This is a genomic window from Streptomyces olivochromogenes (assembly GCF_021538895.1).
Classification (GTDB): domain Bacteria; phylum Actinomycetota; class Actinomycetes; order Streptomycetales; family Streptomycetaceae; genus Streptomyces; species Streptomyces olivochromogenes_A.
Map to the genome: position 1 here is coordinate 1 of NZ_JADDRL010000085.1, position 41,183 is coordinate 41,183.

General features: G+C 70.6%; 34 protein-coding genes and 1 pseudogene. 19 read left to right on the forward strand and 16 right to left on the reverse strand.

The genetic code is table 11. The annotated features are described in order from the left end of the window. Window positions 1-100: 100 nt before the first annotated feature. The 4 genes from IPZ69_RS33040 to IPZ69_RS33055 form a co-directional block, all read right to left on the reverse strand. Window positions 101-2,020: an AMP-dependent synthetase/ligase gene (locus IPZ69_RS33040; protein WP_235458350.1), complete on the reverse strand. Its 1,920-nt coding sequence runs from the start codon at window positions 2,018-2,020 to the stop codon at window positions 101-103. Window positions 2,021-2,134: 114 nt separating this feature from the next. Further along, complete coding sequence (locus tag IPZ69_RS33045) at window positions 2,135-3,673, reverse strand: vWA domain-containing protein (RefSeq protein WP_235458351.1); 1,539 nt, start codon at window positions 3,671-3,673, stop codon at window positions 2,135-2,137. A 307-nt stretch (window positions 3,674-3,980) separates the two neighbouring features. Further along, window positions 3,981-4,844 (reverse strand): ABC transporter permease, encoded by an 864-nt coding sequence (locus IPZ69_RS33050; RefSeq protein ID WP_235458352.1) that lies wholly within the window; start codon window positions 4,842-4,844, stop codon window positions 3,981-3,983. Next, complete coding sequence (locus IPZ69_RS33055; protein ID WP_235458353.1) at window positions 4,841-7,492, reverse strand: CocE/NonD family hydrolase; 2,652 nt, start codon at window positions 7,490-7,492, stop codon at window positions 4,841-4,843. Before IPZ69_RS33055 ends, IPZ69_RS33050 begins: the two co-directional genes overlap by 4 nt. Before the next feature lie 115 nt (window positions 7,493-7,607). On the opposite strand from IPZ69_RS33055, the gene IPZ69_RS33060 reads away from it, so the two are divergent. Beyond that, window positions 7,608-8,033 (forward strand): GNAT family N-acetyltransferase, encoded by a 426-nt coding sequence (locus IPZ69_RS33060; protein ID WP_235458354.1) that lies wholly within the window; start codon window positions 7,608-7,610, stop codon window positions 8,031-8,033. A gap of 7 nt (window positions 8,034-8,040) precedes the next feature. Here the strand turns inward: IPZ69_RS33060 and IPZ69_RS33065 are convergent, their stop codons facing one another. Beyond that, a complete protein-coding gene (locus tag IPZ69_RS33065; protein WP_235458355.1) occupies window positions 8,041-9,441 on the reverse strand; it encodes an APC family permease in 1,401 nt (466 codons plus the stop codon). Between the two features lie 361 nt (window positions 9,442-9,802). Between IPZ69_RS33065 and IPZ69_RS33070 the strand changes: the two genes are divergently transcribed. After that, a complete protein-coding gene (locus IPZ69_RS33070) occupies window positions 9,803-10,660 on the forward strand; it encodes a hypothetical protein (RefSeq protein WP_235458356.1) in 858 nt (285 codons plus the stop codon). Window positions 10,661-10,721: 61 nt separating this feature from the next. On the opposite strand, the gene mmsA is transcribed toward IPZ69_RS33070, so the two are convergent. The 5 genes from mmsA to iolC are packed head-to-tail and all read right to left on the reverse strand — an operon-like array spanning window position 10,722 to window position 16,845. Then, complete coding sequence (gene mmsA, locus IPZ69_RS33075) at window positions 10,722-12,224, reverse strand: CoA-acylating methylmalonate-semialdehyde dehydrogenase (RefSeq protein WP_235458357.1); 1,503 nt, start codon at window positions 12,222-12,224, stop codon at window positions 10,722-10,724. Window positions 12,225-12,238: 14 nt separating this feature from the next. Then, window positions 12,239-14,122, reverse strand: coding sequence for a 3D-(3,5/4)-trihydroxycyclohexane-1,2-dione acylhydrolase (decyclizing) (iolD, locus tag IPZ69_RS33080; protein WP_235458358.1), 1,884 nt, complete (start codon window positions 14,120-14,122; stop codon window positions 12,239-12,241). Beyond that, on the reverse strand, window positions 14,119-14,943 hold the full coding sequence (gene iolB, locus IPZ69_RS33085) for a 5-deoxy-glucuronate isomerase (RefSeq protein WP_235458359.1): 825 nt from the start codon (window positions 14,941-14,943) through the stop codon (window positions 14,119-14,121). Before iolB ends, iolD begins: the two co-directional genes overlap by 4 nt. Before the next feature lie 7 nt (window positions 14,944-14,950). Further along, entirely contained in the window at window positions 14,951-15,835 is an 885-nt protein-coding gene (locus IPZ69_RS33090) for a Cgl0159 family (beta/alpha)8-fold protein (protein ID WP_445330182.1), read from the reverse strand. Window positions 15,836-15,894: 59 nt separating this feature from the next. Next, entirely contained in the window at window positions 15,895-16,845 is a 951-nt protein-coding gene (gene iolC, locus IPZ69_RS33095; RefSeq protein ID WP_235458361.1) for a 5-dehydro-2-deoxygluconokinase, read from the reverse strand. A 127-nt stretch (window positions 16,846-16,972) separates the two neighbouring features. On the opposite strand from iolC, the gene IPZ69_RS33100 reads away from it, so the two are divergent. From IPZ69_RS33100 to IPZ69_RS33110, 3 genes are all read left to right on the forward strand, one after another. Then, window positions 16,973-17,890, forward strand: a complete 918-nt coding sequence (locus IPZ69_RS33100; RefSeq protein WP_235458362.1) for a sugar phosphate isomerase/epimerase family protein — start codon at window positions 16,973-16,975, stop codon at window positions 17,888-17,890. A 378-nt stretch (window positions 17,891-18,268) separates the two neighbouring features. Further along, on the forward strand, window positions 18,269-18,685 hold the full coding sequence (locus IPZ69_RS33105; RefSeq protein ID WP_235458363.1) for a hypothetical protein: 417 nt from the start codon (window positions 18,269-18,271) through the stop codon (window positions 18,683-18,685). A 498-nt stretch (window positions 18,686-19,183) separates the two neighbouring features. Continuing rightward, window positions 19,184-19,384: a helix-turn-helix transcriptional regulator gene (locus IPZ69_RS33110; protein ID WP_125192618.1), complete on the forward strand. Its 201-nt coding sequence runs from the start codon at window positions 19,184-19,186 to the stop codon at window positions 19,382-19,384. 73 nt (window positions 19,385-19,457) lie between these two features. Here IPZ69_RS33110 and IPZ69_RS33115 read toward each other — a convergent pair whose 3' ends face one another. Both IPZ69_RS33115 and IPZ69_RS33120 read right to left on the reverse strand, forming a co-directional pair. After that, window positions 19,458-20,501: a zinc-dependent alcohol dehydrogenase family protein gene (locus IPZ69_RS33115; protein ID WP_235458364.1), complete on the reverse strand. Its 1,044-nt coding sequence runs from the start codon at window positions 20,499-20,501 to the stop codon at window positions 19,458-19,460. A 36-nt stretch (window positions 20,502-20,537) separates the two neighbouring features. Next, window positions 20,538-22,844 (reverse strand): MMPL family transporter, encoded by a 2,307-nt coding sequence (locus IPZ69_RS33120; RefSeq protein WP_235458365.1) that lies wholly within the window; start codon window positions 22,842-22,844, stop codon window positions 20,538-20,540. Between the two features lie 164 nt (window positions 22,845-23,008). Between IPZ69_RS33120 and IPZ69_RS33125 the strand changes: the two genes are divergently transcribed. The 3 genes from IPZ69_RS33125 to IPZ69_RS33135 all read left to right on the forward strand — a co-directional run bounded on the left by IPZ69_RS33125 (window position 23,009) and on the right by IPZ69_RS33135 (window position 26,490). After that, window positions 23,009-23,662 carry a TetR family transcriptional regulator gene (locus IPZ69_RS33125; protein ID WP_235458366.1) on the forward strand — a complete coding sequence of 218 codons (654 nt, stop codon included), beginning with the start codon at window positions 23,009-23,011 and terminating at the stop codon, window positions 23,660-23,662. A 135-nt stretch (window positions 23,663-23,797) separates the two neighbouring features. After that, complete coding sequence (locus tag IPZ69_RS33130) at window positions 23,798-24,037, forward strand: heavy-metal-associated domain-containing protein (RefSeq protein WP_235458367.1); 240 nt, start codon at window positions 23,798-23,800, stop codon at window positions 24,035-24,037. 143 nt (window positions 24,038-24,180) lie between these two features. After that, window positions 24,181-26,490 carry a heavy metal translocating P-type ATPase gene (locus IPZ69_RS33135; protein ID WP_235458368.1) on the forward strand — a complete coding sequence of 770 codons (2,310 nt, stop codon included), beginning with the start codon at window positions 24,181-24,183 and terminating at the stop codon, window positions 26,488-26,490. A 712-nt stretch (window positions 26,491-27,202) separates the two neighbouring features. On the opposite strand, the gene IPZ69_RS33140 is transcribed toward IPZ69_RS33135, so the two are convergent. Then, on the reverse strand, window positions 27,203-28,492 hold the full coding sequence (locus tag IPZ69_RS33140) for a citrate synthase (protein ID WP_235458369.1): 1,290 nt from the start codon (window positions 28,490-28,492) through the stop codon (window positions 27,203-27,205). 230 nt (window positions 28,493-28,722) lie between these two features. Then, window positions 28,723-30,969 carry an SF1B family DNA helicase RecD2 gene (gene recD2, locus IPZ69_RS33145; RefSeq protein WP_235458370.1) on the reverse strand — a complete coding sequence of 749 codons (2,247 nt, stop codon included), beginning with the start codon at window positions 30,967-30,969 and terminating at the stop codon, window positions 28,723-28,725. A gap of 154 nt (window positions 30,970-31,123) precedes the next feature. On the opposite strand from recD2, the gene IPZ69_RS33150 reads away from it, so the two are divergent. Next, window positions 31,124-32,026 (forward strand): ribokinase, encoded by a 903-nt coding sequence (locus IPZ69_RS33150; RefSeq protein ID WP_235458371.1) that lies wholly within the window; start codon window positions 31,124-31,126, stop codon window positions 32,024-32,026. A gap of 179 nt (window positions 32,027-32,205) precedes the next feature. On the opposite strand, the gene IPZ69_RS33155 is transcribed toward IPZ69_RS33150, so the two are convergent. After that, window positions 32,206-32,535, reverse strand: a complete 330-nt coding sequence (locus IPZ69_RS33155) for a hypothetical protein (protein WP_235458372.1) — start codon at window positions 32,533-32,535, stop codon at window positions 32,206-32,208. A 265-nt stretch (window positions 32,536-32,800) separates the two neighbouring features. Between IPZ69_RS33155 and IPZ69_RS33160 the strand changes: the two genes are divergently transcribed. Both IPZ69_RS33160 and IPZ69_RS33165 read left to right on the forward strand, forming a co-directional pair. Further along, entirely contained in the window at window positions 32,801-33,625 is an 825-nt protein-coding gene (locus tag IPZ69_RS33160; protein ID WP_235458373.1) for a helix-turn-helix domain-containing protein, read from the forward strand. Next, the gene (locus IPZ69_RS33165) at window positions 33,612-33,839 is read left to right on the forward strand and encodes a DUF397 domain-containing protein (RefSeq protein WP_235458374.1); all 228 of its coding nucleotides are present in this window, start codon (window positions 33,612-33,614) and stop codon (window positions 33,837-33,839) included. The genes IPZ69_RS33160 and IPZ69_RS33165 overlap by 14 nt, the downstream gene beginning before the upstream one ends. An 18-nt stretch (window positions 33,840-33,857) precedes the next feature. Here IPZ69_RS33165 and IPZ69_RS33170 read toward each other — a convergent pair whose 3' ends face one another. Next, window positions 33,858-34,304 (reverse strand): hypothetical protein, encoded by a 447-nt coding sequence (locus IPZ69_RS33170; protein ID WP_235458375.1) that lies wholly within the window; start codon window positions 34,302-34,304, stop codon window positions 33,858-33,860. Window positions 34,305-34,693: 389 nt separating this feature from the next. On the opposite strand from IPZ69_RS33170, the gene IPZ69_RS33175 reads away from it, so the two are divergent. From IPZ69_RS33175 to IPZ69_RS33210, 8 genes and pseudogenes are all read left to right on the forward strand, one after another. Beyond that, window positions 34,694-35,026 (forward strand): hypothetical protein, encoded by a 333-nt coding sequence (locus IPZ69_RS33175; protein ID WP_235458376.1) that lies wholly within the window; start codon window positions 34,694-34,696, stop codon window positions 35,024-35,026. A gap of 34 nt (window positions 35,027-35,060) precedes the next feature. Then, window positions 35,061-35,372, forward strand: coding sequence for a pore-forming ESAT-6 family protein (locus IPZ69_RS33180; protein WP_235458377.1), 312 nt, complete (start codon window positions 35,061-35,063; stop codon window positions 35,370-35,372). 63 nt (window positions 35,373-35,435) lie between these two features. After that, the gene (locus tag IPZ69_RS33185; protein WP_235458378.1) at window positions 35,436-35,837 is read left to right on the forward strand and encodes a DUF6507 family protein; all 402 of its coding nucleotides are present in this window, start codon (window positions 35,436-35,438) and stop codon (window positions 35,835-35,837) included. Next, entirely contained in the window at window positions 35,834-38,413 is a 2,580-nt protein-coding gene (locus IPZ69_RS33190) for a hypothetical protein (protein ID WP_235458379.1), read from the forward strand. The genes IPZ69_RS33185 and IPZ69_RS33190 overlap by 4 nt, the downstream gene beginning before the upstream one ends. Before the next feature lie 11 nt (window positions 38,414-38,424). Further along, a complete protein-coding gene (locus IPZ69_RS33195; protein WP_235458380.1) occupies window positions 38,425-39,294 on the forward strand; it encodes an immunity 49 family protein in 870 nt (289 codons plus the stop codon). Further along, on the forward strand, window positions 39,291-39,572 hold the full coding sequence (locus tag IPZ69_RS33200) for a hypothetical protein (protein WP_235458381.1): 282 nt from the start codon (window positions 39,291-39,293) through the stop codon (window positions 39,570-39,572). Before IPZ69_RS33195 ends, IPZ69_RS33200 begins: the two co-directional genes overlap by 4 nt. 31 nt (window positions 39,573-39,603) lie before the next feature. Next, window positions 39,604-40,977, forward strand: coding sequence for a type VII secretion integral membrane protein EccD (gene eccD, locus IPZ69_RS33205; RefSeq protein ID WP_235458382.1), 1,374 nt, complete (start codon window positions 39,604-39,606; stop codon window positions 40,975-40,977). Window positions 40,978-40,990: 13 nt separating this feature from the next. Continuing rightward, window positions 40,991-41,183: pseudogene (locus tag IPZ69_RS33210) on the forward strand (hypothetical protein); the annotation flags it as partial.

Sequence of the window (41,183 nt, forward strand, 5' to 3'; positions counted from 1 at the left end):
ATCCTGGACGACATCTCGGCCCTCTCGGGCAACGGCGCCTGAGTCAGAGCCCACTCGCCACGGCGGGTCACCGGTCCTCCGGTGGCCCGCCGTTCGCGTGTCACTTGCGGTACAGCGCCTCGATCTCCCGCGCGTAGGCCGCGGTGACCGCGTGCCGCTTGACCTTCAGGGACGGCGTCAGCAGTCCGTTGTCCTCGGTGAACGCGCCCTCGACGAGGGTGAAGGCGCGGATCGACTCGGCGCGCGAGACGGCCTCGTTGGCGTAGTCGACGGCCTTTTGCACCTCGGCTCGCAGCCGCGGGTCCCCCACGAGTTCCGACAGCGGGGTGTCGGTGGGCAGCTTGCGCACCGACAGCCAGTGGGCGACCGCCTCGGGGTCGAGGGTGACGAGGGCGCCGATGAAGGGGCGGTTGTCGCCGACGACGACGCACTGGCCGACCGGCGGGCGGCTGCGCAGCCGGTCCTCCAGGACGGCCGGGGAGACGTTCTTGCCGCCGGTGGTGACGAGGATGTCCTTCTTGCGGCCGGTGATGGTCAGATAGCCGTCGTCGTCGAGGGAGCCGAGGTCGCCGGTGGCGAACCAGTCGTCCCTGAGGACCGCGTCCGTGGCCGCCGGGTTGTTCCAGTACGCGCCGAAGACCAGCCCGCCCTTGATCAGTACCTCGCCGTCGTCGGCGATGCGGACGGCCGCGCCGGGCACCGGCTGGCCGACCGTGCCGGGGCGGGGTTTCAGCGGGGGCACGATGGTGGCGGCGGCGGTGGTCTCGGTGAGGCCGTAGCCCTCGTAGACGATGATTCCGGCCGCGTAGAAGAACAGGTTGAGGTTGCGGTCGAGCGGGGAGCCGCCGCTGATGGCGTACCGCATGCGGCCGCCGAGTTCCGTGCGCACACGGCGGTAGACCAGCAGGTCGTACAGTGCCCAGGCGGCGTAGAGACCCGGCCCCGGGCCCTTGCCGGTGCCCAGGAACTTGTTCAGGTAAGCCTCGCCGAAGCGCACGGCGATCCGGTCGGCGCGGTCGAAGGAGGCGCCGCGGCCGATCTTCTCGGCGGTGGCGCGTCCGGTGTCGTGGATCCGCTCGAAGAGGTAGGGCACGCCGACCAGGAAGGTGGGCCGGAACTCCTTGAGCGCCGGGCGGAGTTCGTCGGGTTTGACGCTGGGGAAGTGGCCGATCTCGATGCGTGCCATCAGGCAGGCGATCTGCAGGGTGCGGCCCATGATGTGGGCGAGCGGCAGGAAGAGCAGGGTCGAGGCGGTCTGGCCGGTGACCGCCTGGAAGACCGGGTGCAGCAGCTCGATCGTGTTGGCGGCCTCGGCGTGCAGGTTGGCGTGGGTGAGGACGCAGCCCTTGGGCCGTCCGGTGGTGCCGGAGGTGTAGCAGAGGGTGGCGACGGTGTCGGGGGTCAGGGCGGTCCGGCGCTTGCGGACCTCCTCGTCGGGAAGGTCCCGGCCGAGCGTGGTGAGGTCCTCGACGGCACCGGCGTCGAGGGTCCACACCCGCGGGGGTTCGGCGTGGCGGGCGGTGCCGGCGACGACGGTGGCGGTGTTGGCCTCGGTCTCGGTGACGACGTACCGGGCACCGGAGTCGCGGACGATCCACTCCACCTGCTCGGCGGAGGAGGTGGCGTAGATCGGGACGCTCTGGCCGCCGGCCGCCCAGATCGCGAAGTCCAGTACGGTCCACTCGTAGCGGGTACGGGACATGACGGCGACCCGGCCGCCCGGTTCCAGGCCCGCCGCGAGGAGGCCCTTGGCGGTGTCCATGACGTCCCGGGCGAAGGCGGCGGCCGTGACCGGGCGCCAGCCGCCGTCCGTCCGGCGCCGCAGGACCACGGCGTCCGGTTCCTCGGCCGCGTTGATGAACGGCAGGTCGGCCGTCGACCCGGTGGTCCGGTCCGGTGCGAGGGCCGGAGTGCGGGCCTCGCGTACGACGCCGTGCTCGTCCCTGACGATCTCCACCCTGGTGCGGGCCGCCAGGTCGGCGCGCTGCCCGGCCCGCTTCAGATCCTTGCGTACGCCCATCACGGCTCCCGGTCGCGACTGGTGCTGACGTGCTGCCGAACGTACTTACCGGATCGTCAACTTACTCGTGCGTAAGGGAGGGTCAAGGGAAACGACACCACCGGTTCGCGCGTGCTACCCGCGGCCGCGGTCCGCCTCCTCGATCGCCTGGGCGAGTTCGCCCACCGCCCTGTCCTCGGTGCTGCGTGCCAAGTCGATGGCGTGCCGGTGGAGTTCGCCCGGTCCGGGGTCGCCGGGCAGCGCGCTCCAGCGCTCGTCGCCCTGGCGCAGGGCGTCGGCGAAGTAGGCGGCGACCGCGGTCACCTGGAAGCGTGGGCTCGCGCTCCAGACGGAGTCGGCCAGCGAGCCGGTCTCCAGGGCGCCGGTCTCCTCGTGCGGGTCGCGGGTCTCGGGGTCGAGCCAGCGCACGGTGGCCGTGGCGAGGTGGCCGTCGGTGCCGGGCTTGGTGCGCACGGCGTACAGGGCGGTGACGGTGTGGCCGGGGCCGACCTCGCCGCCGTCGACGTGGTCGTTGCGGAAGTCGTCGTCGGCGACCCGGCGGTCGTCGTAGCCGACGAGGCGGAAGTCGGCGATCGTGTGCGGGTCGAAGGCGACCTGGGCCTTGGCGTCGCGGGCGGTGAGCTCGATGTTCTGCGGGAGCTGGGTGCAGAAGACCTTGCGGGCGCTCTCGTCGTCGGACACGTACGCCGTGTGCCCGTCGCCCTTGTCGGCGAGGCGTTCCATCAGCGCGTCGCCGTAGTCGCTGCCGACGCCGACGCCGAAGAGGGTGATGCCGTGTTCGCGGCGGTCCGTGGCGATGCGCTCCAGGATCGAGTCCGGGTCGGTGTCCCCGTCGTTGGCGAGCGCGTCGGAGACCAGGACGACCCGGTTGGTCGCGCCCTTGCGCAGGCCCTCGACGGCGGTGGCGTAGCCGGTCTCGACGCCCGCGCCGAGGTTGGTGGAGGCCTGTGCCTCCAGGCCGCCGATCGCGTCGTGGATCTCCCCGCGGTGGCCGCCGAGCCGGGTCATCGGCAGGACCGTCTCGGCCTCCTCGCTGAAGGTGACGATGGCAACCGAGTCGTCGTCGCGCAGCTGGTCCGTCATGGTGTCGAGGCCCTGCTTGGCGAGGTCCAGGCGGCCCGGCTCGTCCATGGAGCCGGAGACGTCGATGACGAACGTGAGGGCGGCGGGCGGCCGTTCGCCGGTCCGCTGGGCCGTCCGGGTGGCGAGGCCGACCCGGACCAGGGACCAGTTCGGCTCGCTGGTGCGGGCGCCGTCGACGGTGACGGAGAAGCCGTTGCCGTCCGGGCGGCGGTAGTCCTGGCGGAAGCTGTTGACGAACTCCTCGGGACGGATCGTCGACGGGTCGGGCCGCCTGCCGTCGGCGAGCGTGCGGCGGGCGTAGCCGTAGGAGGCGGTGTCGACGTCGAGGGCGAAGGTGGAGAGGTGGTCGGTGACGGGCGCGTCGCTCTCGACGCCCTGCCCGAACCGGTTCTCCGCCGAGCCCTGCTTCTCGGCCGGGCCGGGGGCCGGATACCCCGTGTGGTTCGGCCCGTCGGCAGAGCTCTTCTCACTACTGCCGCCCCCGCCGGCGCAGGCCGTGAGCAGCAGTCCGCCCACCGCCGCGAGCGCGACCAGCGCACTCCGTGTCCGCCGTGCTCGGTACCACTCCATCGCAGCTGCCCCCTGTGGGTCGACGTCGACTTCTGTGACTGTGACGTCGCGAGGGGCCGGATCGTGCGGCACGGGGCGTTGCGGATGCGTCTCGAAGCGGCCACGGACAGGGCCCGTCGAGACCGGTGGGTGATCCTCCGGTGACCTAGGGCCTCTCGTTTGGATCAGGCCGGGCTCGCGGGCCCTGGCACCGCGCCTCGCCGCGTTGTCGTCGGTTGCCATGGCTCCGCCATGACGCCCTCCTCCGCCTTGCGATGCACGGCACCAGACCCCGCTCCCTGATCCGGCCTGATCCAAACGAAAGACCCTAGGAGACGATGTCCTTGCGGGCGAAACCCCGGAAGGCCAGGGCGAACAGCACGAGTGCGTACGTTATGGAGAGCGCGGTGCCCTGGATCATCCCGGACCACTCGGGGTGCGCCTGGACGGCGTCGGCCCAGGCGAACTGCCAGTGCGCGGGCAGGAAGTCGCGCCAGTGGCCGAGGGCGGTGACGGCGTCCAGGACGTTGCCGACGATGGTCAGGCCGACCGCGCCGCCTACCGCGCCGAGCGGGGCGTCGGTCTTCGTGGACAGCCAGAACGCCAGCCCGGCGGTGACCAGTTGGGCCACGAAGACGTACGCCACGACCGCCACCAGGCGCTGCGCGGCGGTGCCCGGGTCGAGCGCGCCGCCGGTGGGGATCTCCAGCGGGCCCCAGCCGTAGGCGGCGGTGCCGACGGCGAGCGCGACCAGCGGCAGCAGCACCATGGCGGCGAGGCTGAGTCCGAGTCCCACGACGAGCTTGGACCACAGCAGCCGGGCCCGGGGCACGGGCGCGGCGAGCAGATAGCGCAGGGAGGACCAGGAGGCCTCCGAGGCCACCGTGTCCCCGCAGAAGAGGGCGACCGGGATGACGAGCAGGAAGCCCGCGGAGACGAACAGGTTCACCGCGGCGAAGTTGGCGCCGGACGCGGTGGCCGTGTCCAGCAGCGTCACCTGGTTGTTGCGGGCACCCGGCTCGCCGCCGATGGCGAAGGCGACGAGCAGCACGAACGGCAGGGCGGCGAGGATCCCGCCCATGATCAGGGTGCGGCGCCGCTTCAGTTGCCGGACCAGCTCCACCCGCAGCGGCAGCGTGCGCCCCGCCCGGTAGCCGGAGGCCACCTCGACCGGCTCGGCGAGCGTGCTCATGACGTACCTCCGATGAGGGTGAGGAAGGCGTCTTCGAGGCGGCGGTGCGGGCCCACCGACTCGACGGGCACGTCGAGCCGGACGAGTTCGGCCACCAGACGCGATGCGCTGCCGCCGGGTTCGAGCCGGACGAGCAGCCCGTCCTCGGTACGGACGGCCGAGGCGACCCCCGGCAGCGCGCCCACCTTCTCGACGACCGGCTCCTCCGGCGCGACGGCGGTGCCGACCAGCAGTGTGTCCCCGGAGCCGACTATCTCCCCCACCGGGCCGGCCTGGATCAGCCGGCCCCGGTCCATCACGACGAGGTGCGTGCAGGACTGTTCGACCTCCGCGAGCAGATGGCTGGAGACGATCACCGTGCGGCCGGCGGCCGCGTAGCGGATCATCACCTCGCGCATCTCGCGGATCTGGGGCGGGTCGAGGCCGTTGGTGGGCTCGTCGAGGATGAGGAGGTCGGGCAGGCCGAGCATGGCCTGGGCGATGGCCAGGCGCTGGCGCATGCCCTGGGAGTAGGTGCGTACCGCGCGGGCGAGCGCGTCGCCGAGGCCGGCGATCTCCAACGCCTCGTCGAGATGCGCGTCCTCGGCCGGGCGGCCGGTCGCCCGCCAGTACAGCTCCAGGTTCTCGCGGCCGGACAGGTGCGGCAGGAACCCGGCGCCCTCCACGAAGGCGCCGACCCGGGACAGCACCGGCGCGCCGGGCCGGATCGCGTGGCCGAAGACGCGGATCTCGCCGCCGTCCGGTTTGATCAGGCCCATCAGCATGCGCAGGGTCGTCGTCTTGCCCGCGCCGTTGGGCCCGAGCAGGCCCAGCACCTGGCCCTTCTCCACGCGGAAGGACAGCTCAAGCACCGCGTACCGGTCCGCCGACTTCGCGTACCGCTTGCTCAGGTCCGTGATCTGCAGGGGGACCTCGGCCAGTGCGGGGTCGGGCGCGGGGCCCGCCGTGCGGCGGCGGCCGGTCAGCAGCAGGGCGAGCGCGACCGCGGCGCCGGCCGCGGGCAGCCACCACACCCAGGACGGCAGCGCGGCGGCCGCGGTCGTCACGCCGGGGGCCGTGGGCACGCTCAGGTCTCCCTTCAGGGAGACGGTGTACGTCGCCGGGGCGGCCGGGGAGGCGTAGCCGAGGTCCGTGGAGGCGAGGACCAGGCGCAGCCGGTGGCCCTTCTGCATCTCGTGGTCGATCGCCGGGAGGGTGACCGTGACGTCCTTGCCGGACTTGGCGCCCTCGATGCGCAGGGGTGCGACGAGCTGGGAGGGCAGCACCTGCCGGGTGCCGCCGGGCCCGACGTCGTACACCTTCCCGAAGAGCACGGCGTCGTCGCCGGTCGAGGTCACGTGGACGGTGGCCGTCGGCGATCCGGTGATCCTGAGGTCGGCGCGCAGCGGCGCCGAGTCGAACCGGGCGTACTGGCCGGGGAAGTCGAGGGAGACCCCGATGCCGAGCGCGGACAGCTGGGCGAGGCCGCCGGTGCCGCCGAGGCCGGGCAGGGCGGAGACTCCGGGCGGGCTGGCGCCGGCCGGGTTGGCGACGCGCTGCTCGCCGCCGGTCAGCGCGACGGCCCGCCTCCGGCTCGACAGGCCGGGGTAGGTGTCGGCGCTCGCGCCCCGCAGCCGGGCGGCGCCGTCGGTGGAGTCGATGCCGCCGGTGCGGGTGATCCGGAAGGCCGGCCCGGTGCCGGTGCTCGTGTCGCCCTTCAGATAGCGGTCGAACCAGTGCGTCACGCGCGTCTGGACGCGCCCGGTCTCCAGGTCGCCGCCGTCGTGCCCGCCGGCGAGCCAGTCGACGTCCACCGGGGCGCCGCCCGCGCGGATCGCCTGTGCGGCGGCGTCGGACTGGGCGAGGGTGAACAGGGAGTCGGTCTGGCCCTGGATCAGCAGGGTGGGCACCTTGATGCGGTCGGCGACGGCGGACGGCGAGCGCTGCTCCAGCAGGGTGCGGGCGGCCGCGTCCGGGGTGCCCGACTCGGCGACCCGGTCGTACATCCGGCACAGCGCGGTCTCGAACTTGTCGCAGCCGCCGCCGGTGTTGAAGAAGATCCCGGCCCAGAGCTTCTTGAAGACGCCGTTGGGGAACAGGGCGTCGGCGAGGTTCCAGTACGTGATGGCCGGGGCGATGGCGTCCACCCGGTGGTCGTACCCGGCGGCGAGCAGCGAGATCGCGCCGCCGTACGAGGCGCCGGCCACGCCGAGGCGGGGGTCGCCCGGCTTGTCGAGCCGCACCTGGGGCTGCCGGGCGAGCCAGTCGATGAGCCGGGAGACGTCGGCGACTTCGTACCGCGGGTCGTTCAGCCCGATCTTCCCGGTCGACCGGCCGAAGCCGCGGGCGGACCAGGTCAGCACCGCGTACCCGTCCCGGGCGAGGTCCTCGGCCTGTTCCCGTACGTCGTTCTTGCTGCCGCCGAAGCCGTGCGCCAGCAGGACGGCGGGGCGGCGGCCGGCGGCGGTCGAGGTGAAGTACGAGGTGTCGATGCGCACCCCGTCGGGCATCGTCATGACCCGGTCGGCCCGGCGTACCCCGGGGGCGTCGTCGGAGGCGACGGCCGTCCAGGTACCGGCTCCGGCGAGCACGACGACGGCGGCCGCGGCGGCCAGCAGCCTCCGCGGCGCACGCAGCAGCCCCCGGAATCCGGGCACTCGAAGATCCATGCCTCAACGGTACGGGCCGCCACCGACATCGGCTCCAGCCGCCGGGCTGAACCCCCGCCCCTCCCCGAGGAGTAGAGGCCGGCTCCCGCATACCGCGAACGTGGTACGAAGGCACATGACAAGCTTCGCGATTCGTCGTGCGGGTTCCGTCGCCGAAGTCGCCGCTGCCGAGCACCTGTTCGACCAGCCGGTCCGCACCGAATGGGCCGCGCGCTTCCTGACGGCGGGCGGTCACCATCTCTTCCTGGCCTACCCGGACGGCGAGCAGGCCCCCGTCGGCTTCGTCAGCGGCGTCGAGACCGTCCACCCCGACAAGGGCACCGAGATGCTCCTGTACGAGCTCGCGGTCGCGGAGCCGTACCGGCGCCGGGGCATCGGGCGGGCGCTGGTCGGGCGGCTCGCGGCGCTGGGCCGGGAGCTGGGGTGCTACGGGATGTGGGTCCTGATCGACGCCGGGAACGACGTCGCCCTTGCCACCTACCGCAGTGCGGGTGGCAAGGACGACGGGACGTGCTCGGTGGTGACGTGGGACTTCGTCTGAGGGCCGGTCAGGCCTGCGCGTCCTCCGGGATCGACACCAGCCAGCGGGTGTCGCGGCGCGGCCGGAGGTAGAAGGCCCAGTAGAGGGTGGCGACGGCGGTGATGCCGCCGGTCCACAGCAGGTAGGCGGTCTCCTGCTGGCTGAGGATGTACGCCAGGACCGCGATCAGCAGGACCGGCATCGCGGGCCACAGCGGCATGCGCCAGGCGGGCGTGTGCTTGTGCGTGCCGCGCCGGGAGAGCAGGGCGGCGACCGCGACGAGCAGGTACATCGCGGTCACCGAGACGCCGGTGACGCCGTAGAGGGTGTCCAGGTTGACGAAGCAGAGCAGCGCGCCGGGGACGCCCACCGCGAGCGTGGCGACCCAGGGGGAGCCGAAGCGGCCGAGCTTGGAGAAGACGTTGTTGACCGGCTCGGGCCAGGCCTTGTCGCGGGCCGAGGCGAACAGGACCCGGGAGTTCTGGATGACCATGACGATGCCCGCGTTGATGATCGCGAGGGCCACGCAGAGGCTGACGAAGGTGCCGACCGCGGAGTTGGACCAGGCGGTGACCATGGAGCTGATGTCGCCGCCGGTCAGCTCCTTGATGTCGGAGGCGCCCATGGTGATGGCGACGACCGGGACCAGGATGATCACGGAGGAGATGGCGAGGGTGGCCAGCACCGTGCGGGCGACGTTGCGGCGCGGGTGCTCCAGCTCCTCGGAGAGGTAGACGGCGGTCGAGAAGCCCTGGGTGACGAAGAGGGCGATGGCGAGCCCGGAGACGACCAGCATGGCCGTCACGGTGTCCGTGTGCCCGTTCTCGCCCGCCACCTGCATCGAGGTGAGGCTGCCGAGGCCGCGGTGGCCGTGCGTGAAGCCGAGCATGGCCACGACGCCGGCGGCGATGACCTCCAGGACCAGGAAGATGCCGGTGATCCAGGCGTTGGCGCGCAGGTCGAGCAGGCCGGCGAGGGTGGCGAGCAGCATCACGCCGGCGCCGGTCATCGCCGGGTCGAGGTGGACGATCGGCGCGAGGTAGTCGGCCGTGCCCATCGCGATCACCGGTGGCACGATCATGACGACCAGCAGGGACAGCACGAAGACCAGCCAGCCGGCCAGCCGGCCGGCGAGCGTCGACACCATGGCGTACTCGCCGCCCGCGCTGGGGATGAGGGTGCCCAGCTCGGAGTAGCAGAACGCCACGGCGATACAGAGGAGGGAGCCGATGGCGATCGTCAGGGCGGTGGCGGTGCCGAGCGAGCCGAAGAGGTCGGGAACCACCACGAAGAGCGTGGAGGCGGGCGTCACGCACGACAGCGTCAGCAGGGTGCCGCCGACCACGCCGATGGAACGCTTGAGCTTCTGAGGACTGTCCGTGGTCCCCGCCGGGACGGCGGTCTCGACGGGGCGGAGCGTGTCGGTCATGCGGCGGTTCCGATCGACTCGTGCGGTGATGTTTCGACAGGGAGCGCTATCGCCTCCGGCGGCTCGCGTCGTACGTCATTTCTCTCGCTCCCGGTGCCGAATGGAACCCCGACGAAAACCAGCGCGTCAATGGGTGTTTACCTACGAAATCCGAAGGTCAACAACGCCCACGATCACGTTTCCGACAGTTTCCCTAGGCCACTGGCCCACTTGGGCCCATACGAGAATCGCAGGGAGGGCGTCAAAAAAACGTCAGTACGTCCGCTATCCGGACGCGGAAAATCCGGTCGCATCGGTGTCGGTGGGCCCCGATAGAGTCGCCGGGCACATACAACACACAGGAACATCGGGGTGGGGACACATGAAGCTGCGGCACACCGCGGCCTGCGTGGGCTTGGTGACGGCGGCGCTGGTGACGACGTCCGCCTGCGGGGCCGAGGGCGCGAAGACGGCGGCCAAGGCCGTGGACGGCGCCGACAAGGTCATGGCGGCGCTGGCCCGGGCGACGGACCGGACGGAGAACCTCGGCTCGGCCAAGGTGCGGATGAGCACCGACCTGGGCGCGCCGACGGGCCCCATCGCCATGGACGGCACGTACTCCTGGGGTGACGGCTTCGCCTTCGACGTCGAGATGGACACCAAGGCCGCCCAGATGCAGTCGCTGACCAGCTCGCCGAAGGTCCGCACGCTCTTCGTGGGCGGCGCCTACTACTACGACATCGACCCGCAGCCCTCCGGCCCGCTCAAGGGCAAGGAGTGGATGAAGATCGACGGCTCGGCCGTGTTCGGTGAGAAGGGTGGCCAGGCGATGGCCGGGGGCACCGGCGGCGGCAGCCCGGTGGCCTCCATGAAGGCCCTGAAGTACGCCAGCGACGTCGACGACCTCGGCAAGGAGACCGTCGACGGGCAGAGCACGACCCACTACCACGCCGTGGTCAAGGCGAACCAGATGGGCAAGCTCAAGGACGTCTACGGCGACCAGAGCAGCATGCTCAACCAGATGACCGGCGCCAACGGCTCGCTGGTCATGGACGTCTGGGTGAACGGCAAGGACCTGCCGGTGCGCATGAAGGAGGTGATCGGTTCGGCGACCATCACCCTGGACTTCGAGAAGTTCGGCGGGACGGCCACGATCAAGCCCCCGCCGGCCGCGCAGACCGGTGACCTCACCGAGACGCTCAAGAAGCTCCGGCAGCAGCAGCAACAGCAGCAGGGCTGAGCCCGGACACGGCGGTGCCCCGCCCTCTCCCACGCGGAGGGCGGGGCAGCGCCGGACTGGCTCAGTGGTTGCGCGGGAAGCCCAGGTCGACGCCCGTCGGGGCCTCGGACGGGTCGGGCCAGCGCGTGGTCACTACCTTGCCGCGGGTGTAGAAGTGCGTGCCGTCGTTGCCGTAGATGTGGTGGTCGCCGAAGAGCGAGTCCTTCCAGCCACCGAAGGAGTGGTAGCCCACCGGCACCGGGATCGGCACGTTCACGCCGACCATGCCGGCCTCGATCTCCAGCTGGAAGCGGCGGGCGGCGCCGCCGTCCCGGGTGAAGATCGCGGTGCCGTTGCCGAACGGCGAGCTGTTGATGAGGGCCACGCCCTCCTCGTAGGTGTCCACGCGCAGCACGCACAGCACCGGGCCGAAGATCTCGTCCTGGTAGGCCTTCGCGCTGGTGGGCACCTTGTCGAGCAGCGAGATGCCGATCCAGTGGCCGTCCTCGTGGCCCTCGACCGTGTAGCCGGTGCCGTCGAGCACGACCTCGGAGCCCTCGGCCGCCGCGCCCTCGACGTAGGACGCCACCTTGTCGCGGTGGACCTTGGTGATCAGCGGACCCATCTCGGAGGTCGGGTCGTTGCCGGGGCCGATCTTGATCTTCTCGGCGCGCTCGCGGATCTTCTCCACCAGCTCGTCGCCGACGGCGCCCACCGCGACGACCGCGGAGATGGCCATGCAGCGCTCGCCCGCGGAGCCGTAGGCGGCCGAGACGGCGGCGTCGGCGGCCGCGTCAAGGTCGGCGTCCGGCAGCACCAGCATGTGGTTCTTGGCGCCGCCGAGGGCCTGTACGCGCTTGCCGTTGGCGGAGGCGGTGGTGTGGATGTAGCGGGCGATCGGGGTCGAGCCGACGAAGGAGACGGCCTTGACGTCCGGGTGCTCCAGGAGGCGGTCGACGGCCACCTTGTCACCGTGGACGACGTTGAAGACGCCGTCGGGCAGACCGGCCTCGGCCAGCAGCTCGGCGATCTTGAGGGACGCCGACGGGTCCTTCTCGGACGGCTTCAGCACGAAGGTGTTGCCGCACGCGATGGCGATCGGGAACATCCACATCGGGACCATCGCCGGGAAGTTGAACGGCGTGATGCCGGCGACGACACCCAGCGGCTGGCGGATCGAGGCCACGTCCACGCGGCTGGCGACCTGCGTCGACAGCTCGCCCTTGAGCTGCACGTTGATGCCGCAGGCCAGGTCGACGATCTCCAGGCCGCGCGCGACCTCGCCGAGGGCGTCGGAGTGCACCTTGCCGTGCTCGGCGGTGATCAGCTCGGCGATCTCGTCGCGGTGGGCGTCGAGCAGCGCGCGGAACTTGAACAGGATGGTGGTGCGCTGGGCCAGCGAGGACTGGCCCCAGGTGGCGTAGGCGTCCTTGGCGGCGGCCACCGCCGCGTCGACCTCGTCCACGGAGGCGAACGCGACCTTGGTGGTGACCGCTCCGGTCGCCGGGTCCGTGACCGGCCCGTACGTACCCGAAGCGCCTTCGACGGTCTTCCCGCCGATCCAGTGGTTGACGATCTTCGTCATGCCCGGTTACTCCTTCACAGATGGCGGCGTCGGGTAAAGACGTGCCGTTCGTACAGCTCACGTGCCTTGACCGCGGAGGATCGGGTCGCGGTCTCGGCCACAGGAACATCCCACCAGGCCTGCGCCGGAGGCGCGCCCGACACAGTGTCTGCGGTTTCGGTCTCCACGTAGACACAAGTGGGAGTGTCGGTGGCCCGCGCCTCGGCGAGTGCCGAGCGCAGGTCACGGACGGTCTTCGCGCGCAGAACGCGCATGCCGAGGCTGGCCGCGTTGGCGGCCAGGTCGACGGGGAGCGGGGCGCCCGTGCAGGTGCCGTCCTCGGCCCGGTAGCGGTAGGCGGTGCCGAACCGCTCGCCGCCCACCGACTCGGACAGCCCGCCGATCGAGGCGTACCCGTGGTTCTGCACGAGCAGCAGCTTGATCGCGACGCCCTCCTGCACGGCGGTCACGATCTCCGTCGGCATCATCAGATACGTGCCGTCGCCGACCAGCGCCCACACGGGCCGGTCGGGAGCGGCGAGCTTCACACCGATCGCGGCCGGGATCTCGTAGCCCATGCAGGAGTAGCCGTACTCCAGGTGGTACTGGTCCGCCGAGCGTGCCCGCCACAGTTTGTGCAGGTCGCCGGGGAGGGACCCGGCCGCGTTGATGATGATGTCGCTCTCGTCGACGAGCGCGTCGAGCACGCCCAGCACCTGCGGCTGGGTCGGCCGTATGTCCGGCTCGTCGGCCTCGTAGCAGGCCTCGACGCGCTGCTCCCAGCGCTCCTTGTCCTCGGTGTACTCGGCGACGTACGGGTCGGCGACCCGGTGCCGGTGGATGTCCAGCGCCTCGGTCAGCTCCTGAAGGCCGCTGCGGGCGTCCGCGATCAGCGGCGCGCCGGCCAGCTTGTGGCCGTCGAAGGGGGCGATGTTGAGGTTGAGGAAGCGGACGTCCGGGTTCTCGAAGAGGGTGCCGGAGGCGGTGGTGAAGTCGGTGTAGCGGGTGCCGACGCCGATCACCAGGTCGGCGGTGCGGGCGAGCTCGTCCGCGGTCGCGGTGCCGGTGTGGCCGACGCCGCCGACGTCCTGCGGGTGGTCCCAGCGCAGGGAGCCCTTGCCGGCCTGGGTGGCGGCGACCGGGATGCGGGTCGTCTCGGCGAACTCGGCGAGCGCGCCCTCGGCCCGGCTGTGGTGGACGCCGCCGCCGGCGATCACCAGCGGCCGCCGCGCCGCCCGGATCGCCCGTACGGCCTCGGCGAGCTCGGCCGGGTCCGCGCCCGGACGCCGTACGGCCCACACGCGCTCGGCGAAGAACTCGTCCGGCCAGTCGTACGCCTCCGCCTGCACGTCCTGCGGCAGGGCGAGGGTGACGGCGCCGGTCTCGACGGGGTCGGCGAGGATCCGCATGGCCTGGAGGGCGGCCGGGATCAGGGCCTCCGGCCGGGTGATCCGGTCGAAGTACCGGGACACCGGGCGCAGGCAGTCGTTGACCGACACATCGCCCGCGTACGGCACTTCGAGCTGCTGCAGGACCGGGTCCGCCGGGCGGGTCGCGAAGACGTCGCCGGGCAGCAGCAGGACCGGGAGGTGGTTGATGGTGGCCAGGGCGGCGCCGGTCACCAGGTTGGTGGCGCCGGGGCCGATGGAGGTCGTCACCGCGTGCGTGGACAGGCGGTTGGACTGGCGGGCGTAGCCGACGGCCGCGTGCACCATCGCCTGTTCGTTGCGGCCCTGGTGGTACGGCATGTCGTCGGCGTACTCGATGAGCGCCTGGCCGATCCCGGCGACGTTGCCGTGGCCGAAGATGCCCCAGGTGGCGCCGATCAGCCGGCGGCGGACGCCGTCCCGCTCGGTGTACTGGACGGACAGGAAGCGGACGAGCGCCTGCGCGACCGTGAGCCTCGTCGTTGAGGTCATCGGTAACCCTCTGTGCTTTCTAGGTGGGCCGGGTGGAAGCAGATCCGCCACTCCCGCGTCTCACCCGGACCGGACATCACGTTCAGGTAGTACATGTCGTGCCCGGGCTGCGCGATCGACGGGCCGTGCCATCCGTCGGGGACGAGGACGGCGTCGCCGGAGCGGACCTCGGCGAGGACGTCGGATCCGCCCTCACGGGAGGGGAATACGCGCTGGTACCCGAAACCGTTCGGGCCGTCGATCTCGAAGTAGTAGATCTCCTCCAGCTCCGACTCCTCGCCCGGCCGGTACTCGTCGTGCTTGTGCGGCGGGTACGAGGACCAGTTGCCGCCGGGCGTGATCACCTCGACGGCGATCAGCCGGTCGCAGTCGAAGGAGCCGGCGGAGGCGAAGTTGCGCACCCGCCGGGCGCAGGTGCCGCTGCCGCGGACCTCGACGGGAACCTCCGGCGCGGGGCCGTAGCGGGCGGGGAGTCGTCGCTCGCACTTCGCTCCTGCCAGGGCGAAGCGGCCTCCCGCGCCGGAGGCGATCTGGACCCGGGCGTCACGGGGCGCGTACGCGAAGTCCGAGACCTCGGCGAACACGTTCTTCCTGCCCAGGAGTTGGAACTCATTTCCCTCTGTGCGGACGGTACATCCGCCTTCCAGCGGAAGCACGATCCATTCGCTGTCACCGGTGGTGAACAGGTGCGTTCCACCCGGGTCCAGCTCGACGATCCGCAGACTGCTGTGTGCCCATCCGGCCCGCTCGGGGTCGATGTCGACCACATACTGGGCGCCCGCGGTCGAGCCCTTGCACAGGTGCAGGTGATTGCTGGTCATGCGGCCCTCACAGCAGTCCTACGGCGGTGTCCACGGCGGCGGCCACGTCGCCGTCCGCCGGGTACAGCAGCGAGCGGCCGACCACCAGGCCGCGCACGGTGGGCAGTTGGAGGGCGCCGCGCCACTTCTCGTACGCGGCGTCCTGGTCCTCGGGCGAGTCGCCGATGTCACCGCCGAGCAGCACGGCGGGCAGCGTCGACGTCTCCATGACCTGTGCCATGTCGTCGGGGTTGTCGGTGACCGGCACCTTCAGCCAGGTGTAGGCCGAACTTCCGCCCAGGCCCGAGGCGATGGCGATGGACCGGGTCACCGCCTCGGCGGACAGGTCGTTGCGGACCCTGCCCTGCGGGGTGCGGCCGCTGATGAACGGCTCGACGAAGACCGGGAGCCGCCGGGCCGCCATGTCGTCGATGGCGCGGGCGGTGGACTCCAGGGTGGTCAGGGAGCCCGGGTCGTCGTAGTCGATGCGCAGCAGCAGCTTGCCCGCGTCGAAGCCCAGGCGCTGGATGTCCTCGGGGCGGTGGCCGGTGAAGCGGTCGTCGAGTTCGAAGGTGGCGCCCTGCAGGCCGCCGCGGTTCATCGAGCCCATGACGACCTTGTGGTCGAGGGCGCCGAGCAGCAGCAGGTCGTCGAGGATGTCGGCGGTGCCGAGGACGCCGTCCACGCCGGGCCGCGACAGCGCCAGGCACAGCCGCTCCAGCAGGTCGGCGCGGTTGGCCATGGCCAGCCTGCGGTCGCCGACGCCCAGGGCCCCGCGGGCCGGGTGGTCGGCGGCGACGATCATCAGCCGGCCGTTCTCCTTGACCAGCGGTCTGCGGGCGCGGCGGACGGCGGCCTCGGCGATCGCCTCGGGGTGGTGGGTGCGGGTGTGCACCAGCGCGGACACGTCCACGCGCCCGTGCGCGGCGGCGTCCCCGCCCTCATGGTGGGCGCCGCCCACCTTGCCGGCCCTCACAGCACCGCTCCGGCTTCGAGCGCGGCGGCCACCTCGTCGGGGGTGGGCATCGCGGAGGAGCATTCCAGGCGGGAGGCGACGATCGCGCCGGCCGCGTTGGCGTGTCGCATGATCGTCTCCAGGTCCCAGCCGGCCAGCAGTCCGTGGCACAGGGAGCCACCGAAGGCGTCTCCGGCACCCAGGCCGTTGAGCACGCTCACCGGCAGCGGCGGCACCTCGGCCGACTCGCCCTCCCGGTTGACGGCGAGGACCCCCTTGGGCCCCTGCTTGACGACGGCGAGTTCGACCCCGGCGTCGAGCAGCGCGCGGGCCGCCGCATGGGGTTCGCGGACCCCGGTGGCGACCTCCACCTCGTCGAGGTTGCCGACGGCGACTGTGGTGTGGCGCAGTGCCTCGGCGTAGAAGGGGCGGGCCGCGTCCGGGTCGCTCCAGAACATGGGGCGCCAGTCGAGGTCGAAGACCGTCGTACCGGACTTGGCGCGGTGGGCGAGGGCCGCGAGGGTCGCCGTACGGCTCGGCTCCTCGCTCAGGCCCGTACCGGTCATCCAGAAGATGCGCGTGTCCCGGACGGCGTCGAGGTCCAGTTCGTGGGCGTCGATCGCCAGGTCCGGCGCCTTGGGCTGTCGGTAGAAGTACAGCGGGAAGTCGTCCGGCGGGAAGACCTCGCAGAAGGTGACCGGTGTGGGCAGCCCGGGTACCGGGGTGACCCAGCGGTCGTCGACACCGAAGCCGCGCAGGGCCTCGTGCAGGTAGGTACCGAAGGCATCGTCCCCGGTGCGGGTGATCACGGCGGTGTTCCTGCCCAGGCGGGCTGCGGCGACGGCGACATTGGTGGCCGACCCGCCGAGGAACTTGCCGAAGGACGACACCTGGGCAAGCGGGACCCCCGTCTGCAACGGATACAGATCCACTCCGATCCGCCCCATGGTGATCAGGTCGTACGCCATTCGGCTTCCCTTCGTCACGGCTCTCCCCCCGGTTTGTAGTCCCGCACCCTGAGCCCTGTCAATGTTTTGTCCAGACATTCGGACCAGAGCTTGACACCCCTTCCTCGGGAGCCGCACGCTGACGGCCATGACGCCGTTGTCACCGCAGTCCTCACTTTCCCGCATCCGCATCGGATCGGCCCCCGACTCCTGGGGCGTGTGGTTCCCCGACGACCCCAAACAGGTGCCCTGGCAGCGCTTTCTCGACGAGGTCGCCGCGTCCGGCTACGAGTGGATCGAGCTGGGCCCCTACGGGTACCTGCCCACCGACCCCGCCGTGCTCGCCGAGGAGACGGCACGGCGTGGCCTGAAGGTGTCGGCGGGCACGGTCTTCACCGGCCTGCACCACGGCGAGGCCGTGTGGGACAAGACGTGGGCGCATGTCGCGGACAACGCGGCGCTCGCCCAGGCGATGGGTGCGCGGCACCTCGTCGTCATCCCGTCCTTCTGGCGGGACGACAAGACCGGTGAGGTGCTGGAGCCGTCCGTGCTGACGCCGGAGCAGTGGCGCAACCTGACCTCGCTGACCGAGCGGCTGGGCCGGGAGGTGCGCGAGCGCTACGGCCTGGAGATCGTCGTGCATCCGCACGCCGACACCCACATCGACAGCGAGGAGAACGTCGTCCGGTTCCTGGACGGCACCGACTCCTCCCTGGTGTCGCTGTGCCTGGACACCGGGCACTACGCCTACTGCGGCGGGGACAGCGTCAAGCTGATCGAGACCTACGGCGAGCGGATCGGCTATCTGCACCTCAAGCAGGTGGACCCCCGGATCCTGGCCGAAGTGCGGGCGAACGAGACCCCGTTCGGCCCGGCGGTCGCGCGGGGCGTGATGTGCGAGCCGCCGTCCGGCGTGCCCGCGCTCGGCCCGGTCCTGGAGGCCGCGCAGCGGCTGGACGTCGACCTGTTCGCGATCGTCGAGCAGGACATGTACCCCTGCGAGCCGGACAAGCCGCTGCCGATCGCGCGGCGGACGCGCGCGTTCCTGAGGTCCTGCGGGGCGTGACTCCCGCTTCCGCCGCATCCCGAGCCGGTAGCACCATGGGTGGTCCGGCGCGGGGTGCGGGAGGGCCGATGGCTGGTGGGATCGGGGCGCTGTCCGGGCAGGGGCCGGGCGGCAGTTGGGAGACCGTGACCGCCTCGCCGCATCCCGGTCTGCGCCCCGGGTGATCAGCTACCGCGGGATCCGGCTCGCGCTCGACCGGCCGCGCCGGCGCCTGGAGACACCCATCGGCGCGGCCACGCTGCTGCTCGGCTTCGAGCATCCCGTACGCATCTCACGCGTCGGCCGGCCGCCGGCGAGCACGGCGGCCGGTTCTTCGGCATCGAGGTACTGCTCGCCCCCTGGACCGAGTTCACCCTGTTCGGCACGCCCCAGCACGAGTTGGCCAACCGGTCCGTGGATCCGGACGAGTTGCCGCATCCGCTGGGCCGCACGGGCCGCGGCACCGGCCCAAGTTCCGTGCGTTGGGCGGGCGTCGGTGAACTCGCCTCCGCGCTGGCCGCGTTGCCCACCTGGCCGGAGCGCTTCGACCTGCTCGACGACGCGCTGCTGCGCCGGCCCCGGGCGGGCAGCCCCGGTTCGGACCGGGTGGTGCGCGCCTGGTCGCTGCTGCGGCGCAGTTGGGGGACCGTGCCGGTGCCCCGCCTCGCCGAGGAGGTCGGCTGGAGCGTACGGCACCTGGAGAACCGGTTCCGGGAGCAGATCGGGCTGGGGCCGAAGGCGGCGGCCCGGGTGCCGCGGCTGCGGCCCGCGGCTTCTACGACCAGGCGCACCTCGGCGGCGAGTTCAAGGCGATGACGGGCTGCACGCCCGGGGAGTTCGCCGCGGCCCGGCAACTGCCCCCGGTGCAGCTGCCGGCGTCGGACCGGATCCGCGGCGCGGCGACGAGCCTGGTGCTGGCGCCCGCACATGGCCGGGGTGCGCACGGTGCGGTTTTTTCCAAGACCGGCGGGCACCGGTCCGTGCAGGCTGATCACCCGACCGGTTGAAACCGGGGGACGCGGGGACGCCGACGGGTCGGGTTCGCCTCAGCGGGCCCGGCCCGCCCCCGCTGTCAACGCGGCGCGCCCTTGTACCGCCATACGCCTTTGCTTCACCTCTGTCACAAACGCCCCTCTCCTGTCACACATGTCCCAGGTACGCGGGACCCGGGTCACACCCGGTCGACAGCTGCTTGCCCACGCTCACTCCGTGTCGTTCACGGGGCACAGGCTTTGTGATCGCCAGCGCAGCGCCCGGCTCCCCCGACGACCGCCCCTTGGTCGCCCCCGCGGTGCGCGCGGGGAGGTGCACGTCATGACCGACCGAAGGCTCTGGTCCTACAAGGAGATCGCCGCACACATCCGCGTGCAGCCGGACACCGTGCGCTCCTACCGCAAGCACGGTCTGCTGCCCCCGCCCGACCATGTGGAGGGCGGCAAGCCCTTTTGGTACGCCGACACCGTCCGGGCCTGGGTGGCGTCCCGGCCCGGCAACCGCGGCCGAAGAGAGGGCTGACCCACCGCCCACGGCACCGGGCCCCGCTCCCCCGCGGGGCACCGGCAACCCGGTCGGCCGCGCCCGGCGCCGCTCAGCTCCACGGCTCGATGACCGTGACACCCGCGCCGGGCGCCGTGCCCATCGCGGCGAGGGCGGCCGGGGCCGCGTCCAGGGGGATCGTCGAGGTGACCAGCAGGTCGGGGCGCAGGATGCCCGCGCGGACCAGTTCCAGCATGCCGAGATAGGTATGGGCCGCCATGCCGTGACTGCCGAGGATTTCCAGTTCCAGGGCGATGGCGCGGGCCATGGGGACGGGGGTCGTGCCGTCCGGGGAGGGCAGGAGGCCCACCTGGACGTGCCGGCCGCGGCGGCGCAGGCAGTTGACGGAGGCCGCGCAGGTGGCGGGCGAGCCGAGCGCGTCGAGGGAGAGGTGCGCGCCGCCGCCGGTGAGGTCGAGGATCGCCGCCGCGGTGTCCGGGGTGCGCCTCGCGTCCACGCACTCCGCCGCCCCGAACGTCCGCGCCAGGTCCATGGCTTGCGGCGAGACGTCCACCGCGACCACCCGAGCTCCCGAGGCCGCCGCGATCATCACCGCCGACAGGCCGACGCCCCCGCAGCCGTGCACCGCGACCCACTCCCCCGCCGCCACCCGGCCCTGCCGCACCACCGCCCGGAACGCGGTGGCGAACCGGCAGCCCAGGGAGGCGGCGGTGGCGAAGGACATCCCGTCCGGGACCTCGACCAGGTTCACATCGGCGTGGTCCAGCGCGACGTACTGTGCGAAGGAACCCCAGTGGTCGAAGCCGGGCTGGGTCTGCCGCTCGCACACCTGCTGGTCGCCCGCCGCACACGCCGGGCAGTTGCCGCAGGCGCAGACGAAGGGCACGGTGACTCGGTCGCCGGGGCGCCAACCGGTCACCCGGGCGCCGACCGCCTCGACGACACCGGCGAGTTCGTGCCCGGGGACGTGCGGGAGGGTGATGTCCGGGTCGTGGCCCATCCAGCCGTGCCAGTCGCTGCGGCACAGCCCGGTCGCCTCGACGCGCACCACGACCCCGTGCTCGGCCGGCCGCGGGTCCGCCACCTCCCGTACCTCGGCCGGCTCCCCGTAGCGCTCGAACACCACAGCCCGCATCGTCGTCGCCCCTTCGTCGGCTCGCTCGGCGAAACGCTAGCCGCGTGCGGTGACCTTGTCCTCCGTCTCTTCCGTGTCCGCTGAGTTCTCCGTGTCCGTTGAGTTTTCCGCGTTCTCTGAGTTCTCCGAGTTCCGGTTCGACTCCCCCGCGACCGGGGCCGACTCGCCCTCGCTCAGTCCGAAGCGCTCGTGGAAGCGGCGCAGCGGGGCCGGGGCCCACCAGGTGGCGCGGCCGGTGAGGCGCATGATCGCCGGGACGAGCATGCTGCGGACGACCATCGCGTCCATCACGACGGCGAGCGCGATGCCCAGGCCGAGCATCTTGGTGTTGGTCACGCGCGAGGTGCCGATCGCGACCATCACCACGGCCAGGATGACCGCCGCGGCGGTGATCAGCCCGCCCGTGCGCTGGAGCCCGTGGCGCACCGCCTCGTTGTGGTCGCCCGTGCGGTCGTACTCCTCCTTGATACGGGAGAGCAGGAACACGCCGTAGTCCATGGAGAGGCCGAAGGCCACGCAGAACATCAGGACGGGCAGGGTCGTCTCGATGGAACCGGGGCTGGTGAAGCCGAGCGCGCCGGAGAGATGGCCGTCCTGGAAGACCCAGACCACCGCGCCGAACATCGCCGTCAGGCTGAGCGCGTTGAGCACCACCGCCTGCAGGGGTATCAGCACGCTGCCCGTCAGGAGGAAGACCAGGAACAGGGTGACGATCGCGATGAACGCGCCCGCCCACGGCAGGCGTTCGCCGATCGCGTGCTTGGAGTCGACCAGGACGGCGGCGGTGCCGGTCACCTTGGTGTCGAACGGGGTCTTCAGATCCCGCAGGTCGCCCACCAGGCGCTGCGCCCCGTCGTCGACGGCCTCGCCCCTGGGCACCACGGTGAAGTAGGCCGCGTCGCCCTTGACCAGCGGGCCGTCGACCCGCGCCACCTCGGGCAGGGCGGCCACCTCCTGCTTGTACGCGCCGTACTGCGCCTCGGTGGCCCTGCCCTCGGCCAGGACTTCGAGGCCGCCGCCGGGGCTGCCCGGGAAGCCGTCCCGGATGTGCTGCTGCACAACGTGGGACTCGGCGCCCGTGGGCAGTTGGCGGTCGTCCGCGGTGCCGAACTTCACCCCGAGGAAGGGCAGCCCGAGGATGATCAGGAGGGCCGTGGTGCCGATGGCGAAGAAGGGGGCGCGGCGCATCACCAGCGTCGCCGTGCGCGCCCAGGCCGTGCCCTCCTCGCCGGAGGCCTTCGGCTCTTGCCCGCGGCGGAACAGACGGCGCAGGTCGAGTGCGTTGACCCGGTGGCCGAGCAGCATCAGTGCCGCCGGGAGCAGGATCAGGGCGGCCGCGGCGGCCAGCAGCACCACCGCTATGCCCGCGTAGGCGAAGGAGCGCAGGAAGTACTGCGGGAAGAGCAGCATCGCCGCCAGGGACACCGCGACCGTGAGGGCCGAGAAGAGCACCGTGCGGCCGGCCGTGCGCAGGGTGGTGCCGACGGCCGTCAACGGCTCGGCGCCGGTGGACAGTTCCTCACGGAAGCGGCGGACGATGAACAGGGCGTAGTCGATGGCGAGGCCCAGGCCGAGGGCCGTGGTGAGGTTCAACGCGAAGACGGAGACGTCGGTGAGCTCGGTCAGGCCGCGCAGCACCGCGTTCGTGCCGAGGATGGCGACGATGCCGATGCCCAGCGGCAGCAGGGCGGCGATCGCGCTGCCGAAGACCATGACCAGCAGGACCAGGGTGATCGGCAGGGCGATCATCTCGGCCCGGGTCAGGTCCTCCTTGATGATCGTCTGCATCTCGTGCCGCACGGCGACGATGCCGCCGACCTTGACCCGCACCGGCCCGTGCGTGCCCCGGAAGGAGGGCGCGACGCGGTCCAGGGTCTCGCCCATCGCCTTCTCGTCGCCCGTGATGCGGGCGGCTATCAGCGCCTCGTGCCCGTCCGTGGCGCGCAGGGCCGGGGCCGACGAAGGATCGGCCTGCCAGTAGGAGCCGACACCCGTGACGCCCTTCTCCTCGGACAGGCGCGCGACGAGGCGCTTGGCCTGGGCGGCGACCGCCGGATCGTCGACCGAGGCGCGGCCCGAGTCGACGAGGAGCAGGAGGTTGGGCTGGGAGTCGGGGAACTCGCGCTCCAGTGCCTTGGTCGCGTACGTGGACTCGGCGGCCGGGTCCTCCCAGCCGCCGCTGCCCAGTCGGTCGGCGACACCGCTGCCCGCCAGCACCGCGAGCACGGTGAGGACGAGGGCCGCGAGCAGCGACAACCGGGGCCGGGCGGTCACGAGGCGAGTCCAGCCGCCGACCCGGGGCGGCTCGTCCCCGGCCCGCGGTGGCTTGTTGACTTCGGTCATCGTGGGGTGTCCCCTTCACCGTGACCAGTGCCTCCGTGCGCACACGGCTGCAGGGGTCGGCCATAGCCATAGACTGGCAAACACGAGAGATCGCTCGCGTTTCTCCAGAATGCGAGCGACCACTCGTGTTTGTCAATCGCGTCCGGAGAGCTGGGGACAACCACGTGCCCGACACCGAGAAGCCCGCGAGCGCGGGCAAGGAACAGCCGCGCCGCCGGCAGGCCCGCGGCGAGCGGCGCATCGCCCAGTTGCTGCAGGCGGCCGCCTCGGTCTTCTGCACGAGCGGCTACAGCGCCGCCAGCACCAACGCCATCGCCCGCGAGGCGGGCGTCTCGCCGGGCACGCTCTACCAGTTCTTCCCGAACAAGGAAGCGATCGCGATAGAGCTGGGCGACCAGCTCATGCACCGGATGCGCGAGACGTACGGCGAGGCGCTCGCGCCGGTCGACCCCGCCACACCGCTGGAGGAGGCCGTCGCCGCCGCCGTCGACCGCTTCATCGCCTTCAACACCGAGCACCCGGTGTTCTTCACGCTGATGCACGGCACCGACATCCCCGGCCGGATCGCCGAGGAGCACGACGCCCTGCACTCGACCCTGGTCGGCCGCATCGAGGGACTGCTCTCCTCGCTCCTCCCCGACACGCCCCAGGACGTCGTCACGCGCACCGCGCACGTCTGCCTCGGCATCTACAAGGCAGGCCTGGAACTCGTCCTCACCCACGAGGGCGCCGAGCGCGAGGCATACGTCCAAGAAGTGAAGAATGTCCTGATCCGCTACCTGGAACCACTGGGCGGCGACCGCCTGGGCCGCGCCTGACCGCCAGAGCGCGCGGCGCGCCCCGCAGTACGGCCCGGATCCTCTTGGGAAATACCCCCTAGGGGTATAGTGTGAGAAGTGCGGGCCCCACCGTGGGTCCCACTGGCACCACACGCCTCGACGAGGAGCAACGACATGACCGCACAGACCGAAACCCCGGGCTCCGTCACCACCGTCTACAAGGTGAGCGGGATGAGCTGCGGACACTGCGAGGGCTCCGTCTCCGGCGAGATCTCCCAGATCCCCGGCGTCAGCTCCGTGACGGCCGTGGCATCCAGCGGTGAGGTCACCGTCGTCTCCGCCGCCCCCCTCGACGAGGAGGCCGTCCGCGGCGCCGTCGACGAGGCCGGCTTCGACCTCGTCGGCCAGGCCTGAGACGCCTCACCCCAGGCCTGGGACGCGGCACCCAGGCCCAGGAAAGGCCCGCACAGCACGTCCCGCACCTGTTCTCCGACCGGGCCGCACCGACCAGCTCATACTGGCTCCGTACGGCCCGGTCCGTTGTCTGGAGTCCGGACATGACCAGCACCACCGCTCAGCCACCGATACAAGCCCAGACCCCCGACACCTCCGAGGTCGAGCTGCTCATCGGCGGGATGACCTGCGCCTCCTGCGCGGCCCGCGTCGAGAGGAAGCTCAACCGGATGGACGGCGTCACCGCCTCGGTGAACTACGCGACGGAGAAGGCCAAGGTCAGTTACCCCAAGGGGGTACAGGTCGCCGATCTGATCGCCACCGTGGAGAAGACGGGATACACGGCCGAGGAACCCCCGCCGCCGGAGCCCGAGGCCTCGCCGGCCGCCGCACAGACCCCGCAGGACCCCGAGCTCACCGCGCTGCGCCACCGACTGGTCGTCTCCGCCCTCCTCGCCGCCCCGGTCGTCCTGCTCGCGATGGTCCCGTCCCTCCAGTTCGACTACTGGCAGTGGCTCTCGCTGACCCTCGCCGCCCCGGTCGTCGTCTGGGGCGGCCTGCCCTTCCACCGGGCCGCCTGGACGAACCTGCGGCACGGCGCCGCCACCATGGACACCCTCGTCTCGGTCGGCACGCTGGCCGCGTTCGGCTGGTCCCTGTGGGCACTGTTCTTCGGCGACGCGGGCATGCCGGGCATGCACGACGAGTTCCGGTTCACGGTCTCCCGCATGGACGGCGCGTCCACGATCTACCTCGAAGTCGCCGCTGGCGTGGTCGCGCTGATCCTCCTCGGCCGCTATCTGGAGGCCCGCTCCAAGCGGCGCGCGGGAGCGGCGCTGCGGGCGCTGATGGAGCTGGGCGCCAAGGACGTCGCCGTACTGCGATACGAGGGGGGCGAGCGCGGAGCGCTCTCGGTTGAGGGTGGTGGCGGGAGACGGGCGGGCGGCCGTGAGGTGCGCGTGCCGGTGGCCTCCCTGGCCGTCGGCGACCGGTTCGTCGTACGGCCCGGGGAGAAGATCGCCACCGACGGCGTCGTGGTCGAGGGCGTCTCCGCGGTCGACGCCTCCATGCTGACCGGCGAGTCGGTGCCGGTGGACGTGAGCGCCGGCGCCACGGTGACGGGCGCGACGGTGAACGCCGGGGGCCGGCTGGTCGTCGAGGCCACCCGGGTCGGCGCGGACACCCAGCTGGCCCGGATGGCGATGCTGGTGGAGGACGCGCAGAACGGCAAGGCCGAGGTGCAGCGGCTGGCCGACCGGATCTCGGCCGTGTTCGTACCGGCCGTCATCCTGATCGCGCTCGGCACGTTCGGTGCCTGGCTCGCCGTCACCGGCGACACCGGCGCCGCCTTCACGGCCGCCGTCGCCGTCCTGATCATCGCCTGCCCGTGCGCGCTCGGCCTCGCGACACCGACGGCGCTGATGGTCGGCACCGGGCGCGGCGCGCAGCTCGGCATCCTGATCAAGGGCCCGGAGGTCCTGGAGTCCACCCGCCGCGTCGACACGGTCGTCCTGGACAAGACCGGCACGGTCACCACCGGCCGGATGACCCTCCAAGAGGTGTACGCCGCCGAGGGCACCGACGAGAAGGAGGTGCTGCGGCTCGCCGGCGCCCTGGAGCACGCCTCCGAGCACCCGGTCGCCCGCGCGGTCGCGGCCGGCGCCGAGGAGCGGACCGGCACGCTGCCGGACGTCGAGCACTTCGAGAACGTCCCCGGGCGTGGCGTACGCGGCCGCGTGGCGGGTCACGAGGTGGCCGTGGGGCGCCTCTTCGACGGGCTTCCGGAGGAGTTGGCCCGCGCCAAGGACGAGGTCGAGAGGAACGGTCGTACGGCCGTCGTGGCCGGCTGGGACGGCGCGGCACGCGGTGTCCTCGCCGTGGCCGACGCGGTCAAGGAGACCAGCGCCGAGGCGGTGCGCGACCTGCGCGCGCTGGGACTCACGCCGGTGCTGCTGACCGGGGACAACCGGGCGGTGGCCGAGGCCGTGGCCCATGCCGTGGGTATCGACGAGGTGATCGCCGAGGTGCTGCCCGAGGACAAGGTCGACGTCGTACGGCGACTGCAGGACGAGGGCCGGACCGTCGCCATGGTGGGTGACGGCGTCAACGACGCGGCCGCGCTCGCCACCGCCGATCTGGGTCTCGCGATGGGTACCGGCACGGACGCGGCGATCGAGGCGGGCGACCTGACCCTGGTGCGCGGCGACCTGCGGGTGGCGGCGGACGCCATCCGGCTGTCGCGGCGGACGCTGACCACGATCAAGGGCAACCTGGTGTGGGCTTTTGGATACAACGTGGCCGCGCTGCCACTGGCCGCCGCCGGGCTGCTGAACCCGATGATCGCGGGGGCCGCGATGGCGTTCTCGTCGGTGTTCGTGGTGACGAACAGCCTTCGGCTGCGGAGCTTCCGCTGAAGCCGCCCGAGGTTACCGACAGTTCGTCGAAGCCGAAGTAAGAGTCCCTCTAGAGTCCAACGCGCGCCTCACATAAGCTCTTCACAAGGCTCGCGCATCATCCTTACGCTTGAGCTCCGATCGTCGTATCGGGGCTCTTGCGCATCTATCGGACATATGCAAGAGACGCAGATCACAGTGATGTGAACGTAACCATCGAAGGGGTTCGAAGGTCTAAGTTGACGGTGTCAGACAGCGTCTTGGGGGAGGCTGACTGGCATCTGAGGATGTCTTGGGGGACTTCCTCGGAGTTGCGTTGCCGGGGCGCGTACATCGGGAAGCTTTGAGCGGCCCTCCCGATCCGTGCGGGTCCCGGCAGATCGCACCGCATCACTGGAACACGACCCGAGTACGGCGAGTTTTGCTCGTTGTGCTCACAACAGCGATTCAGGCGCTGTCCTCGCAAGCGCCCGGCCGGATCCCGTGGGGGGAATCCGCACCGGGACATGGGAAGGCGCCCTGGACGTCGGCCCGTGGGGGGACCGGCGCCAGGGCGCCTTCTGTCTTGTTTTTTGGGCTTCGCCTCCGGGGCGCCAAAGCCTGTGTCGAGATCCCGACCGTGCTCAGCCCTCCGGGCCTCCGCGCGCTCGGGATCTCGACACAGGCGCGCCCCTTCGGCTCACTCGCCGGGTTGGCCGCGGTGGCCGTACAAGAATTAGGCGGAGCCTTTGGCTCAGCGCTCCTCGACCGGAATGAAGTCGCGCTCGACGACGCCCGTGTAGATCTGGCGCGGGCGGCCGATGCGGGAACCCGGCTCCTTGATCATCTCGTGCCACTGGGCGATCCAGCCCGGGAGGCGGCCGAGGGCGAACAGGACCGTGAACATCTCGGTCGGGAAGCCCATGGCGCGGTAGATCAGGCCGGTGTAGAAGTCGACGTTCGGGTAGAGGCTGCGCGAGACGAAGTAGTCGTCGGAGAGCGCGTGCTCCTCCAGCTTCAGCGCGATGTCCAGCAGCTCGTCGGACTTGCCGAGGGCCGAGAGGACGTCGTGCGCGGCGGCCTTGATGATCTTGGCGCGCGGGTCGAAGTTCTTGTAGACCCGGTGGCCGAAGCCCATCAGGCGGACGCCGTCCTCCTTGTTCTTCACCTTGCGGATGAAGGAGTCGACGTCGCCGCCGGAGTCGCGGATACCCTCCAGCATCTCCAGCACGGACTGGTTGGCGCCGCCGTGCAGCGGGCCCCACAGCGCGTTGATGCCGGCCGAGATCGAGGCGAACATGTTGGCCTGCGACGAACCGACCAGGCGGACCGTCGAGGTCGAGCAGTTCTGCTCGTGGTCGGCGTGCAGGATCAGCAGCTTGTCGAGCGCGGCGACCACGGTCGGGTCGAGGTCGTACTCCTGCGCCGGGACCGAGAAGGTCATGCGGAGGAAGTTCTCCACGTAACCGAGGTCGTTGCGCGGGTAGACGAACGGGTGACCGATCGACTTCTTGTACGCGTAGGCCGCGATCGTCGGAAGCTTGGCGAGCAGGCGGATCGTCGAGAGGTTGCGCTGCTTCTCGTCGAACGGGTTGTGGCTGTCCTGGTAGAAGGTCGACAGCGCCGAGACGACCGAGGACAGCATCGCCATCGGGTGGGCGTCGCGCGGGAAGCCCTTGTAGAAGTTCTTGACGTCCTCGTGCAGCAGGGTGTGCTGCGTGATGTCGTTCTTGAAGACGGTGAGCTCGTCGATGGTCGGCAGCTCACCGTTGATCAGCAGGTAGGCCACCTCCAGGAACGTGGAGCGCTCGGCCAGCTGCTCGATCGGGTAGCCGCGGTACCGGAGGATGCCCGCCTCGCCGTCGAGGTAGGTGACCGCGGATTTGTAGGCGGCCGTGTTGCCGTACCCGCTGTCCAGAGTCACCAGACCGGTCTGGGCGCGGAGCTTCCCGATGTCGAAGCCCTTGTCGCCGACGGTGCTGTCGATCACCGGGTAGGTGTACTCGCCGTCGCCGTACCGCAGTACTACAGAGTTGTCGCTCACGTCTTCCCTCACCGACGTAGTGCCTCATCTTCGAGGTGCCCTGACTGTCTCTACCATCCCCCATTTGGCTCAGGAGAGTGCACTCGGGGTCGACCATTGGGCCTATTGGCGGCACTCAGTGCCGCCAACCTGCTCATCCTGCCCGGTTGTTTCCCCAACTGGAAGGTCTCTGTGACCTTCACGACTCATTTGATCGATCATTTTTTGCGATGTGGGGGTCTCGGTCGAGGTCAGCGGCCGTCCAGGCGGAAATCGAGGGCCGTACAACGGCGTCCCGCCGACACCGTGCGCACCGCCTGACCGATCGCTTTGCGTGAACCCACGAGGACAACCAGCTTCTTGGCACGGGTCACGGCGGTGTACAGCAGGTTCCGCTGGAGCATCATCCAGGCGCCCGTGGTGACCGGGATCACCACGGCAGGATATTCACTTCCCTGCGAGCGGTGGATGGTCACCGCGTACGCATGTGCCAATTCATCCAGTTCGTCGAATTCGTACGGAACCTCCTCGTCCTCGTCCGTCAGCACCGTGAGGCGCTGGTCGACCGGGTCGAGCGAGGTCACCACGCCCACGGTGCCGTTGAAGACACCGTTGCTGCCCTTCTCGTAATTGTTGCGAATCTGGGTGACCTTGTCGCCGACGCGGAAGACCCGGCCGCCGAACCGCTTCTCGGCGAGGTCGGGGCGACCGGGCGTGATGGCCTGCTGGAGCAGGCCGTTCAGGGTTCCGGCACCGGCGGGGCCGCGGTGCATGGGCGCCAATACCTGTACGTCCCGGCGCGGGTCGAGACCGAACTTGGCCGGAATCCGATGGGCGGCGACGTCCACGGTGAGCCGCCCGGCCGCCTCCGTGTCGTCCTCGACGAAGAGGAAGAAGTCCTTCATCCCGTCGGTGACCGGATGCTGCCCGGAGTTGATCCGGTGCGCGTTCGTCACCACGCCCGACTGCTGGGCCTGGCGGAAGACCCGGGTGAGGCGGACGGCCGGGATCGGGCCGCCGTCGGCCAGCAGGTCGCGCAGCACCTCGCCGGCGCCGACGCTGGGCAGCTGGTCCACGTCCCCCACGAACAGCAGATGAGCCCCCGGAGGCACCGCTTTCACCAGCTTGTTGGCGAGCAGCAGGTCCAGCATCGAGGCCTCGTCGACGACCACCAGGTCGGCATCGAGCGGCCGGTCCTTGTCGTACGCCGCGTCGCCGCCCGGCTTCAGCTCCAGCAGCCGGTGGACGGTGGAGGCTTCGGTCCCGGTGAGCTCGGCCAGCCGCTTGGCGGCCCGTCCGGTGGGCGCGGCCAGCACGACCCGGGCCTTCTTCGCGCGGGCCAGCTCCACGATCGAGCGGACGGTGAAGGACTTGCCGCAGCCGGGCCCGCCGGTCAGGACGGCCACCTTCTCGGTGAGGGCCAGCCGGACGGCGGCCTCCTGCTCGGCGGCGAGCTCGGCGCCGGTGCGCCCCTTGAGCCAGGACAGGGCCTTGTCCCAGGCCACGTCCCGGAAGCCGGGCATGCGGTCCTGGTCGGTGCGCAGCAGCCGCAGCAGCTGGGCCGAGAGGGAGAGCTCGGCGCGGTGGAAGGGGACGAGATAGATGGCCGTGACCGGCTCCCCGCCGTCGGGTCCGGGCACCTTCTCCCGTACGACACCCGGATCCTCGCCCTCCTCCGACGGCTCGGCCAGCTCGGCGAGGCACTCGATGACCAGGCCGGTGTCCACCTGGAGGAGCTTCACCGCGTCCGCGATCAGCCGGTCCTCGGGCAGGAAGCAGTGGCCCTGGTCGGTGGACTGCGACAGCGCGTACTGCAGCCCGGCCTTCACCCGCTCCGGGCTGTCGTGCGGGATGCCGACGGACTGGGCGATCTTGTCGGCGGTGAGGAAGCCGATGCCCCACACGTCGGCGGCCAGCCGGTAGGGCTGGTTCTTGACGACCGAGATCGAGGCGTCGCCGTACTTCTTGTAGATGCGCACGGCGATCGACGTCGACACCTCGACGGTCTGGAGGAAGAGCATGACCTCCTTGATCGCCTTCTGCTCCTCCCAGGCGTCGGCGATCTTCTTGGTCCGCTTGGGGCCGAGCCCCGGGACCTCGATGAGCCGCTTGGGCTCCTCCTCGATGATCCGCAGGGTGTCCAGGCCGAAGTGCTGCGTGATGCGGTCGGCGAAGACCGGCCCGATGCCCTTGACCAGCCCGGAGCCGAGGTAGCGGCGGATGCCCTGGACGGTGGCCGGCAGGACGGTCGTGTAGTTCTCCACCGTGAACTGCTTGCCGTACTGCGGGTGGGAGCCCCAGCGGCCCTCCATGCGCAGGGACTCGCCGACCTGCGCGCCGAGCAGCGCGCCGACGACCGTGAGGAGATCGCCGCCGCCCCGGCCGGTGTCGACCCGGGCGACCGTGTAGCCGTTCTCCTCGTTGGCGTACGTGATCCGCTCCAGCACGCCTTCGAGCACGGCAAGCCGACGCTCCGCGGTCCCCGCGTCATTGGACATGATCCGACCGTACCGCCGGGGTCCGACAGCGGTGGGGCACGTCGGCGGCGGGGTCCGCTTCCGGGCCAGGATGCGGCAACCTGGCAACGGCCGACCGGCCGGCGGGCGGTCCGGGCGACCGCCGCCCCAATTCAACGCTCAGGGGAGTCATTTCATGGACGACTACGACCTCCTGGTCGTGGGATCGGCCAACGCCGACCTGGTCATCGGCGTCGAACGGCGCCCGGGCGCCGGGGAGACGGTGCTCGGCGGCGACCTCGCCGTGCACCCGGGCGGCAAGGGCGCCAACCAGGCGGTCGCGGCCGCCCGGCTCGGAGCCCGTACGGCCCTGCTGGCCCGGGTCGGCGACGACGCGCACGGCCGGCTGCTGCTCGACGCGCAGCGGGCGGCCGGGGTCGACACGGCGGGCGTGCTGGTGGGCGGGGCGCCGACCGGGGTCGCGCTGATCACGGTGGACCCGTCCGGTGACAACAGCATCGTGGTGTCACCGGGCGCGAACGGCCGGCTGACACCCGAGGACGTACGGGCCGCGGCCGGCCTGTTCCGCGCCTCCCGGGTGGTCTCGGCGCAGTTGGAGATCCCGCTGGAGACGGTCGTGGAGGTCGTGCGCGCTCTCGCCCCGGGCAGCCGCTTCGTACTGAACCCCTCCCCGCCCCGCCCGCTGCCCCCACAGGTGCTGGCGGCCTGCGACCCGCTGATCGTGAACGAGCACGAGGCGAGGGCCGTACTAGGCGCATCCGGGGCGGGCGAGGAGCCCGAGGACTGGGCGCGGTCGCTGCTCGCGCGGGGCCCGCGGTCGGTGGTCGTGACACTCGGCGCGCGGGGAGCGCTGGTCGCCTCCGCGGAGGGCATGACACGGGTGCCGTCCGTACCGGTGACCGCCGTGGACACCACCGGCGCGGGCGACGCGTTCACCGCGGCGCTGGCCTGGCGGCTCGGGACGGGCGCCACCCTCGCGGAGGCGGCGGGCCATGCGGTCCGGGTCGGGGCGGCGGCCGTGATGAGGCGGGGGGCGCAGGAGTCGTTCCCGACGGCTGCGGAGGTCGAGGCGCTGTGAAACGGTGATCTTCGGGCCGTACGCTGGCCGCAAAAGCTTCGAGGGGACCCGGTCCGTCGACCAGGTCCCCTCGGCTCTTCCCCTCCGTATCAGAACCCCCGCGATCCCCCCGGATCCCCCTCCAGAAGTTCTGATGCCAAGTACGACACGGCAGGTGGGGGAAGGGTTGTACGGCATCTTCAAGATTTTTCGACGGCTGTGTCGGCTGCGGGATCTGCCCGCGCCGGCCGCGTGCCTCTGCTCTCGGCGACACGTCTGACATCCAGCAGAGACTCCCTGAGTCGACCGGCGAGGTAGCGCAGTTCATGACTGGTAGCGCGGGGCTCGGAGAGGAGTTCGGCGGCGTGGCCGAGGAGCTCGTCGGCCATCCCTAGCTGGATGGTCTCGATCTCGTCGGCGAGGCGCGAGACAAGGCCGGTACCACTGCCCACGAGGTAGCAGGGCTTTCCTTCCGGGCTGGACCAGGGCAGCAGGCGCCTGCCCGCGTGCTCGTACTGCCCGCCGTTCATCCGCGCACCCGTGCGTGGCGGGACGGCCTCGAACGGAGATCCTCTCCCCGCTCCGCAAGCCACAGCACGCGCGGGGGCCCGGAGGCGCGGGGGCGCAGAAACGGCTCGATGAGCCAGTCGACGAGGTCTGTCACGGCAGCCTGCTTTCTCCCGGACGCAATGAATGCACTCTGTGACGAAACGCTCACAGAATGAGGTCTGCGCTCGCTACGCTTCCAGGGGCTGGAGCTTGACATCGCGCCTGTCAAGAAAAGGAGTTGGCCGAATGAGCGAAGGTCGTACGCCTCGAACACCCCGGGAGAAGTACGGAGAGGAGTTGAGGCTGCGGCGGGTGGCGGCGCAGCTCACCCAGGAGGAACTGGGCGATCATGTCGTGTGCTCGCCCACGCTGATCAGCCACTTCGAGGCCGGGCGACGGCTGCCGAAGCCGGATGACGCACAGCGGATCGACCGGGCACTGGGGACGGACGGGTTCTTCGCGCGGTGGCTGGAGGATCTGGACAGCAAGTACGACGTCCACTTCGCTGCTGCCGCCGAGCTGGAGCAACAGGCCACGCTGATCCAGCAGTTCGCCGTCTCCCTGGTTCCCGGCATGCTCCAGACCCCTGACTACGCACGGGCCGTATTCGCCGCGTACCGCCCCAACCACACAGCCGGCGAACTTGACGACGACGTTGTCATTCGAACACAGCGTGCCCGGATTCTGGACGCGCCGTTGAAACCCGTCGTCTGGACACTGCTCGACGAGGCCGTACTCCGGCGTTGCGTCGGCGGCCCGCAGGTCATGGCAGAACAGTTGGGCAGGATCGCGGACATGGCCGAGGCAGGGCGGTTACGCCTGCACGTCCTTCCGTACGGCGTCGGCGCACACGCGCTGATGCAGAGCCTGCTCACTCTCATGAGCTTCGAGGATTCCGCCCCCGTGGCCTACATCGAAGCCTTCCTCGTCGGGCAACTACTCGACGATCCAGCCTTGGTGAGCGCCAGTCAGACGGCCTACGCTCTCGCTCTGAGCGACGCGTTGTCGCAGCAGGAGTCACTGGCCCTCGTCAGGGCGGCAGCAGAGGAACACGCACATGGTCAGCAGTGAGCACACCGTCTCCGACTCGTCCGTCCTCACTGGGTGGTACAAGTCCAGCTACAGCGGCGGCAACCAGGGCGAATGCCTCGAGGTCGCCCGTGGCCACGCTGGCGTGCCCGTGCGCGACAGCAAGGCCGGCGCCGGTCCGGCCTTGATCCTCTCGGCGGACGGATGGGCATCGTTCGTTGCCGCCGTCAAGGAGGGCCGCATCGGCGACGTCTGACCGTGCTTTCCGTGCCCACTACTTGAGCAGGTACTCGCAGGGCTTGGGGCTCTTGCCGCCGTTGTTGTCGGCGACCTGCTTGCCGTCGACCTTGATCACGCAGGCGGCTGTCTTCAGCATCCCGTCGCCGGCCGGGACCAGCCCGGGAACGACCGATACGAGATGACCCACCCTGAGCTCGGCCCCGGTGAGTTCGATCGTCCCGGTCTTCGTCCAGGGCAGCTTATGCGTTTCGAAGGCGTTAGTGGACAGGTCGTAGCCGATCTTCGCGGTGCCCGAACCGGTCACCTCCAGCGTCACGGTGTGCTTCTCCCCGCCCGCTCCGGCCGTCGGCGACGCGCTCTGGGACACCGTCGCTTTGCCGCCGTTGGTCTTGTCGCCGTCCGCGGTGTCGCTGCCGCAGCCGGTCAGCAGGGCTGCCGCAACCAGTGCTGCCGCAGCCGCCGCCGTGAAAGTGCTTCGCATGTTCCCCGTTCCCCCAGTTCCGTTTCCTGTCGCGAAGAAGCGACGTCCCGAGATCCAATCACGTTCGGTTCCTGCCGCGAGCCCCACCGCGGCACAGCGATCTCCCGGTCGGTTCCGAGGCTCGCGACTCCGCGTGAGGACGAGCGGGGTTCCGCCTGACGGGCCACTCCACCTCCAGCCGCCCGCCGTAAGGGGGTTGTGGAGTGCGCACAGCGCAGCGGCGAGGGACGCACGACGCTCCGTAGCGCCGCACCCGCCCTTTGCGATCATGTTCCGATGTTGTCCGGATCACGCCACATCGGGACCAACTGCGTTGCCACTGCGATCACATGCGAGGCAGGATACTCAAACACGCTTTTGATTCTTACGTGATGCACGGGGGTGGACACGTGAAGTTCGACATGGGATCGACGACCCTGTCGGAGCTCGGCAAGAGCACGGTCGGTTCCAGTGACGACCTGGGCACGCTGATCCGCTGGCTGATCCAGGCGGCGGAGCCGTTGGAGGGGAAGTTCAACGGCTCCGGCAAGGTCGCCTTCGACTCGTTCAAGTCCCGGGCGGACGAGATCACCAACACGCTCAACAGCTCGCTCGGCGCGATCCTGGGCGGTCAGAGCGGCATGGACACCGCCTTCGGCAGCGGTGACGTGGAGACGCAGGACAACGCCAACAAGAACATGGGCGGAGCCAACTTCGACGCGGCCCGCTTCGGCGCGCGATAGGCATCATGACCACTGCAACAGGGGGATTGTGACGATGGGTCAGAGCCAGGACCGCCTCTCCTACGACACCGGGGCCTCCAGCGAGGTGCAGGGCAGCCTGCAGGGCATCATCGGCCAGCTGGAGCGTGTACTGGGCGACCGCGAACGCGCGGTCAAGGCAGCGATGGCGGACTTCCAGGCCGACGGGGTCTCGGACGAGTACCACGGCAAGGAGGTCCGCTGGAACCGTGCCGCGACCGAGGTCCGCAACATCATCCACCTCGTCCGCAACACGCTTGAGCAGAACGACGGCACCGCCCAGTCGACGGTGGCGAAGGCGCGGACGGCTGTCGACAACATCGGCTGAACCCGGGCGTGTTACGGCGATGCGGTGACGGCAACAACTGCGTGAATTCAACGGGGGTTCGACATGCCGACGTGGGACATCTCGCCCTCGGGCGTCCAGCACGTCCTCAACGAGACCGGAAAGGCGGCCGAGGGGCTCTCCAACACCGGTAAGGCGCTTGGGGAGACCATGACGAGCGCGGCGAGCTCGTCCGGCACCATCGTGCCGGGCAACCAGGTGCAGTGCGGGATTCAGGGACCGGTCGCGGCGGCGCTGGGTGAGTTCCTCCAGGCGTACCAGAAGGACCTGATGTACGTGGCGAAGCGAACGTCGAACTCCCTCAACGGGGCGACCACCGCCACCAAGGAGTACATCAAGGGGAACCTGGAGATGGCCGCGCACGCGCAGACGAACGCGCTCAAGGAGCCAGTGATCGACCTGCCCGGGGACAAGGGACAGCCCAAGGGATCTCAGGGGGGTCCGTGAGCCCCGAACTCATCGACCCCGAGGGCATACCCGTCTTCATCGGCGACCTGGAACAGCTCAGCACCGACGCTCTGCTGCTGACCGCGGAGGCGTCCGCCTTCCGGTTCGCCGGGGCGGACGTGCACGGCAAGTTCCAGGGACTGTCGGCCTGTTACTCAGCACCGGAGGCGGAGCAACTGTTCGCCACGACCGCTCCCGTGGCGGCCAAGGCGGACAAGTTCGCCGACGACCTCGAGAAGGTGGGCGCGGCACTCAGCGCCTACGAGGCGGAGATCCAGCCGCTGGTGGCCAAGCTCAAGAGTCTGAAGGCGCGCGCCGAGAGCTTCCGGGCGGACATCGCGGGCGACGACCATTGGCTCGAGGACAACGACAACGTCCAGCTCAACAACGACCTCTTCTACGACGTCAATACCACCCAAGTGGCCTTCTGGCAGGCCGAGCGCACCTGCCACAACAAGATCACGGCGCTGGTGCACGGCACGACGCTGATCGTCGAGGACGGCGCGCAGGAACGTCTCCTCAAGCGGGGTACGTCCACCTACGGCTTCACCCAGGACCTCCTCGACCAGTCCGACGACCTGCCCTGGGGCAGGACGGTCGAGAAGGAACGGCACGGTCTGGACTGGCTGGGTCACCAGATCGTCGAGTTCGGGAAGGGCTTCTTCGTCGACGGCTTGTGGGGCACCATCCGCGGGCTCGGCACGATGGTCGGCTTCGACGGACTTGAAGCGATGGGCGAGGCGTGGACGCACCTGGGCAAGCTCGCGACCGGTATCGCCATCACGCTGAGCCCGCTCGGTACGGCGTACTGGTTGGCCCCCGACGACAAGCTCCCCTCCTACCTCCGGGAGTCCCGCCAGACGGTGGTCGACACCGGCAAGGCGCTGATCGCCTACGACGAGTGGGGCAAGAACCCGGCCCGGGCCGGCGGTGCGGTCACCTTCAACGCGCTCACGACCATCTTCACCGGCGGCGCGGGCTCGGCGGCGAAGAGTGGCGCCGTCGCCCGGACGCTGGGCGCGCTCGGCAAGGCGGGGCGGTGGGTCGACCCGATGACGTACATCGGGAAGGCGGCAAAGTTCGGCACGGTGAAGGTGGGCGACCTGTTCGGGAGCCTGAAGAACCTCAAGGCGGGCGCGTACACGGACGTCCTCTCGGGGGCGGGGAAGGTCCAGCCGGACGGCAGCGTCCTCAAGATCGCCGACGATGTCCCGGTCGTGGTCGGCAACCACATCGAGTGGCCGGACGGGACCCGGCTCAACCTGGACGACGGGTCCGTGATCAAGCCAGACGGAACCCGTGCGGCGGCCAAGGTGGAACTGTCGGCGGCGGACCGGGCGATGCTGGAGCGGAGCCTGCCGCATGGGGAAGCGGTGCTGGTGGGGGCCGGGGACGGTGTGGCGGCGCATGTCGGGGGCGAGGCCACGGCTCACGTCTCAGGCGACGCGACGGCTCGTACCGGGGGTGACGCGACGGCCCACGCTGACGGGAACGCGGCCACTCACATCGGTGAGCGCGCCGGGGCCCGTTCCACGGACACGCTGTCCTCGCATGACACCTCGGTGCATGCGACGGGCGGGGATCACAGCCCGGGTGCCGACGGCATCGGGGGCGGCCACGGCGACGGTGGTGACGCCAGCAGGACCGGTGGCCAGGATGGACCTGGGTCCGGCGAACACGATCCGCTGGTACGCGAACGCGAGATCATGCGGCAGCAAGTGGAGCGGGCCAACACGGATCCGAAGTGGTTCGCGGAGAACTACCGGGACAATGGGTACCGGCGGTCCACCAAGTACACCGGAGGCTACGACCAGACCATCCCGCAACTGGTCCGCAACCCCTTCGGAGGACCGAACAAGTGGATCGCAGCGAGCGACATGCCACCGCCGATCCGGGAGCATTACGTCAGCAATGTGCCCAAGCTCGGCAAGCGGTTGACGGTGAGCGACAAGATCCAGCACTTCTTGGACCAGCAGGCTGCCAAGCGCGACCGTGCCATCACGCACGACAAAGCTGCCGAGGCCAGGCTGGAGGCGGCCGAGAAGGCGTACGCGGCCGATCCGACCAAGGAACTCGCCGAGGCCATGCGGCATGCTGAGGATGCACACCGGCCGCTGCACTCGGGCATGAACCGGGCGAGCGAAATGTTCGGCGAGCATGTCGCCGAACATCGGGCAATACCCGAGCACTTCCCCGATGCGGTACGCGTGGACGACGGAGCGTTTGGGAACAACCGGTTCGACCAGATCTACAAGACGCCCGACGGCCGGTTCGTTGTCGTCGAGGCGAAGGGCTCGGAGCGCGCCAATCTCGGAGTCCGCAAGGGACACAGCGGGCGGCTGGTGAAGCAGGGTTCGCGGGAATACTTCGAAACCATCCTTGAGGAAATGGAAAAGAGGGCCAAGAGGAACGAGAACAAGGGCCTGCTGGACAAGGCCGAGGCAGAACGCAAGCTGGCCGACGACCTGGACAGGGCGCTCACCGACAAGAAGGTGGACTACGTCGTCGTCAAGGCGAAGTCCGACGGGGCTCAGTACGCTGGCTACGACATGTACCAGTTCGATTTGACGAAATGAGGAATCCGTCCGTGCCGACGAGGATTTCGCGCCCCCCGGTCGAGGGCGGCCATCCGGACCCGGAAGCGTTCCGGAAGGTGCTCAACGAGCGGACCGTCGAGAGGATCGAGCGCCTCGAATCGGCTCCCGACGCACTCGGGCGGACCTTCAGCAGCGCCCTGAGCACGGCCACGCTCCAGTGCCTCAACGACACCAGTGCCGCGATGCTCGAAACCTGGGAGGCCTGGACCATGGCCATGCAGGTCGGGTCCGCGCTGTTCGCCTCGGTCACCGCTCCCGCGGGCTCCACCGTGCCGTGCATGATCGGCCACGAGGTCCGCAGCATTCCAGCTGTCGGGGTCACGCACTTCGCGGACGCCGGCACCTGGCTGGAAGCCTTCTGGCTCGCGGTGATCTGCCGTGACCAGGCTCGTATGACTCAGCTCTGCCAGGTCCCCATCGAGACCCTGCGGGCGTCGGGCGCCGTGTTCGAGGAGTACATCTACCACTGGGTAGACGTCCTCCAGACGTACTGGCTGGAGCAGCCCGATCTCGGTGAGAAGCTGGTCGCCGCTTTCGAGGGAACCGATCCCGACCGGCTGCGGTTCATCGACCGCGAGATGATGCTCAAGGTCCTGTATCCGCCGATCAACCTCTTCTACCGCTTCATCGGCCAGGACCCGGTCAAGTTCAACGAAGCGCTCGTACAAACCCTCACGCTGCACAAGGAGTACTGGACCGCGGACTCCGAGCGCGAGGAATCCGGAGACGGGGACATTCCTCTCGCGGCCCTGGCCATCACCTGTCTCGCCTACGACGCCGGCCGCCCCGTCGAGGTCGAGTCGGAGTACCTGCCCGAGCACCTGCTGAAACGAAGCTGGCTCGGAGAGTTTCCGACGTGACCGCCCAGGACTACGACAGCCAACTGCTGGAGTCCGTCTCGGTAAGGCGCCGGCGCCTCCGCGATGCCCTCCTCTTCGGGGCCCAGCGGCAACGCCGTTCCGTCGACGAGCGGGTGGGAAAGGTCTTCGCCGGAGTCGTGGTCGCGGCCGTTCTGTGTGCCGGGTGTGTGGGGTGGTCGTTCGTTTCGCATCGGGTCATCGGCAAGAGCCCGTACGGAGGTTCCGTGCAGCCTTCGGCCGGGGTCGCCACACCCTCCGGCGCCCCTTCCACCCGGTGATAGGTTCGAACACGTGATGTCTGCGGGGGCCATGAATCGTACGGCGGCCAGTGGGACCGCGGTCGCCCTGAGTCGCGTCACCCTGGTCGGGGAGCGGCGTCGTATCGATCTCGTACTGCCGGCGCGGGAGCCGGTCGGGCTGTTGTTGCCCGAGATCCTTCGGCTGTTGGACGACCGGGTGGGCGAGCGGCCCGAGTTGCGGCATCTCGTGACCACGGACGGGTCCGCGCTCGACCACGACAGCACCCTTGAGTCCGCCGGCGTCCGCGACGGTGCCGTGCTGCGGCTGGTTCGGGCCGAGGACGCTCCGTCCGCGCCCGTCGTGCACGACGTGAGCGACGAGGCTGCCGAGGATCTCGGTGGCCGGTCCTGGCGATGGGGGCCTGGATCCCGGCGCGTCACCGCCGGGCTCGCGACCGTGGGTTGGTCCGGCGCGGCCGGCGTGTTCGCGCGGGCCGCTTACGACCCTTCCGTCGTCGCGGGCGCGCTGCTCGCCGTGGCCGTCGTCGCCGCTCTCGCCGGGGCCCTGCTCGGGCGGGCCCGGCAGCAGCGCGGGCTCGTCACGACCCTCCTCTGCTCGGCCGGGGTGCTGGGCATGCTGGGGATGTCCTCCCTCGCCGACGGCCGCGGCTGGTCCGCCGCGCTGTACGTGGCAGCCCTGGCCTCGGTGGGTGTCGTCACGCTGGTGCTGCTGGGGTGCTTCACGGCGCTGGGGCGCGGTGGGCCGGTCGGTGCGGCCGCTGCCGGTGTCACCGTGCTCGGCTGGGAGGGCGTCGTCGCCGTGCAGTCGGGGGCGGAGACCGCCGGGCAGCAGGCCCGGGTGGGGGCCGTACTCGCCGTCGCGTCGGTCGTGGTGCTCGGCCTGCTGCCGCGTCTCGCGCTCATGGCCTCCGGGTTGGCCGGGCTCGACGACCGACGGGCCAGTGGGGTCTCGGTGAGCCGGTACCAGGTGTCCGCGGCCCTGGCGGCCGCGCATCGCGGACTGGTGCTCGCCACGGTCGCGGTGGCCGTGTCGGCGGCGGTGGCGGGGGTGTGGGCGCTGCGAGCTCCCACGGTGTGGACCGTGCCGCTCGCCCTCGTCACGGCGGTGGTGATGGTGCTGCGGGCCCGGGCTTTCCCTCTGGTCGCCGAGGTCGTGGTGTTGCTGGCGGGCGGCGCCGTGGTGGCGGTCAGGCTGTTGTCGGTGTGGGTGGAGCGGTCCGGTGCCACGGGTCCGGCGCTGGCCGTGCTCGCGGCGCTGGCGATGTTGCCGCTGGCCGTGCTCGTGGTGCAGCCCGCCGAGCATGTGCGGGTACGGCTGCGGCGGGCGGGTGACCTGCTGGAGTCCGTGGGCGTCATGGCACTGCTTCCGCTGCTCATCGGGGTCTTCGGCGTGTACGGGCGTCTGCTCGGCACCTTCGCTTAGGAGACGGGACGAAATGGCTCAGGGGGAACAGGAGCAGCAACAGCAGGGCGGCGGCGACTGGCAGCACGATGTGCTGCGGCAGTTGGCTCAGCACGGGCAGCACGGGCAGCACGGGCAGCAGGGAACGTCGGCGGGTGCCGGCGAGCCCGCCCTGCGTCTCGTTCACTCCGCCGATCCCGAACCTCCGCGGGAAACCGCCATACGTC

Bases quoted from the DNA above. Each gene is read 5' to 3' on its own strand.
- IPZ69_RS33130 (WP_235458367.1), top strand. From the start codon at position 23,798: ATGACCGCACAGACCGAAACCCCGGGCTCCGTCACCACCGTCTACAAG.
- IPZ69_RS33170 (WP_235458375.1), bottom strand. From the start codon at position 34,304: ATGCGAAGCACTTTCACGGCGGCGGCTGCGGCAGCACTGGTTGCGGCA.
- IPZ69_RS33185 (WP_235458378.1), top strand. From the start codon at position 35,436: ATGCCGACGTGGGACATCTCGCCCTCGGGCGTCCAGCACGTCCTCAAC.
- IPZ69_RS33040 (WP_235458350.1), bottom strand. From the start codon at position 2,020: ATGGGCGTACGCAAGGATCTGAAGCGGGCCGGGCAGCGCGCCGACCTG.
- IPZ69_RS33165 (WP_235458374.1), top strand. From the start codon at position 33,612: ATGGTCAGCAGTGAGCACACCGTCTCCGACTCGTCCGTCCTCACTGGG.
- IPZ69_RS33120 (WP_235458365.1), bottom strand. From the start codon at position 22,844: ATGACCGAAGTCAACAAGCCACCGCGGGCCGGGGACGAGCCGCCCCGG.
- eccD (WP_235458382.1), top strand. From the start codon at position 39,604: ATGAATCGTACGGCGGCCAGTGGGACCGCGGTCGCCCTGAGTCGCGTC.
- iolD (WP_235458358.1), bottom strand. From the start codon at position 14,122: ATGACCTCAACGACGAGGCTCACGGTCGCGCAGGCGCTCGTCCGCTTC.
- IPZ69_RS33155 (WP_235458372.1), bottom strand. From the start codon at position 32,535: ATGAACGGCGGGCAGTACGAGCACGCGGGCAGGCGCCTGCTGCCCTGG.
- IPZ69_RS33150 (WP_235458371.1), top strand. From the start codon at position 31,124: ATGGACGACTACGACCTCCTGGTCGTGGGATCGGCCAACGCCGACCTG.
- recD2 (WP_235458370.1), bottom strand. From the start codon at position 30,969: ATGTCCAATGACGCGGGGACCGCGGAGCGTCGGCTTGCCGTGCTCGAA.
- mmsA (WP_235458357.1), bottom strand. From the start codon at position 12,224: ATGACGAAGATCGTCAACCACTGGATCGGCGGGAAGACCGTCGAAGGC.
- IPZ69_RS33135 (WP_235458368.1), top strand. From the start codon at position 24,181: ATGACCAGCACCACCGCTCAGCCACCGATACAAGCCCAGACCCCCGAC.
- IPZ69_RS33050 (WP_235458352.1), bottom strand. From the start codon at position 4,844: ATGAGCACGCTCGCCGAGCCGGTCGAGGTGGCCTCCGGCTACCGGGCG.
- IPZ69_RS33180 (WP_235458377.1), top strand. From the start codon at position 35,061: ATGGGTCAGAGCCAGGACCGCCTCTCCTACGACACCGGGGCCTCCAGC.
- iolC (WP_235458361.1), bottom strand. From the start codon at position 16,845: ATGGCGTACGACCTGATCACCATGGGGCGGATCGGAGTGGATCTGTAT.
- IPZ69_RS33160 (WP_235458373.1), top strand. From the start codon at position 32,801: ATGAGCGAAGGTCGTACGCCTCGAACACCCCGGGAGAAGTACGGAGAG.
- IPZ69_RS33045 (WP_235458351.1), bottom strand. From the start codon at position 3,673: ATGGAGTGGTACCGAGCACGGCGGACACGGAGTGCGCTGGTCGCGCTC.
- IPZ69_RS33100 (WP_235458362.1), top strand. From the start codon at position 16,973: ATGACGCCGTTGTCACCGCAGTCCTCACTTTCCCGCATCCGCATCGGA.
- IPZ69_RS33065 (WP_235458355.1), bottom strand. From the start codon at position 9,441: ATGACCGACACGCTCCGCCCCGTCGAGACCGCCGTCCCGGCGGGGACC.
- iolB (WP_235458359.1), bottom strand. From the start codon at position 14,943: ATGACCAGCAATCACCTGCACCTGTGCAAGGGCTCGACCGCGGGCGCC.
- IPZ69_RS33110 (WP_125192618.1), top strand. From the start codon at position 19,184: ATGACCGACCGAAGGCTCTGGTCCTACAAGGAGATCGCCGCACACATC.
- IPZ69_RS33115 (WP_235458364.1), bottom strand. From the start codon at position 20,501: ATGCGGGCTGTGGTGTTCGAGCGCTACGGGGAGCCGGCCGAGGTACGG.
- IPZ69_RS33055 (WP_235458353.1), bottom strand. From the start codon at position 7,492: ATGGATCTTCGAGTGCCCGGATTCCGGGGGCTGCTGCGTGCGCCGCGG.
- IPZ69_RS33060 (WP_235458354.1), top strand. From the start codon at position 7,608: ATGACAAGCTTCGCGATTCGTCGTGCGGGTTCCGTCGCCGAAGTCGCC.
- IPZ69_RS33070 (WP_235458356.1), top strand. From the start codon at position 9,803: ATGAAGCTGCGGCACACCGCGGCCTGCGTGGGCTTGGTGACGGCGGCG.